Here is a 52113-nt window from a genome sequence, read left to right as displayed (position 1 = left end):
GACGCGGTCCCGCAAGAGCTCCGCGGGCCACCAGCCCTCGCCCTGCCCCACCACCCCGAAGGGCTTGGGGAAGGTTCCATCGGGCCGCGGATGGTCCCCGACGAGCCCGATCAGCGCGGGAAGCACCCCGCTTTTGTCCTGGCGGTAGAGGCTGAGGTCGTCGAGGTCGATCGGCGCGTCCACGGGTCCATCTTAAGGAGGCCCGGGAACCGGCGCCAGGCGCGCTTCGAAGAACGCCACGGTCCAGGCGGTGGCCAGCTCGGCCTGACGGTCGAGCAAAAGGTCGTGGCCGGAGTCGGGGAGCAGCTTAAGCGTCTTCGCCTCGCTGCCCAAAAGGTCGAAGTAGCGGCGCACCGCCGTCGCGGGAATCACCGTGTCCTTTTCGGCCTGGACCACCAGCGCCGGGGCGCGCACCATCTTGAGCTTCGCCGGCGTCTTCCGCGCCAGCCGGTAGAGCTCGACGAAGGCCCGGCTGGGAAACCAGGGGTAGTTGGGGCTTTGGGCGCGGCGTTGGGGGTCCAGGATCGAGCTCTCGCCCTGGTAGCGCGGGATCAGCCACCAGAGGTAGGGCGCGAGGTGGGCCAGGGGGTGGGCAAAGCCCAGCGCCGGGGCCAGGGCGACGAGGGCGTCGGCCCCGAGCTCCGCCGCGACCCAGGCAGCGAGGAGCCCGCCCATCGAGAGCCCCACCACCCCTCGGGGCTCGGGCAGGGTCCGGTAGGCGCGGTAGGCGTCCTCGAGCCAGTCCGTGTAGCGGACCCGTGCGAGGTCCTCGGGGCGGGTGCCGTGGCCGCGGAGGGCCGGCTGGGCGACGGCGAAGCCGGCCTCGCGAAGGGCTTGGGGCAGGGGGCCCATGGTCTTCGTGGGGTGGGAGGTGAAGCCGTGAAGGACGAGCACGCCGGGCACGCTGGGATTTTACTCCAGTTCATGGCATACTCATGTCAGCATGCTCGAAGGCAACCTCGCTGACCTGCCCCTGCCCAGCCTGCTGCAGTCGCTGGCGTCGGGGCGGGGCGGGATGCTTGAGATCGAGGCCCCCGGACTCCGGGCCCGGGTCGGCCTCAAGGGGGGGCGGGTGGTCTTCGCCGAGGCCGGACCGCTGCGGGGGAGGCCAGCGCTCGAGCTTTTGGTGGGGCTTCCCCAGGGACGCTTTGCCTTCGTTCCCGGGGAGGTCGGGGAGGCCAACGTCGAGGGCGCGCTGGAGGCCGTCCTCACCGATCTCGTGGGGGCGCTCGATGCCTGGCTCAAGCTTAAGCACCTCCCCGACGACTGGAGCCGGCGCCTCGTCGCCGGGGACCGGCGCGGCGAGATCGAGCTGACCCTCGAGGAGCTCAAGGCCTTTACCGAGTCCGAGGGCAAACGGGTGGTGGAGGCGCTCGCGGTCCCCGAGGTGCTGGAGCGGGCCCGGCAGCTGGACCGGCTGCTCGCGCTCGGCGCCCTGGCCACCCGGCCCGGGGTGGAGCTGCCCGAGGCCGAGCTTGTAGCGCTCTCCTTGTATGGCGGGGACGAGGGGCAGGCCTACCTGGACGAGGCGCTCTATCGCCGCTGGGTGGAGGCGCTGGGCGGTGGCTTCGAGATTGAGGTCGTCTCGCCTCGGGGGCGGTCCGCCACCTTCCGCGCCGCTCCCCGCCGGGAGATTCCCGGGAGGATCCTTTTGCATGACCGCGCCCTGCGGCGGTTGCGCGCGGGTCGGGGGACACGGCTCAAGGTCAAACCCAAGGTCTAGGAGGACGCGATGGACGTTTTGACGCTCAACAAGCTGTTGAATCGTTTCGTTTGGGGCCCGGAGATGATGCTCGTGTTCATCGTCGTCGGGCTTTACCTCTCGGTTCTCACGGGGTTCATTCAGTTTTCCCGTATCGGCGTCATCCTGCGCGAGACGTTGGGCGCGATCCGCGAGCGGGCGCTGGGCTTTGGCGGTGAGATCACCCCCTTCCAGGCCACGATGGTGGCCTTGGGGGCGACGATCGGCCAGGGCAACCTGATCGGGGTGAGCGCGGCGATCCTCGCCGGGGGTCCGGGGGCGGTGTTTTGGATGTGGGTCGCCGGGCTGGTGGGGATGGCCACCAAGTTCGCTGAGGCCACGCTCGCGGTGCATTTCCGCCGGCGCTTCGCCGACGGCTCGGTCTCCGGGGGGGCGATGTACTACCTGGCCCGGGGGCTGCCCCGCAACCTGGCCTGGCTGGGTGGCGTCTGGGCCTTCTTCGCCGCCATCGCCGCGTTCGGGATCGGCAACCTCACCCAGACCTCGGCGATGGCGGAGAGCTTGAAGACCGCTTTCGCGATCCCGGTGGGGCTGACCGGGCTCTTCGTGGCGATCGTGGTGGCGCTGATCCTCGCCGGGGGGATCAAGCGCGTGGCCCGCTTCGCCCAGGCCACGGTGCCGTTCATGGTGCTGGTCTTTTTGATCCTCGGCCTGGCCGAGCTGGCGCTGCACCTGGGCGCGGTGGGCGCGGCGTTCGCCCAGATCTTCCAAGGGGCGTTCGGCTTGCAAGCCGCGGCCGGCGGGGCCGGGGGCTACGCGTTGATCCAGGTGCTGAAGGCCGGAGTGGGGCGGGGCATCTTCTCCAACGAGGCGGGGCTGGGCTCGGCCTCGATCGCCCATGCCCAGGCCCAGGTCGACCACCCCGTGCGCCAGGGCTTTTGGGGCGTCGTCGAGGTCTTCATGGACACCCTGGTGGTGAACACGGTCATGGCCCTGATCCTGCTGACCAGCGGCGTCTGGCGCGGGGCCCAGGACCCGGCGGCGGCGTTCGTCGGTGCCTGGGACCTGCCCGCAGGGGCCGCGCTGGCCAGCCTGATGCTCGCCCTCTTCGTCTTCACCACGATCGTCTCCTGGGGCTTTTACGGCGAGGAGGCCGCCAGCTTCCTCCTCGGGGACGGCATCCGCTGGCCCTACCGGCTGGTCTACATGGTCTTCGCCTTCGTGGGGGCGCTCGGGGGCTTTCAGGCCTTCATCTCGATCGCCGATACCCTCAACGGTCTGATGGCCCTGCCCAACCTGATCGGGCTGCTCGTCTTGGGCCCGTTGGTGGCCCGACTGGTCCGCGACTTCTTCTCCGGCGCGCCCTGGGTGCCGCCGAGGTAATGAGCACGCGGGTCGTCGTCGGCGTCTCCGGGGCCTCCGGGACCCCCTACGCCCTGGATCTCCTGGAGGCCCTCGCCGCTGCGCAGGTCGAGACCCACCTGGTCGCGACCCGTGGGGGGCTCGAGGTCCTGCGGCGCGAGGTGGGGGTCGCGCCGGAGGCCCTCTACCGCCGGGCGCACGCGGTCTATGCCCCGGAGGACCTGGGGGCGGCGATCGCCTCGGGGAGCTTTGCCACCCGGGGCATGGTGGTGGTGCCGGCGAGCCAAGGGACGCTCGCCAAGATCGCCCACGGGATGACCGACAACCTCTTGACCCGGGCGGCGTTCGTGCACCTCAAGGAGCGGCGGCCCCTGATCCTGGTCCCCCGGGAGACCCCGCTGCCCCTGCCGGCGCTGCGGGCGATGACCCTGGCCGCCGAGGCCGGGGCGCTGATCTTGCCCGCGTCCCCCGGCTTCTACCACCGGCCTACGCGGATCGAGGACCTCTTGCGCTTCGTCACCCAGCGGATCCTCGACCACCTGGGGATCGCGCTCGACTGGGCGCCGCGCTGGGAGGGCTAGCGTGGAGGGGGCGCTCTTGCTGGGGCTTGCTGGCCTGGGGGTGGGGGCCGCCCTCGGCTACCTGGCCGCGAGCCTCCGGCTCGGGGTGCGGCTCGCCCAGGCCGAGGCCCGGCTGGAGGCCGGGCGGGCCGCCCAGGACGCCAGCGAGGCCGCGCGGGCCGCCCTTACCGAGGCCGTCCAGCGCCTGACCGCGGAGAACCTGGAGCGGGCCGAGGCGCGGCTGGTCGCCGCTACCCGGCAGCTGCTCGAGGGCGCGGAGCGCGACCTTGCCGGCCGGCTTGGCACCCACAAGGCCGAGCTCGACGGCCTTGTGCGGCCCTTGCGCGAGGCGCTCATAAAGCTCGAGCGCGAGCTCGCCGAGATCGAGCGCCGCCGCGAGGGAGCCTATCAGGCCTTGAAGTCACAGCTCGACCTGCTGGCCCAGGAGCACCGCCGCCTCACCCTGACCGCCTCCGAGCTGAAGGCCGCGCTGCGCTCGAGCAGCGCCCGCGGCCACTGGGGCGAGCTCCAGCTGCGGCGGGTGGTGGAGCTTGCGGGGATGGAGCGCCACGTTGACTTCCTGGAGCAGGCCCAGGCCGGCCAGGGGCGGCCGGACCTGGTCGTCTTCCTGCCCGGCGGGGGGCGGCTGGCGGTGGACGCCAAGGCCCCGATGAGCGCCTACCTGCGGGCGCTCGAGGCCGAGGATGAGGCGGAGAAGGCGCGGCAGCTCAAGGCCCACGCCCAGGCGCTCCGGGCGCGGATCCAGGAGCTCGCGGCCAAGGACTACGCCAAGGACCTCGACCCCGGCCCCGAGTTCACCATCACCTTCGTGCCCAGCGAGTCTGCCCTGTCCGCGGCCTTCGTCGCCGACCCCGCGCTCCTCGACGAGGCGGTGCGCCTCAGGGTCCTGCCCGCCAGCCCGATCACCCTCCTGGCCCTGCTCAAGTCCGTGGCCTACGGCTGGCAGCAGGTCCAGCTAGGGGCCGAGGCCCGGCGGCTGGCGGAGGACGCGCTGACCCTGCTCAAGCGCCTGGGGGTCTTCCGCGAGCATCTGGGCAAGCTGGGGCGCCAGCTTGCGCGCAGCGTCGAGGCCTACAACGCCGCCGTGGGCAGCTACGAGCGGCGGCTCTTGCCCTTGGAGCAAAGCCTTTCCGAGCGGCTCGGGGTCGAGGGCAAGGACCCGCCCGACCCCCTCGACGCCTCGCCCCGCAAGCCCTCGGATCAGGGGCCGAGCTCGAAGTAGCGCCGCACCAGCTCGGCGACCTCCGGGGGCAGGGGCTCGTCCTGGAGGTAGGCTGCGGCCTTCCTCTGCACCGTTTTTGGCGGCTTCCCCTCGGGCCAGGGGGAGGGGAGGGCCTCGGCCTCGGGCTGTTCCACCGGCGGCGCCGGGGCGGCCTCGGCCGGGGCGGCGACGGGGGGCGGGGGGCCCGCGGCGCCATCGCTTGCGGCCTCCTCTGGCCCGGAAGGGGCCTCGGCCGCCGGGACGGGTTCGCCGGCTTGGGGCTCGGGCGCGTCCTGGGTTTGCGTCGGCTGGCCCTCCGCCGTGCCCGCGCCCTCCTTCGCGCGCGGGGTTTTTGGTTCCCTCCCCGGCGCCTCCCCGTCCTGGCCCTGTGCTGGGGTTTGATCCCGGCTTGGGGCGCGCGTCGCCGGGGCGGGGCTTGGGGCCTCGGCGAGCTGGGGTCGGGGCCAGGCAAGCCAGGAAAAAAGGGTCAGAAAGGCAAGAAGGAAGGCCGCGAGCTCACGCGTCGGGAAGGGCGGGGGCGAGAGCCGGGCGCGCTGCCGTTCGGCCTCGGCGAGAAGCCGGGGGTAGAGGGGGTCTTCGGGGCTGGCCTCGCGCGCCGCGCGGTAGGCCAGCCCGTGCCGGTCGATCGCCTTCAGGGCCGTGGCCTCGGCGTTGGGGTAGGGGGCCAGCAGCCCGAGGAGGCTCACCCAAAGCCAGGCCGCGGTCCCCTGGGCGAGGGCCAGCGCCGCCGCCGGCGCGAGCAGCGCCAACATCGTCCAGGCCCGCCGGCGCCAGACCAGGCGGCGGGCCCAGACGCCATGGAACCTCATGCCCCCATGCTAGCTGGAGGCGTTCGCGTAGCGATCCATGCAGGCCTTGAGTTCGGCCAGGGCGGCCTTGCGGTTTTTGAACCCGGTGACCTTGACCCACTTCCCTTTCTTGGCCTCGAGCGCCTTGTAGGTCTCGAAGAAGTTTTGGATCTCCTCCAAGATACCCTGGGGTACGTCGTCCAGGTCACGCACGAAATCCCAGCGCGGATCCTCGGCCACCACCGCGAGGATCTTCGAGTCCGGGCCCTTTTCGTCCTCCATCTCCATCAGCGCCACCGGCCGCACCTCGACCAGCACCCCGGGGAGGAGTGGGAAGGTGGAGAGGATCAGCCCGTCCAGCGGGTCCCCGTCCTCGGCCAGGGTCTGGGGGATGAAGCCGTAGTCCCCGGGGTAGACCTGGGCTGAGGGGAGGACGCGGTCCAGCTTGATCATGCCCGTGGCCTCGTCGAACTCGTACTTGTTCGCGCTGCGCGCGGGCACCTCGATCACCATGTGCACGATCTCGGGGGCGTCCTTGCCGATGGGGAGGTCGTGTAGCTTCGCCATGGCCTCATCTTACCGACCGTAAGATGGGGCATGCGCGCGTTTAAGGGTCGTTTCGTGTTTCCCGAGACCGCCGAGGTCCACGAGGGCTACCTCTACGTCGAGGACGGCCGGATCAAGGCCTTCGAGTCCACGCCGCCTTTGCAGGGGGACGTGGTGGCCCTTCCCGGCTACGTGATCCCGGGGCTGATCGACGCCCACGTCCACCTCTCGTTCTCCGGGGGGCTGGACCCGGTCACCGAGATGGAGCGCGAGCCGCTGGCGATGACCGTGGCCAAGGCGGTGCGCTACCTCGAGGCCTACCTCCAGGCGGGCGTCACCGCGGTGCGCGACCTGGGCAGCCGGGAGGCGATGGCCATCGGACTGGCCGCGGCGGTCGAGGCCGGGGTGGTGCGGGGGCCAAGGATCGTCGCCGCTGGCTGGATCGTCACCCCCACCGGCGGGCACGGCCACCGGCACGGAATCGAGGCCGATGGTCCAGACGCGGTGCGCCGGGCCGCCCGCACCAACTTCAAGGCCGGCGCCCGGGCGCTCAAGCTGATGGCCACCGGCGGGGTGATGACCCCGGGGGTGAAGGCCGGGGCGGAGATGTTCGAGGAGGCGGAGATGGCCGCCGGGGCCCGGGAGGCCGCCAAGCGGGGCCTTCCCACCGCGGCCCACGCCCAGGGGCGGCTGGGCATCAAGGCCGCCCTCCGCGCCGGGGTCAACACCATCGAGCATGGCGCGTTCGACGCCTGGGACGAGGAAGCCTTCGCCCTCTTCAAGCAGACCAACGCGCTGCTCGTGCCCACTTTGGCGGCGCCGGCGGGCATCCTCGCCGGGGAGGGGCGGGTGCCCGCGTTCATGATCGAAAAGACCCGGCCGATCGCCGAACGGCACCGGGAGAACGTGCGCCTGGCCTACGAGAACGGGGTGGAGATCGCCGCCGGTACCGACGCCGGCACCCCGTTGAACCCCCATCCCAACCTGGCCCGGGAGCTCGAGCTCCTCGCCGAGGTAGGCCTCTCGCTTCCGGACGTGCTGCGCGCGGCGACGGTGATCGCGGCGCGGGCGCTGGGCATGGAGGGGGAGATCGGCACCCTGACCCCCGGGGCCTTCGCCGACCTCACCGCCCTCGATCAGAACCCGCTGGAAACGACCGCCGCCTACCGCCACCCCAGGGCCACGATCAAGGCCGGCGAGGTCTTGATGAAGATCTAGCGGGCCGCGGCGGGGCTTGATGCGGGTCAGCCCCTTTGCTAAGATTAGCCTGGCTTGGCCGCGATCCGCGGTAGCTCAGCTGGTAGAGCGGTCGGCTGTTAACCGACTGGTCGCAGGTTCGAGTCCTGCCCGCGGAGCCAAGCACCCCCGGCGAAGGCCGGGGGTTTTCGCGTGCCTTCGAAACGTACTGTTGGCAAAAGGGCTGCTGGTTTTAACTTTTAAAAGCTCGTTCGTCAGCTTGTATGATTGGGGAATCATGGCAGACGTTCTTTTCAAGAAAGTAGATTATTCTTTGAGAAAGCTCATCGAAGACATCGATCTAGGCGAAATAGGCTTGCCCGATATCCAAAGACCTTTTGTTTGGCCTCCCAGCAAAGTTCGCGACCTATTTGATTCGATGTACCGCGGCTTTCCCATTGGTTACCTTCTTTTGTGGGAAAACGGTTATCCTGGCGAGCATCGCGCTATTGGGGAAAATCAAAAGCAAAAAGTGCCGCGCTTGCTCATCGTGGATGGCCAGCAGCGCTTGACCTCACTTTACGCAGTAATCAAGGCAATCCCGGTCCTCACCAAGGATTTCCGATCCCGGCGTATTCGCATCGCCTTTCATCCCTTCGAGGAAAAGTTTGAGGTGACGAATCCCGCCATCGAAAGGGATGCTGAGTGGATTCCGGATATCAGCGAGCTCTGGAAACCAAAGGCGAACACTTTTGCTTTCATTAGCGCGTATCTTAAACGTCTCAAAGAAAGTCGCGAGATATCCGACGAAGATGAAAATGGAATTGTTAATTCCATCGCTAAACTGGAAAAACTATTGGATTATCCGCTGACAGCTTTAGAAATCTCGTCTTCGGTTAACGAAGACCAAGTGTCGGAAATCTTCGTGCGCATCAACAGCAAGGGCACACCGCTCAATCAGGCTGATTTTATTCTCACGTTGATGTCCGTTTTCTGGGACGAAGGGCGTAGGGAGCTGGAAGCGTTTTGTCGCAAGGCAAAGAAGCCGCCTGGCAACAATGAACCTTCACCCTACAACCACTACCTTCGGCCTAGTCCGGACCAACTGCTACGCGTAAGTGTGGCGCTTGGCTTTCGTAGGGCTCGATTAGAACACGTTTATTCTCTATTGCGGGGGAAGGACTTGCAAACGAGGCGGTTCTCCGTCGCGCAGCGGGATAAGCAGTTCGCCGTTTTGCGAGAGGCCCAAGCCTATACGCTTGACCTTCAAAATTGGCATGAATTTTTCAAAGCATTGAGACGCGCAGGATACCTGGGGGAGCACCTCATTTCTTCGCGAATGGCAGTGCTGTATACTTATGCAATATGGCTCATCGGAAGGCGCGATTTTGGCGTTGATCTGTTCCGCTTACGGGAGGTCATTGCGCGATGGTTTTTCATGGTAGCGCTGACCGGTCGCTATACTAGTTCTCCTGAAAGTCGCATGGAGCAGGATTTGGCGCTGTTGCGCGGCCTTCATACACCAGAGGCGTTTGTTGCCGTGCTCGATCAGCAAATCGACGCCGTCCTCACCCGGGACTATTGGGAAGTCACGCTCCCTAATGAGCTAGAAACAGCGGCCGCTCGCAATACCGGACAGTTCGCTTACTACGCGGCGCTGTGCCTTCTCGATGCAAACGCACTCTACTCAAAAATGAAAGTTGCTGATTTGCTCGATCCCTCGACCCGAGCAAAAAAGTCGTCCCTTGAGCGTCATCATCTCTTTCCTCGCAAGTACTTGCAGCGTATCGGGATTAAGGAAAAGCGCGCCATCAATCAAGTGGCCAACTACGCATTGGTTGAGTGGAGCGACAACATCGCCATTTCGGACCGGCCGCCCAAGGAGTACGTTCCTGAACTGGAAAAGCGATTTACTCCTGACGAGCTGCGCCAAATGTACGCTTGGCATGCATTGCCGGATAGGTGGTATGAGATGGATTACTTCACGTTCTTGAGCGAACGCAGGAAACGCATCGCGCGAGTTATCCGAGAGGGGTTCGAGAAGTTGAGGGAACGCGCGCTGGAGCCTTAGACGAGGCTAGCTTCTCACATAGGCTGCAACCAATCGGAAATAGATCCGAGTCGCGTCGTGGGGATGACGGCGACAGCGTCACGTATGTTGTGGGTTAACCCGGAGGTCTCAAGTGACGAAGGAGGAACTTCGCGGGTTAACCAAAGAGGAGATCAGTCGGCGCATCCGGGAGGGCGTGAAGGCGATCATCGAGCAGGTGCTTGAGGAGGAGATGACCGAGCACTTGGCTGCGGGGTATCGCGAACGCACGCCAACCCGACGGGGTGAGCGAAACGGCCACTACACCCGGAACCTGATCACGCCGGTGGGCAAGGTCGAGCAGCTTCGCGTCCCCCGGTAAGTTCACTACGGCTTCGCCGTGAGCGAGAGGGAACCTTCCTCACCGAGGTCTTCGAGCGCTACAAGAGACTCACGCCGAAGGCGTAGCATTCTTTGACCGGGGAAGTGGAAGAAGCCGTCCTGGAGATGTGCTTGCAAGGGGTTTCCACCCGTAAGATCGCAGCCATCACAGTGCTTCGCCCGTAGGGTGAACCTTTGACTGGGACTTTCTCGGATTCGCATCCGCAAGGACGCGGTTTCCCGGATCGCCCAGCGTCTGGAGGAGGAACTCTCCGCCTGGCGTGAACGGCCCCTGGGGCTTCTTTACCCCTACCTCTACCTGGACGCGAGCGATTTCACGGTGAACGGGGATGGGTTAGTGGTGGGGGGTAAATGTGCTTTGCCCCCAAAGGGGCAACTGAAATCTTGCACCTTTCCACCTCATGCATAATCCAAGCTCGATCCCATTGCTTCAGGCCCCACTCTTAACTCCCGGGCCATGCGCCTCAACCGCTCCCGCTCGATCAAGAGCTCCAGGTTAAGGAGGGGCAAGAGCAGGAGTACGGCCGCCATCTCGGCTCGCATGCCCCAGTCGGGGGCTTCACCGGTAGGGGGAAGGGGCTCCATCAGCTGGCTCAGAAGAAAGGCCAGGAAGCTAAGGAGCAAAAAGCGGTACACGCCTACCGGATGCTTCTGCCCGAACCGCCCCAGCCCAAACCGCTGCTTCATGACCTTAAAGAAGGCTTCGATCTTCCAGCGACGCCGGCCCCAACGAACCAAGGCAGGTGGTTTCATGGGCTCGGTACTGATCACGAAGCGCTTCTCCACCTTCCCCTCCGGGCGCCGCAGGTAAAAGCTCGCCGCCCACACCGGGAAGGGAAGGCCCTGAAGCCAGAGGGCATGCCCCTGGCGTCGGGACTCCAGGTACTCAAGCTTCCCCCAGGGAAGCCAAGCCCGGTCCTTCCTCATGCCCACGACAGCATCAAGCCCCATGGCCTTGACCCCCTTGAGGAACGCCGCCGAGGCGAAGGCGGAATCGGCCAGTACCAAAGGACGATAGGCGTAGAGCCAGGCGGGAACTTGCTCAAGAAGGCGGAGTCCGAGCTTGGCCGGCGAGGGCGAGCCCTTTCCCCGCCAGAGGGTAAAGCCAAAGGGCAGGCGGAGGGAGCCGTAGACCAAGAGCGGCACCACCAGGTGCACCCCGTGGGTTCCGTGAAAGACCTGGAGCCAACGGCCAAGCTCGGGGAAGCTTCCCGCCTTCTCCAAGCTAGTGAGGTCCAGGATCAAAAGGGGCCTCGGCTTCCTTCCCCTTCGCGCGGCGGCGAACTCGGTGAAGGCTTTAAAGCTGGACTCCCGCAAGAGAAGAGCGAGCCTCCAGGTGGGCCAGTTGCCGTGGTTCAAAAAGCGCGAGAGGGCGGAAGGAGAACGGAACAGGCTACCCTGGGGCAGGGGACGGCCGTCTGCTTCGAGGAAAAGCCGTAACAACGCCTGGCTGCTTTGCGGAGTAAACACATGCTAGTTCCGCTTCTGGTGGGCGGTGGCAAGGAGCGCGAGCAACCCCAAGGATAGAGCTTGTGCGTGGGTCTTCATGCCGACCCTTAATCAAGGGCCTACCAGCGCCCTTTTTCAGGAGGCTGTAAAAGTGCAAGATCTCAGATGCATGATGCGGAAAGGTGCAAGATCTTAGAAACGCTGTGGAGCCGAGTTTTTCGAGCGATACTAAGAGAATTTGACCTGTTGCCAGCTTTATGCCAAGAAAGCGTTGGCATGTGGTGTAGCCCGCGGCCTTACGCGGTAGTTTTCGAATTCGGCGCGGCTACCATTCGAGAAGAGAGGGTGGCAAAAGATCCGGGTTGTCGAGCGGAAACTTTGGCTTGTGGCTCGGGTCTTCGAGGGCCCTTCTGACCTCGGCGGCGAACGTCTCGGCGTCGAGGCCGGGGACCTGGCGTAGGTGGGAGAGGGCTTTGTGGTAGAGTCGCCAGCCCCCGCTGGAGCTGGTCTTGGCCTTGTGCAGGGCGGCGGCGAGCTGGATCACGCCCTGGATGAAGTGGCGCTCTGGGCCTTTAGCTTCAAGCCAGGCCGGCTCCAAGACCTCGTGCACTTCCCAGTAAAGGCCCTTCTCCCAAAGGGCTCTGGCTTCATCCCAAGGGGGCTCCACGCCATCAGCCTAACCGTTATAGAGTGGGGGCCGTATGGCGGAGATCACGCACCTCACCGACGACACCTTCGACCAGGCGATCAAGGACGGCCTGGTGATCGTGGATTTCTGGGCCGAGTGGTGCCAGCCCTGCAAGATGATCGCTCCGATCCTCGAGGAGATCGCCAAGGAGTACGAGGGCAAGGTCCGGGTGGCCAAGCTCGACGTTGACGACAATCCCCGCTCGGCGATGCGCTTTCGCGTGATGAGCATTCCCACGGTGATCCTCTTCAAGAACGGGGAGCCGGTCGAGGTCTGGGTGGGCGCCCAGCCCAAGCGCAACTACGTGGCCAAGCTGGAAAAGCACCTGCCGCCCGAGGCATGAACCCCGTCGCCTTGGACGCCATGGGGGGCGACTTCGCCCCCCGGGAGACGGTGGCCGGGGCGTGCCTGGCGGCTCGGGAGGGGGTCCCGGTCCTCCTGGTCGGGGACGAGGCGCGGCTCAAGGCGGCGCTCGCCGCGCACCGCTGCGAGCTCCCCGTCGTCCACGCGCCCGAGGTGGTGACGATGGAAGAGGAGGCCACCCAGGTGCGGCGCAAGAAGGGGGCCTCGATCAACGTCACCGTGCGCCTGGTGAAGGAGGGTCGGGCGTCCGCGGCGGTGAGCATGGGCCACACCGGGGCGACGCTGGCCGCGGCGCTCTTCATTTTGGGCCGGGCCAAGGGGGTGGAGCGGCCGGCGCTCCTCGCCGAGCTGCCCGCGGAGACCTCCTTTGGCCGGGTCTTCTTGCTCGACGCCGGAGCCAACGCCGACGTCCGCCCCGCCCACCTCAAGGGCTTCGCCGAGCTGGGGCGGGACTGGGCGCGACATCGCGGGGTGGCCAACCCTCGGATCGGGCTGCTCTCGATCGGGGAGGAGCCCAACAAAGGTAACCAGCTGGTGAAGGCAGCGCGGCCCCTCTTGGAGAGGGTGCCCGGCTTTTCGGGCAACGTCGAGGGCCGGGACGTGCTCGCTGGCAAGGTGGACATCGTGGTCACCGACGGGTTCACCGGGAACGTCGTCCTGAAGCTGGTCGAGGGCGAGGCCCGGGTGCTGCTGGGCTGGGTGAAGGCGGCCCTGACCGCGACCCCGGCGGCCAAGCTCGGTGCGTTGCTCGCGCGAGGTGCGCTTTCCACCCTGGCCCGCCGCCTGGATCCCGCGGAGTACGGCGCGATGCCCCTCCTCGGGGTGGCGGGGCCGGTCTTCGTGGGCCACGGGGCGTCGGACCGGCGCGCGGTGAAGAACGCCCTGCGCGCCGCGTGGGACTGGGCTCGCGCGCTAAGCTAGGACCATGGAACCGGTGCTCGGCATGGCCACCGGCGCGACCTGGCCGGTGAAGCTCGCGCTGGTCGTGCTCGCGGCCATTGCCGCCTACTACCTGGGCCGGATCGGCGCGGGGGCCTTTCGCGCCGTCGCCCGCTGGACCAAGAGCCCCAAGGACGATCGCTTCTGGCACGCCCTGGGCTGGATCTGGTGGGGGCTCTTGCTGGTCGCGGTGGTTTCCTTTGCGGTGCACGTCTTTGACCTCGCGATCGAGCCCTTCGCCAGCTGGGGGCGGGCTTTGGTCGGCTGGCTGGGCTCGCGTGGGCTTTCGGCCCTCTTCGTTGCGGTCGGGACCTACGTCGCCTACCGCGTGGTCGAGGTCTTCGCCGCCAGGGTGCAGATCGAAGGCGGGGGGCATGCCCGCGAGGAGATCCGTCGCCAGACCTTGAAGGCGGTGATCGAGTCCACGCTCAAGGGCGTGGTGCTCACCGTGGGCAGCCTGCTCTTGTTGAGTAACCTGGGCCTCGACGTGGGGGCGTTGATCGCCGGTGCGGGGATCGCCGGCCTGGCGATCAGCTTCGCCGCCCAGAACCTGGTGCGCGACGTGATCAACGGGTTTTTCATCCTCCTCGAGGACCAGTACGGGGTCGGCGACATCATCAAGGTCGGGGACCTGGCCGGGGGCGTGGAGCGCATGAACCTGCGGCTGACCGTGCTCCGGGACCTCGAGGGCAAGGTCCACTTCATCCCCAATGGCCAGATCAGCCAGGTCACGGTGATGAGCCGCGACTGGTCGCGGGCGGTGGTGGACGTGGGCGTCGCCTACAAGGAGGACGTGGACCGGGCACTGGCGGTCATCGGCGACGAGGCCCAGCGCTTCTACGAAGATCCCGCGTGGCGGCCCCGCTTCACCGACACCCCGCCCCAGGTCCTCGGCGTCAACGCCCTCGGCGACAGCGCGGTGGTGATCCGGGTGCTCTTCACCACCCAGCCCAAGGAGCAGTGGGGGGTGGCCCGGGAGTTCAACCGCCGCATCAAAAAGCGCCTGGACGCCGAGGGGATCGAGATCCCCTTCCCCCAGCGCACGCTTTGGTTCGGCGAAGCGCTTAAAATCGAGAAGGCATGAGACGGCTCTTGGGGTTGGCGCTGGCGCTCGGCGTCGCGCTGGCCCAGGTCTACTGGCCCACCGGCGAGGGGGTCTTGGTGGGGCAGGAGGTGGGCGGCGTGGCCCGCTTCATGGGCCTTCCCTACGCCCACGCCGAGCGCTTTGCCCGCCCCCGGCTGCGTCCTTTGCCCAGGGGTCGCTACGATGCCCGCCGTCCGGGCCCGGCCTGCCCGCAGGTGGGCTCGTTCGAGATCCGGCTCGGCGGCTACCTGCCGCCCCAGGACGAGGACTGCCTGAACCTCAACCTCTGGGTGCCCCTGGCCGCGCCGCCGCCCGGAGGCTGGCCGGTGATGGTCTACCTTCACGGGGGGAGCTTCACCGGCGGGAGCGGGGCCGAGCCGGTCTACGACGGCACGGCGCTCGCGCGCCAGGGGGTGATCGTGGTCACCCTCAACTACCGCCTTGGCCCCTTCGGCTTTCTGGCCCTGCCCGCGGCGGCCGAGGCCGACCCCGACGGCAGCACCGGGAACTACGGGCTGCTTGACCAGATCGCCGCCCTGCGCTGGGTCAAGCGCCACGTCCGGCGCTTTGGCGGCAACCCCAAAGCGGTGACCCTCTTCGGCGAGTCCGCGGGGGCGATGAGCGCCTGCGCGTTGATGACGAGCCCCCTCGCTCGGGGGCTGTTCCAGCGGGTCATCCTGCAGTCCGGGGGCTGCGACGAGGTGCGCGATCTGGCCGACGGCTACGCCTACACCAGGAAGCTCGCCCGGCGCCTGGGTTGCCAGGAGGACGACCTCGCCTGCTGGCGGGCGCTCCCGACCGAGACGTTGCGCGGGCTCGTGAAGACTGAGGACCCCCTCGCCGACTTCAAAAAGGCCCCCTTCAAGCCGCACGTCGACGGCTACGTTTTGCCCCAGCCGCCGGAGGCGGCGCTCAAGGCGGGGGCCGGGGCCGACGTGGCCCTGATCGCCGGGGCCAACCGCGACGAATACCGGTTGAACCTCGCGCTCTTTTTCCAGGGGCCGCGGGACTGGAGCGGGTTCGCGCGCTGGGTCGCGGATCGCGGCGAGGACCCGAAGCGGGCGCTCGCCGTCTACCGGGCGCGGTTTTCCGACCCGCTCGCGGCGACGTTTGCCTTTGAGACCGAGCGGCTGTTGCTCTGCCCCACCTACCGGGCGCTGCGCTTGCACCAGGGGGATGGCCGCGGCTACTACCTGACCTTTACCAGCAAAAGCCTCGAGCCCGCGGGGGCCTTCCACAGCCTGGACGTACCCCTGCTCTTTGGCACCCAGGCCAGCTGGCCGGCCTGGGTGGCCTTCATGCGCGCCGAGGACGCCGAGCGGGGCGAGGTCCTGGGCCGACGGATGCGCGCCTTCTGGGCGGCGTTCGCCAAGGGTGAGCGGCTCGTTGCCGGGGGCGTTCCCTGGCCGGCGCTGGCGGACGGCTACCTGCTCAGGTTGGACACCCCCCTGGGCTGGGTCAAGGACCCCTACCCCGCGCGCTGCGCGCTTTTTCGGTAGGCTGAGGGCGTGCCCGTCCTCGAGCTCCATAAGGACGACCAGTACCTGGTGGCCACCGCCGACACCCCGCTCCTGGAGATCTGGGAGGCGGTCCCCGCGGGGCTCATCCCGCCGGTGCCCCCCGCCGAGCTTCCCGGGGGCCTTGGCGGGCTCTTGCTGCGCGGGGGCTTCGGTCAGACCTTCTTCTTCCCCTCCGAGGTGCTGGGCCTCGCCTTCCGCACCCCGCGGGGCCGGGTGGTGGAGGCCGGGGGCCGGGTGATCAAGAATGTCCAGGGCTACGACCTGGTGCGCCCCTTCGTCGGCAGCTTCGGCCTGCTCGGCGAGCCGCTCAGCGCGGTGCTGCGCCTGAGGCCGGCGAAGGCGGTGCGCCTGTGGACCGCGCCCGGCCGCCTGGAGGACGCGCCCGCGGGCCTGCGCTTCCTCTGGGAGGACGAGGGCCGGATCTACGGGCTTTACGCGGGGAGCGAGCGGGGCCTTGCGGCGTTCGAAGGCTTCCAGGAGGCGGCGTTTCCCGACTACCGCGCCCGCTTTCCCCGGGGGATGGGGGTGGCCGAGACTGGGCCCTTGCGCGACGCCCGCTTCGCCTGGGCCGACGGGGGCGAACCGCCGCCGCTGCCGCCGCTCTTCAAACGCCTGGCCGAAGCCCTCTAGGCCACCACCAAGAGGGCGCCGGGCTCGATCCAGACCTCGAACCTGCAGCGCCGCCCGAGCATCTCGCCGTCGGCGTGGGCCGGGACCGGGCGGTCGAACTCGAGGCGAAAGCGCTGCCCGCTGAAGTGGTGGATCTCCTGCCGTCCCAGGTGGCGGCCGAGCATCAAGAGGGGCAGCATCCGCAGCACCCCGAGCTTGGTCAGGCCGCCGGCGACGATGACCTCGAGCCGCCCGTCGTCGGGGCGGGCCATGGGGGCGATGGGGAAGCCGCCCCCGTAGGTGGGGCCGTTCATGTAGGCGGAGAGCAGGCTCGGGCCCTGGTAGAGGAGCCCCTCCTCGCCGTAGAGCGCGAGCTGAGCCAGCTTGAGGTGAGAGAGCTCCTCGAAGATCCCGAGCAGGTAGCGGGGCATCCCCCGCAGGCGGCTCTTCGAATGGAGGACCCGCTCCGCGACCGCGGCGTCGAAGCCGATTCCCAGGCTGGCGGCGTAGGGCTCGCCGTCCACCCGGCCCAGGTCCACGCGGCGGGGGGGCGCGGTGAGGGCGCGCTCGAGCGCCTCCCGCCAGGACCGGCGCAGCCCGCCCAGCGCGCGCGCGAAGTCGTTGCCGCTGCCCACCGGCACCACGCCGAGCGCCTGGTCCGGGCGCAGGCCGCGGAGCGCCTGGTGCAGGGTGCCGTCGCCCCCCACGACGATGACCCGCGTCTCCGGGGCGGTCTTGACCAGGTGGCGGGTGGCCTCGGGGGCTTCGGGCACCACGAGCCGGGCCTGGGGGTGGGCCTTGAGCGCGGCCTCGAGGGCGGGCAACAGCGCGGCCACGCGTCCCCGGCCGGCGAGGGGGTTGGCGAGGATCAGGGCCATTCGCCGCGTATTTTAAGGGCATGGGCCTGTTGAAAACCTTCTTCGCCGGGGTCGAGGAGAAGACCGAGGTCTTCATGACCCGCGCCGGCCCGGTGGCGGATGCGCGGGGCCTTTACAGCTATCCCGGGCCGCCGCTTTCCGAGGCCGGGCGGGCGGCGATCGTCGCCCTCGCGCGCCGGCTTCGGGGCCAGCCGATCGTCCGAGTGCTGGCCTCGGACGCCCGCGCCGAGGCCGAGGCAGCGCGGCTCGCCGGGTTGGTCCTGGGGGTGCCGGTCGCGCTCGATCCCCGGCTGCGCGACCGCCGCTGGGGGGATTGGGAGGCAAGGCCGGTTGCTGAGCTGGACGACGCGGCGCGTTCTGCCTGGGCCGAGGACGAGGCCGGCTTCCGCCCGCCGGGGGGCGAGTCCCTCCTCGAGGCCTGGGCGCGGATCCGGCCCGCCCTCGAGGCCGCCCTTTCGGCGCACCGGGGACAGGGCTTCCTCTTGATCGGCAACTGCACCGCGAACCGCGCGATGCTGGGGTTGGCGCTGCCCTTCCTGCCCGTGGCCGAGGGGCTGCGCCTGGAGCAGGACGAGGCCCGGCTGACCCACCTGGTCTTCTACGACGGCCAGGGGGTGATCAAAGCCCTCAACCGCTGAGGTAGACTAAGGGCAGATGGTGCGTCCCGTCGAGATCGCCGACCTTCCCGTCCTGGCCGAGCTCTTGACCTGGATGGACGCCGCCCCTTCGCGCCGGGCGATGGCCCCCGAGGGGCGGACGCCCGAGGCCCTGGCCTTCGAGATCGAGGAGGGCTGGGTCCTCGAGGACGAGGGTCAGGTCCTCGGCTACGTGGGGCTGGTCCCCTTCTGGCGCGGCGGGGCGCTCGAGGGCCCGGTCTCGAAGGGCACCTTTGCCCCGTTGATCGAGGCCGCGTTGAACGCTGCCGAGGCCAGGGGCCTGCCGACGGTCTACGCCTTTCCCAGCGTGGAGAACGAGGCCCTGATCACCAGCCTCACCGCCGCCGGGTTCGCCCCGGTGCACACCACCCACTTCTTCGGCAGCGCCCCGAAAGCCTTTGGCTTCGCCCCGCCAGAGGGGGTGCGGATCGAGGAGGCGCTGGCCTTCGACCCCGAGGTCTACCGCCGCCTCTACCGCGAGAGCGACGAGGGCTGGAGCCTGCGCCTGGCCTGGAACGACCTGGAGCTGATGGAGCACTTCGCGGCGCCGGAGAACCGGCTGCTGCTGGCCTACCTTGAGGGCGAGCCGGTGGGGATGGCCGAGCTCGAGCGGGTGGGGGAGGCCCTCGAGGTCGCCTACCTTGGCGTCCTCCCAAAGGCCCGGGGGCGGGGGATCGGCCAGGCCCTGCTCGACGCCGCCAGCCGCGTGGCCCGCGAGGAGGGCGCGGCGACGCTCATCGTGCGCGCCCACGACCACGAGAAGGAGGCCCTCGGCCTCTACGCCCGCCTCGGCTTCACGCCGCTCGAGTCCGTCGTAACCTTCGCCAAAGAACTAGACCAAGAAGCAAAAGCAGCACCCCGAGCCGCTCGGGAAAGTAGAGCCGGTAGCGGGCGCTGACCGCGATCGGCCCGGAAAGGGTGCCGCGCCAAACGAGGCGCGTCCCCGCGACCTCGGGGGCGTTGGTGGCGATCGGCGGGAACGGGGCCTCGAGCACGAAGCGAAAGGGCAGCCCGCCAACGAGCTCGGGGAGCCCCAGGGCCCGGACCGGGTAGAGCGTCCCCACCAGCCCGTAATCCTCGAAGAGGACGTAGCTGGTGCGGAAAAAGCGCAGGCCCGAGGGATCCTCGTAGACGAAGCGCCCGGGCAGCCAGCCGGTGAGCCGGTCCCAGCCGGGGGGCTTGATCGGGCTTTGGGCGACGAGGGTCGCCTTGGTGGTGGTGACCGCAAAGCCCTGCCGCGCGAGGAGGTCGGAGAGCGCGTCGCGGTAGGCGCCGAGCCCTTCTCCCGCGACGCGGACCTCGAGGTCCATGGCCCCGTTCGCGTGCCAGACCAGCCGCGCCTCGGTGTCCACGCAGCCCGCGAGCAGGAGGGCTAAGAGCCAGAGCCAGCGCCAGGGCATCGGCTCAGCTGGCGAGGGCCGGGTTGGCGAGCACCGCCTCGAGCTCCTCCCGCCAGGGGGCCAGGCCGAAGCGCTCGAGGTGTTCCAGGTAGTACCGGACCCCCGCGCGCAGGTTCTCGCGGAACGCGGCGAGGTATTCCGGGGTGCGCTCTTTTTCGCTGCCAAACCGGCCGCGCTTCAGGTCCTCGAGGTAGCCCTGATACAGCCGCAGCTCCTTGATGAAGACGTGGGGGCGATCCGGGTCGAGGGGAAGGGCCTTGCGCCCGTAGATGTGGTCGACCATCTCCTCCAGGGTGTACTGGCCCTTGAAGTAGGCCAGGTTGGGGCCGGGGCAGACCGAGACCGCGGCCTCGGGCATCTGCGGCTCCAGGGAAAAGCTCAGGTGCGCGGCCTCGGCGAGCCCCACGCAAAGGCACTGCTTTTCCAAAACGCGCTCGATCGCGGTCGCCTTCTCGGTTTCGGTTAGGTCGCTGGCCTCGATCTCGCGCAGCTTGCGGTATTGATAGTTGCGGCTCGCGGTACAGATCGGCTTCTCGGTGAACTCGTTGTTGAACTCGAGGTGCCCTTTGGGGCAGGGGCTGCCCGGCTTGCCCTTGAGGTACCAGTCCCACATCTGCCGTGCCATCGGCGCGTCCTTGAGGCTATGGAAGGGCACCCCGAGCGGCGAGGCCCCGGAGAGGTAGAGGTCCTCCTCTCCGGCCTCGGAGAGCTTCGTGCGCGTGGCCTCGTCGACCACGGTGACCTCGGGCACGAGCAAAAAGGGCGAGCCCCAGCCCACCGAGTCCAGGCCGTAGACCTCCTGCAAGAGCCGCTGCTCGAAGGCGGTGCCCACGCCCCCCTGGGCGGTGACCCGGAGCGGTGGCGGTTCCTTGGGCAGGGGTTGTTTGAGCTTCTTCAAAGCCGCGGCGTAGATCCCGTAGAGCGTCTCCACCAGCTCGTCGCGGCGGCGCCGGAACTCCTCCAGGATGGGGCCCATCAACACCCCCGGGGTGGCGAAGGCGTGGCCCCCGCAGTTGAGCCCCGACTCCAGGCGGAACTCGCTCACCCAAAGCCCCTTCTTGGCCAGGAACTTGCCCTGGGTCAGGGCGCTTCTGAAGTCCGAAACCTTGAGGATGATCTCCTTCTTGGCACGCCCGGCCTCGTTCATGAAGAAGTCGGCGAAGGTCGCCATGTAGGAGTAGAGCCTGGGGTTGAACCCCGCGGAGAGACAAAGCCCGCCTTCCGCGCGGCTGGTGGCGAAGCCCCGCAGCGCCGCGTGGGCGTCGTTGAACTCGGTCGGCAACGCCTCGCGCCCCACGTAGTTGGCCTTGTCCACCTTGGTCATGATGTTGGCCTCGATGCGGCCGGGGCGGAGCCGGCTGCGGGCCGCTTCTGGGGGCAGCCGCTTCAGGGGGTGGTCCTCGGGCAAAAGGCGCAGCGCGCGCAGGGCCTCAGGCCCTTTCTTCACCTTCCGAAAGCGCTCGGCCACGACCTCGGCGAGGAAGTCCATGTAGGCGCGGACCCGCCGGGCCCGGGAGTCGTTCTTCAGGTCCTTGGGGATTGCCCGGTAGGGCAGGCCAAGCTGCCGCGACCAGGCGGCGCGAACGCGCTCTAAAAGGTCGTCGTCGACGATCGACGCGACCGAGTTGATCCCCAGCGGGGCGACCCTGAGCGGGGTGTCCACGGAGAACGAGGTCCCCATCACCGGGATGTGAAAGCGGTGCATGCCTAAGGGTAGCAAACCCCCGGATGAAAAAGAAAGCGAGGGCCACAAAGGGCCCTCGCTTTTTGGAGCGGGAGACGGGACTCGAACCCGCGACCTTCTGCATGGCAAGCAGATGCTCTACCAACTGAGCTACTCCCGCCTGCCGTCGATCATTTTGCCAAAGGCGCGGGGGTTTTGCAAGGGGCGCGGGCCGCGCCCGTAGGGGCGATCCCTTTACAGGGCTTTGTTCCGTTCAACATAGAGCAGTCCGAGGGCATCGAGGAGCTCGTTGGTGTTCCGGTTGGAGCCCCAAATGGCGGTTAACGTGAGGGGGGCTGCCGGATGCCGTAGGCGGTCGCGACCACCGCCGCTTCCACCCGGTTTGAAACCCCGAGCTTCTCGTAAAGTCGCTGGATGTAGGTCTTGACCGTGTGCTCGGAGATGCCAAGGGCCTCGGCGATGGCCCGGTTGGAGTGGCCACCGGCGATCAGGGTGAGGACCTCCCGTTCGCGCCTGCTCAGCTGGGGCAGGTTGGGGGCGGGACGGTGGCGTAGCGCCCGGAGGGCCTTGGGGGTCACCTTGGGGTCGAGCACCGCCTGGCCCTCCGCCACCCGCCGGATGGCCCGGGCCAGCTCCCCGGGCTCGGTGCTCTTGAGCAGGTACCCCGAGGCCCCGGCCTGAATGGCCAAAAAGAGGTCCTCGTCGCCCTCGGAAACGGTCAGCACCAGCACCGCGACCCGCCCGGCCAGCCGCCTTGCGGTCTCCACACCGCCGATGCCCGGCATGTGCAGGTCGAGCAGCACCACGTCGGCGGGGTGGCGTTCGAGCAGCTCGAGGGCCTGTTCACCGCTGGCGGCTTCGGCGGCCAGCGCGAAGCCCTCGTCCTCCAGGACGCGGGCGAGGCCCCGGCGAAAGAGGGCGTGGTCGTCGACCACCATGACCCGGATCATCGTTCCACCGATCGCGCGCCGATCGCGCGGGGAATGCGGACCGTTACCGTGGTGCCCCGCCCGGGATGGCTCTCCACCGCGAAGGTTCCCTTGAGCTCCTCGACCCGCTCGCGCATGATGCGCAGTCCGTGGTGGCCCGCCGCGTGCACGCGGCGGGGATCGAACCCTACGCCGTCGTCCCGTATCCGGAGCGTCAGGCCGGAGCCCGTTTCGGTGATCCGCACCTCGACGCGCCGGGCCTTGCCGTGGCGGGCGGCGTTGGTGATGGCCTCCTGGAGCACCCGCACGAGCTGATCCTTGGCGGACGCGGTCAGCTCAAGCCGCGGGGGAAGATGGGTTTCTACCGTCAGCCCCTCGCGCTGGGCCAGCCGCTGGGCGACCCGGTGCAGGTAGTGCACCGGGTCCTCCTCGGGCTTGGGGGTGGCGTTTAAGTCCTCGATGCCGCTGCGCACCCTTTCGTAGATCGAAAGGGCGTAGCTCGCCGCCTCGGTGAGCTCGGGGTAGAAGCGCTCGAGCCGGCGCAGCTCGAGATGCAGCGAGGCCAGGTCCTGGGCCAGGCCATCGTGCAGCTCCCGGGCGATGCGGCGGCGTTCCCGCCAGATCAGCGCCGAGGTGGCTTCGCCAAACTCGGAGAGCAGGGCCGCCTGGGTGGCCACCACCTCCAACAGCTGGTGGTCGCGCCCCCGTAGGGTGAGGGGAGCGGGAAAGGCCAGCGCCAGCACCTTGCCCCGCCCCGCCCGCAGGAAGGCCATCCGCCCTTTCCGGTCGCTGCCGGAGCGCTCGTCGTCGTCCTGGGGGGGCGGGGGGATATCGGAACCCACGGCAAGGAGGGGGGTTTTCCCATCCCCTTCCCGGTAGATCGCCGCCCCCACCGCGCCGAGTACGGGGAGGACGCGGGCCAGGAAGCGGGGGGCGGCGGCCTCGAGGTCGTGCACCGCCCGGAAATCCTGCCCGATGTCGCGAAGCGCGGAGAGGGCCTGACCCTGGGCCTTTTGCCCCCACCAGGCCATGGCCACCTCGCTGGCCAGGGCCTGGAGGCTTTGCTGGGTGGTGGGGTCCCAGCGGGGTCGATCGAACCAGAAGAGACCGAGCACCTCGGGACCGAAGGTAATGGGCAGGCAGCGCCATCCAGGGGAAAGGGCGCAGCGGGGCTCCTGGCAGCTCAGGCAGGGGGCCTGACCGATTTGAACCTCGAGCGCGGGATGACCCTGCAGGCTGCCGGAGGCACGCGTCCAACCCTGCCCCTCCTCGCTTGCGTACCAGAGGATCGCCCCGCCCTGCGCCTCGCTGAGCTGGACGGCCAGGGTGAGCAGGGGCTGGGCGACGTCCTCGATCCGTCGCGCGCCGGCCAGCAGGCGGCTGGCGGTGTGCAGGGCTTCGATCTGACGGTTTCGCTTGGCGTGCGCCTCGCCCTCGCGCTCGGCCCGCTCCACGCTTCGCCCAAGCCAGCCCAGGATGACCCAGGCAACCGTCGGCCCGATCACCCCGTAGACGATCAGCTCGGAGTCGAGGTGCAACCGGGGGGAGAGGTTCTGGGCCACCAGGTGGTGCAGCGCCACCACCACCGCCATGGCCAGCACCAGGGGGGTTCGCAGCCGAGCTATCCTTCGATGACCCGCCGTCATGACCCGTGCTTCCCAGTTTAGGGGCTTGGCCCGGCTGGCGCTACGCGTCGGGTCGCCAGGCTGTCCCCCGTTCGAGGGACATATGTCCCCAATACGTCGGATTGTGGCTGGGCCGGCCGTTCCTCCATAACAGGAGCGGGAAACCTTGTTGCGAGGAGGCATCCATGACCCAGGGTTCCGTGAGCGTGTTACCGAGATCGCCTTCGCTGGCTTCGGCCTTCGTCCTCTTCGTCGCTTTGGCCTTGCTGGTCACCTGGCTGGCCCGCCAGCAGTCCCCGCTGGTCGAGGACGCGGGGCCGGGGATGCAGGTCATCGTTTTAGAGGACTACCGCTTTTTGCCCAAGCGCTTCGTCTGGCGGGCCGGTGAGACCGTCACGGTCAAGCTGGTCAACGCGGCCCTGCCCCCCACCGGCCACGAGCACGAGATCATGATCGGGCAGGCCCCCTTCCTGCGCTCCACCGAGCTCGGCCTCCTCCCCGGACACGGCTTCAACGTCCCCTTCTTCGGAGCCACCCCGATCGAGGTCCTCGACGCCAAGGGGGTATCGATGGTTATGGCCCCCAACCTCAAGGTGCGGGGCGGTGACCTCGAGCCCATGCCGATGGGCGGCATGGGCTCGTCGGAAGGAATGGGGATGCCGGGTATGGCACCAAAGCCAGAGGAAACGATGGCCGGTTCGCCGGCGATGGAAGGCGACGCGATGAACATGGGCGGTATGGCCATGGCCATGCAGATGTACGTGGGCAGCTGGCTGAGCAAAGAGGAGCGGATGGACCTCATGAAGGACATGGCCGAGATGCACGGCGACAACATGTTCCTGATCGAACCCGGCGGTTACCTCACGCTGCGCTTTACCGTCCCCGACAAGCCGGGGCTCTGGCAGATCGGCTGCTTCGCCGGTGAGGGGGCGCACTATATCGCCGGCATGCGCGCCGTGCTCCAGGTCGTCGGGGAAGAAGGGGGGCACTGATGCAACCCGAGCGCGCGCGCGACTGGCGCAATCTGGCGATTTTGTGGGTGGTCTTTGGCGCTCTGTCTAGCCTGGTTCTCGTTCCCTGGATCATTCGCCGCTACCCGCCGACCTACGCGCTTGAGGGCGAGGTCTCCGACGAAGCGGTGTTCTTCCTCCTCTACTTCGCGGTGACCGGCTTCGTCCTCATCGTGGTTTCCCTGGTTTACATGGTGCTTCGTTTTCGCGAGCGCTCCTCCCGGGAAACGGGGGATGTCGGCGGGCGAGTGCACCCCCTTTACGTCTTCTTGTGGGTGGGCCTGAGCGCTTTGCTCAACATCACCTTCGTGATCTACCCGGGGGTCTACGGCCTAGAACGGATCGCCCGGTCCGCCCAGGTCAAGGATCCCCTGGTGGTCGAGGTGACCGCGTTGCAATGGGGCTGGAAGTTCAGCTACCCCCAGCTGGGCCTGGAGGATCAGGAAGAGCTGGTTCTGCCCAAGGGGCGCACGGTCAAGTTCGAGGTCACCTCAAAAGACGTGATCCACAGTTTCTGGGTCCCCGCCTTTCGTCTGAAGGTGGACGCCGAGCCGGGACGAACGAACGTGGTCTACATTACCCCCACCGAAGAGATCGCCAGCGATGAGGACCCCCGGCTCCGGGTGCAGTGCGCCGAGCTCTGTGGCCTGGGCCACGCCTGGATGCGGGCACCGGTGCGCGTGGTCTCGAAGGCGGCGTTCGCCGAGTGGGTGCAGGCCAGGGGCGGGACCCTGGGCCGGGCTTTGGCTAAGGAGGGTGAGTGATGGCGGTTCAGCCGGTTCGAACGTCCGAGCACACGTTTTTCGGGGTAACAGGCTACCTTTGGCGGGCGCTTTTGTGGGGCGGCATCGGCTTTTTCCTCGGGGCCGGCCTGGTGGCTTTGGTCCTGGGCGATCGCCCCTACAGCGATCGGGGCCTCGTGGTGGGCTACCTTTTCGGCCTGGTGGGCTGGCTTTTGGGCGGCGGGGCGCTGGAGGCCTGGGTCAAGCCCTGGTTTGGCCTGCCCGCAAACTACGACGAGGGCAGTGGCATCGCCCGCTACTTCCGTTTCAACACCGATCACAAGGTCATCGGCATCCAGTACCTTTGGGCCAGCGCCTTCGCCTTTTTGGTGGCGGGAACGATGGCCATGCTCATGCGGGCCGAACTCCTGAGCCCCGCCCTCGACTTCTTCGCGAGCCCCCAGACCTACAACGCCGTCGTCGCTGTTCACGGCAGCTTGATGATCTTCGCCGTCGCCGTGGTGGCCATCGTAGGGGGGTTCGGCAACTACTTCGTCCCCTTGATGGTCGGCGCCGACGACATGCCGTTCCCCTACGTCAACGGGATCTCCTGGTGGTTCGTCATTCCCGGCGTGCTGGCCTTCGCGCTGAGTCCGCTCTTGGGCGGTAGCGAGGCAGGGTGGACGGGGTACGCCCCCCTCTCCGTCCAGGGCCCTTCGGGTGGGGTGCTCTACTTCCTCGGGGCCTACACCCTGGGCATCTCCTCGGTGCTCACCGCGGTTAACGTGATTGGCACGGTCCTTTACAAGCGGGCACCCGGCCTCACCCTCTGGCGTCTGCCGATGTTCGTGTGGGGCATGGTGGCCACCTCGTTTTTGAACCTGCTCTGGGTCCCGGTGATCGGCACCGCCATGCTCATGGGGGTGCTGGATCGCACCGTTCCCACCGGATTTTTCCACCCCGAGACCGGGGGAATCCCGCTGGTCTGGCAGGACCTCTTTTGGCTCTTTGGGCACCCCGAGGTCTACATCATCATCCTCACCGCCTGGGCGCTATGGCTTGAGATCCTCCCGGTCTTCGGCCGCCGTAGCCTGGCGGGGTACGGCTGGGCGGTGGCGGGGTTTTTGGGGGTGGCCCTGTTGAGCTCGGTGGTCTGGACCCATCACATGTTCACCACCGGTCTCAACGACCGCTGGATTCCCTTCATGACCACCACCGAGCTGATTTCCATTCCGACGGGGTTCATCTTCATGGTCGCGCTGGCCACCCTGTGGCGGGCCAGGATTCGCCTCGCGGCCCCGATGCTGCTCGCGCTCATGAGCATGGTGAACTTTCTGATCGGCGGCACCACCGGCATCTTCCTGGCTGACGTCCCCTCCGACCTGATGATGCAGGACACCTACTTCGTGGTGGCCCACTTCCACTACACGATCATCGGGGGCATGGTCTTCGCCTGGCTGGCCGCGCTCTACTACTGGTTTCCCAAGTACGCTGGCCGGATGTACGACGAGACGCTGGCGAAGATCGCCGCCTGGTGGGTGTTCATCGCGTTTAACCTGACCTTTTTCCCCATGCACATCGCGGGCATCGAGGGGATGAACCGGCGGATCGCCGAGTACCTGCCCTACCTCCAGGGAATCAACCAGTGGATCAGTGTCTGGGCCTTTTTGCTCGGGTTGGGCTTTTTCCTCCACCTCGTCAACCTGGTCTACAGCTGGATCTGGGGGGCCAGGGCACCGGACAACCCCTGGGGCGGCAAGACGCTGGAGTGGCAGACCAGCTCCCCGCCCCCGCACCACAACTTCGAGAAGACTCCGGTGGTCCAGGGCAGCTTTTACGCTTACGGAAAGGAGGAAGGCTGATGCACGAGGCCAGCTCCCCTGCTGCGCGCGCAAGAGAGGTGCGAATGTACCGTGGCACCTTCATGCTCCTCGTCTTCGCCGAAGCGGTGGCCTTCGTGACCGTGTTCGCTTCGCGGTTTCTCTATACCGGGACCGGCAACCCGCTCGGGCTTGGCGCCCTGCCGCTCTTGATCGCTGCCGTGCTGTGGGCGGGGTGGTTCTTCGCGCGGCAGGGTCTGGGGGCGTTGCGGAAAGGGGAGGTGGCGCGCTCCGTCGGGCTACAGGGCTGGGGGGTAGCGTTGGCCTGGGTCGCGGTGGGGCTTTTGATCGCGGACCTCTTCACCGTGGGTCTTCCCGCGAGCGAGCCCTACGCCTCCCACTACTACCTCGGCGAGGGTCTGCACCTGCTGCACGCGCTTGCCGGCGCGATTGCGTTGAGCGCGCTCTGGTCGAAAACCCGCCTGGGGGGTCTGACGCCCGACAACACCTGGGTTTTGGAGGCGGGAGCGTTGTTTTGGGGTTTCGTGAGCCTGGTTTGGCTGGCCTTCGTGTTGGTCTTCCTGGTGCTGTAGGAGGTGAGGATGGTTTCCTGGTGGCCGTTTTGGATCGGGTTTTCCCTCCTGATGTTCCTGGTCTTTGCCTTATGGTTCTACAGGGTGGCCGAAAGTGAAGAAAAGGGCCCCGATACGAGCGCGTGATCGGATCAGCGCCCTTCCTCGATCTCCACGATGGACCCGGCCGGGTCCAGAAGCCGTAGCCGCCCGCCTTCCTTGGTCAAGGCGCGGTTCCAGGCGCGCAGATGGGGTTCGAGCCGGGCCAGCGTCCCTGGGGGCACCCGCCAGGTGTAGCCGATCAGCCCGGTCGCGTGGGGCGGGGCACGCCGCTGCCCGGCCCAGGTGTTCGCGCCCACGTGATGGTGATAGTTCCCCGCGGCGAAGAACAGCGCCCCGGGGTAGTTCCGCTGGGTGACGGAAAGCCCCAGGTCGCCGGCGTAGAAGGTTTCCGCTTCGGCGAGGTCGGGCACGTGGAGGTGGACGTGCCCAAACCGGGTGTCGGGGGGCAGCGGAGCGTCCTCGGGCGCTGTCTCGACGAGGGCCTCTAGGTTCAGCGGCACGGTGAACATGAGCACCCCCCGGCGGTCCTTGGGGCGGGGCCAGGTGCCCTTGGGTTTGTCGCGATACAGCTCCACCCCGTTGCCCTCGGGATCGCGCAGGTAGAGGGCCTCCGAGACCCCATGATCGGCGGCGCCCTCGAGGGGGATCTGGGCCGCGTTGAGCCGACGCAGGACGGCCCCGAGGCGTTTGCGATCGGGGAGCCGCAGGGCGACGTGGTAGAGCCCCACCGTGGGGTAGGGGCGAAGCGGTGCGGTGGGGTCGTGCACGAGCTCGAGGGTGAACCCCCCACCGGGAGGGGCGAGGCATAGCGTGCCCCCTGTCCGGGTAGTCTCCTCAAGGCCCAACACGTCGCGCCAGAAGGCGAGCGCCGCCTTCAGGTCGCGAACGCGCAGGGAGAACCCCGTCAACCGCGACGCTGCGGGTAAAGCAAAGGTCATCGGTCCGCCTCCTCTTCTAGCCTATCCGACCCGGGGCGCGGTTAGACTCGAACGCATGGCCGGAAATGACCTGCCGCGGCTGGTCCTCGCCGCCCCCGCCTCGGGGTCGGGCAAGACCACCGTCGCCGCGGTGCTGGCGGCCGCGTTGCGTGCCCGGGGGATGCGCGTTCAGCCCTTCAAGGTGGGGCCGGACTACATCGATCCCACCCACCTCTCGGCGGCCGCGGGACGGACGGCGCGGAACCTGGACGGGTTCTTTCTGGAGCCTCCGGAGCTCCTCGAGGTCGTTCGCCGCGGGGCCAGGGGGGCGACGCTGGCCCTCGTCGAAGGGGTCATGGGCCTTTTCGACGGCAAGGACCCACTGGGCCGGGTGGGTTCGACCGCGCAGGTGGCCGGCCACCTGCGCGCCCCGGTGGTCTTGGTGGTGAACGCCGAGGCGATGGCCGGTTCGATCGCCGCGCTGGCCAAGGGGTTTCGTGACCACGATCCCGGGGTCTGGCTCGCCGGGGTGATCGCCAACCGCGTGGGGTCCCCGGGGCATGCCGAGATTCTGCGCACGGCGCTTTCCACCGCGGGGATTCCCTTTTATGGCTACCTGCCGCGGTCGGAGGCGCTCTCCCTGCCCGAGCGGCACCTGGGCCTGGTCCTCGCCGGGGAGGCGCGGCTCAGTCCGGAACGGCTCTTGCCCCTCGCCGAGCACCTGGACCTCGACGGCCTCTTGCGGCTTGCGCGCTCCGCCCCGCCGCTTCCTTCGCGGCCGCACCGGCTGCCCACTGAGCCGAGGCCGCCCCAGGCTGCGATCGCGATCGCCCAGGACCGGGCCTTTGGCTTCTACTACCCGGAGGCGCTCGAGCTCTTGCAGCTGCTGGGCGCCGAGCTCGTCCCTTTTAGCCCGCTCGAGGACGCGGCGTTGCCCGAGGGGGTGGGGGCGGTTTGGCTGGGGGGCGGCTACCCCGAGCTTTACGCACGGGATCTTTCCCAAAACAGGGCCATGCGACGCGCGCTCCGCGCCTTCGAGGGGCCGATCTACGCCGAATGCGGCGGGCTGATGTACCTCTCCGAGTCGCTCCTCACCGAGGAGGGCCGGTTTCCCATGGTGGGCCTCGTTCCCGGCGTGGCCCGGCTGGGCACCAGGCCGATCCTCGGCTACCGCGAGGTCCAAGCGTTGAGGGACAACCCCCTGGCCCAAAAGGGCTGGGTCCTCAAGGGCCACGAGTTCCACTACTCCACCCGGCCGCCCTCGCCCCAACCCGCCTGGCGCCACGCTCAGGGCGTCGAGGGCCACACCGACGGCCGGGTCCTCGCAAGCTACGTGCACCTCTACCTTCCCGCCGCGCCCGACGCGGCCCGGCGCTTCGTGGAACGCGCCGCCGGCGGGGAGCGGCCGGGCTAGCCGCGCAGGCGGGCTTCGATCAGGGCGCGAACCTTGTCCGGGGGCGCGGTGCCCCGGGTGGCCTTCATCACCTGGCCCAGGAGGGCGTTGATCGCCTTGGCCTTGCCCGCCTTGATCTCCTCGACCACCTTGGGGTTGTCCGCGATCACGCGCTCCACGAGCTCGATCAGCGCCCCCTCGTCGGTCACCGCCTTGAGGCCCCGGGCCTCGACCAGGGCCTCGGGGTCCGCGCCCGCGATGACCTCGGGGAGGATCTCCTTGGCCGCGCGGCCGGTGATCGTCCCCGACGCGACGAGGCGCACCAGCGCGGCCAGGGCGGCGGGGGTGAGGGGGACCGCCTCGAGCTTCTGCCCGCTCGCGGCCAGCCGGCCCCGAACCTCGGCCATCCAGTGGGCGAGCTTCTCCGCCGGGGCGCCGAGGGCCAGGGCCTCGTCGAAGAACGCCGCGGCGAAGACGTCGAAGGCGATCCGCTCGGCGTCCTCCCGGCGCACCCCGAGGGCCAGGTAGCGGGCGGCCTTCTCCGCGGGGAGCTCGGGCATCGCCGCCTTGAGCGCCTCGAGCCGGGAGGCGGGGATCGTCAGCGGCGGCAGGTCCGGCTCGGGCATGTAGCGGTAGTCGGACTCGGTCTCCTTGGTGCGCATGACGAAGGTCTTGCCGCGTTCCTCGTCCCAGCCCAGGGTGGCCTGCTGCACCCGCCCGCCGGTCTTGAGGATCTTGGTCTGGCGCTTGATCTCGAAGAGGATCGCCCGCTCGACGCTCTTGAAGGAGTTCAGGTTCTTGATCTCGACCTTGGTCCCCAGCGCGCCGTCGCGGCCGCGCAGGGAGACGTTGACGTCGGCCCGCATCTTGCCCGCTTCGGGGCTGGCGTCGGAGACGCCAAGGGTGCGGGCGATCGCCTGGAGGTGCTCGAGGAAGGCTCGGGCCTCCTCCGGGCTTTGAATCTCGGGCTCGGTCACCAGCTCGACCAGGGGGGCGCCGGCGCGGTTGAGGTCCACCAGGGTGGCGCGCTCGTCGTCCTCGGGGTGCAGGCTCTTGCCCGCGTCCTCCTCCAGGTGCAGGCGCTTGATGCCGATGCGGCGGCCCTTGACCTCCAGGTAGCCGTGCTCGCCGATGGGCCGGTCGTACTGGCTGATCTGGTAGTTCTTCGGCAGGTCCGGGTAGAAGTAGTGCTTGCGGTGGAACTGGGTGGTCTCGGGGATTTCGCAGTGGAGCGCCAGGGCCAGCTTGAGGCCGTGTTCGATGGCCGCTTCGTTGGCCACCGGGAGGCTGCCGGGGAGCCCCAGGCAGACCGGGCAGACGTGGGTGTTCGGGGGATCCCCGTAGGCCAGGGTGCAGCCGCAGAACATCTTGGTTCGGGTTTTGAGGTGGAGGTGCACCTCCAGGCCGATCACCGGCTCGAACATACGAGCGGCATTATAGCCCTCCAAAAACACGAGCGCCGCGCTTTCCGCGCGGCCTCTTATCTTCAGGATAACGCGGTATGCGGTATGCGTCAAGCCTATGCAGGGGAACCGGGTCCGGACCCGGCCGCTCGGCGGGGTTTTGGGCCTCACTCGGCCTCGAAAAAGCGCCAGAGGCGGCCGTCGTGGGTGAGGATCCAGACCCCCTGCTCGGTGGGCAGCGGGGGGACGTAGACCTCGCGGGGGAGCGGGTGCTCGAAGCGCACCGCGCCGGTCTCGGCGTCGAGGGCGAAGAGGACCCCGGCCTCGTTGACCAGATAGAGCACGCCCTCGGCCAGGCTCAGCCCGGCGGTGACCCGCCCCGCCTCGAAGGTCCAGACCTCGTCGCCGCTTGCCTGATCCAGCGCGTAGAGCCGGCCCGACCAGGAGACCGCGTAGACCTTGCCGTAGCCCACCGCGGGGCTGGCCCAGAGCTCGCCCTCGAGGTCGTAGGTCCAGTCCACCTCGTGGGTCAGGGGGTTGAAGGCGTGGAGCTCCCCCTGCCAGGTGGGCAGAAAGAGCCGCCCGCCGGCCGCGGGCATGTGGGCGTGGATGGGCCCGGTCTCGACCCTGTAGACCAGCTCGCCGCTGGCGGGCTTGAGGGCGTAGACCCAGCCGGACTCGCTGGCCACGAAGAGGAGGCCGCGGTAGAGGGTGGCCCCGGCGGAGAGGTGGCCGCCGGCCTCGAAGGCGTAGCGCACCTTCTCCCCGTCGAAGGCATAAAGCCGGCCGTCGCGGGAGGGGAAGAAGTAAAGCCCCCCGGCCTCGAGGGGGCTTGCGGTGATCTCGGCGCCGGTCTTGAAGAGCCGGGCCCCGTCCCTGTAGACCTGCCCCTCCCAGTCCGCGTAGTAGAGCGCGTCGCTGAAGAGGGGCGGGGCGGTGACCTCGTCCTCGGCGGCCAAGCGCCTGACCTGGTCGCGCTCGACCACCGCCACCCCGCCCCGCCCCAGGGGAACGGCGAGCCGGTCGCCCTTTTGCACCAGCTCCCCGGGCCAGAGGCCCTCGCCGCCCAGGCTGAGGGGCGGGGCGGCGACCAGCCGCTCGGGGCTCAAGGGGCCGGCCGGGTAGTGGCCGCTGCGGGCGGCGCCGGCCCGGGCGGTCTGGTAGGCCCGCTCGGTCAGGGCGTGGGCGATGCGGGAGAGGCGGCGCCTGGCGGCGCGGGCGCTGGCCGGGCGCTCCTTTGGCGCCTTGGCCAGAAGGCGCAGGGTCAGGGCTTCGAGCGCCGCGGGGATCGCCGGGTTCTTCTCCCGGGGGGGCGTCGGCGGCTCGTAGACGTGCTTGTAGAGCACCGCCTGGTCGTGCTCCCCGCTAAAGGGGGGGCTGCCGGTGAGGGCCTTGTAGAGCACCGCGCCGAAGGCGTAGAGGTCCACCGCCGGGGTCAGCGCCTCGCCGGTGGCCTGCTCCGGGGCCATGTATTGCGGGGTGCCCAGGGTGACCCCGGTGCGGGTCAGGTCGGCGCTGGCGTCCCGGAGGTAGGCCAGGCCGAAGTCCATGACCTTGGCGTGGCCCTCGGGGGTGGTGAGGATGTTCGCCGGGGTGAGGTCGCGGTGGATCACCCCCTTTTGGTGCAGGTGCTCGAGGGTATCCAGGACCTCCAGCGCGGCCTTGAGCAGGCGCCGCCCCTCGGCCCCCTCCTCGAAGGGGCCGAGCCGGTCGAAGGGCCCGCCCTCGACCAGCTCCATGACGAAGTAGAGCCGGCCTTCTTCTTCCCCCAGGTCGTGGATCGCCACCACCCCGGGGTGGGAGAGCCGGGCCAGGGCGCGGATCTCGCGGGCGAAGCGGGCGCGCTCGGTGGGGTGGACGTGGCCGAAGAGGAGCTTGATCGCCACCTCGCGCTCGAGCCGCTCGTCCCAGGCGGCGAAGACCTCGGCCATGCCACCCTGGCCGAGCGGCCGCACCAGGCGGTAGCGCCCGCCAAGCCGCTGCATTGCGCTAGGCCTCTTCGTCCTCTTTGAGGGCTTGGATCAGGTCTTCGACCGCCAGGTTGCCGGACTCCAGCTCGCGGGCGATCTTCTCGATCGCCAGCCGCACCACCTCGGACTTGGAAACCAGCCGCTCGGGGCTTGAGAGCTCGTAGGCGGCCTTGGTTAGGAGGGCGTCCTGCTCCTCGCTAATCACGACCTGCAAACGTTTTTTCTCCTTCTTGGGCATCGGGCCTCCGGGCGCTTCATTTTAGCACCAGGCGCGTTTTGTTGACAACGACGCATGGGCGCTCGATAATGCATATGAGTAAGTTGAGCAAGTTGCTCAACGAAGCCGAAAGGGGCCCAGGGTGAATGCCGCGCTCATCATAAACGGAGGCCGTCCGCTGGAGGGTGAGATCGAGGTCAGCCCGGCGAAGAACGCCGCGCTGCCCATCATGGCCGCGAGCCTGCTCACCGACGAGCCGGTGACGCTCAGGGGGGTGCCCCGGTTGCGGGACATCGAGGTCATGCTCGAGCTCCTCGGGCACCTTGGAACCCAGCACGCCTGGGAGGGCGACGCGCTGCACCTCTACACCCCGAGGATCCTGCGCACCGACGCTCCCTACGAGCTGGTCTCGCGGATGCGCGCGAGCTTCATCGTCTGGGGGGCGCTGCTCGCCCGGGCCGGCGAGGGACAGGTCTCGATGCCCGGGGGCTGCGCCTTTGGCCCCCGGCCGGTGGACCTCCACCTGATGGCCCTCAAGCGCATCGGGGCCCACGTGGTCGAGGAGGGCGGCGCCTTCTACGCCGAGCGCCGCGGCCCCTTCCGCGGCCGGGTGGTCTTCGACGTGCCCACCGTCGGCGGCACCGAGCAGGTCCTTTTGGCCGCGGCGCTGGGCGCGTCCGAGGTCACGATCGTCAACGCCGCCCAGGAGCCGGAGATCTGGGACCTGGCGCGGTTTTTGACCCGCATGGGGGCGAAGATCCGGGGCGCCGGCACCAGCTTCATCGAGATTCAGGGCGTGCCCCGGCTCAAGGGCGCCGAGCACCGGGTGATCCCGGACCGCATCGAGGCCGGCACCTACCTGCTCGCGGCGGCCGCGACCCGCGGCCGTGTGCGGCTTTTGAACGCCTGGCCGGAGCACCTCGACGCGCTTTTGGAAAAGCTCAGGGAGAGCGGCCACCGCCTGAGCGCCGGGCGCAACTGGATCGCGATCGAGGCCACCCCCGAGCCCCAACCCTTCAACCTCGAGGCCCGCGAGTACCCGGGCTTCCCCACCGACCTGCAGCCGATCGCCGGGGCCTACCTGGCCACGGTCCCGGGCACCAGCCTGGTCACCGATCGGGTCTACCCCGACCGCTTCACCCATGTCGGCGAGCTGGCCCGGATGGGGGCCGACCTGAGCCTCAACGACCGGGTGCTGGCGATCCGCGGCAAGCCGCTGATCGGCGCCGAGGTGCGGGCGTACGACATCCGCGCGGGGGGCGCGCTCCTGGTCGCGGCCCTGGCCGCCCGGGGGCAGAGCCGGATCGAGGGGCTCGAGCACATCGCCCGCGGCTACGAGCAGCCGGTGGAAAAGCTCCGCGCCCTGGGGGCCGAGATCGGCCTCGAGGGGCCCTGGATGGCGAGCGCCGCCGACTAAAGCGCTCCCGGCCGGCCGACCACCGCCGCCGCGGCCCTGCTCGCGGCGGCGAGCGCGGCGGCGACCACCGCTTTCGGCGGGCGCCGCCCGGGCACGAGCCAGCCCGCCCGGTCCAGCGCGGCGACGAGGGCCGCAAAGAACGCGTCCCCGGCCCCGGTGGGGTCCACCACCCGCACCGGCCGGGCCGGCGCCCTGAGCACCGCCTGGCCCAGGAAGGCGAGCGCCCCCTTTTCGCCCCGGGTGAGGACGACGAGGGGCACCCGTCGCGCCAGGCGGCGGGCGAGCGCGAGGTGCGCGCCCCCGAGCCAGCGGGCGTCCTCCTCGGAGAGCTTGACCAGGTCGGCGTGGGCGGCGATCCGGGGAAACCGCGCGCGGTAGGCCTCGGGAAAGCGCGCCGGGCGCACGTTGGGGTCGAGGGCCAGGTACCCCGCCTTGGGAAGCCCCACCGTCCCCAGGGCCAGCGCCAGGGAGCCGAGCAGGTAGGCCCGGGCCGGGGGCAGGGGGATCGTCTCGAAAAGGGTGCTCCCCTCGGCGCAAAAGCGAAAGCCCTCGGGCTCGACGAGGGCCAGCGGGGTGGGGCGGTCGCTGCGCCTTCCCAAAAAGGCCACCCCGTCGGCGCTGAGCCCCTCCATCAGCCGCGCGCCGTGGCGGTCGCTGCCGATCACCCCGGAAAACCCAGCTCGCACCCCGGCCCGGCCCAGGTGCCGCGCCCAGTTGTAGGGGGCGCCGCCGGGAAAGAGCCGGTAGCCCTCCCCCTCGGGCAGGGCGTCGACCAGCGCTTCCCCGGCGGCGAGGATCATCCCTTGACCGCTCCCGCGGTGAGGCCGGCGATGATCCGTTGCTGGAAGATCAGCACCAGCAGGATCAGGGGCACGGTGACGATCACGCTCGCGGCCATGATCTGGGCCCAGGGCAGCTCGTACTGGCTGGCCCCACTAAAGAAGGCGATCGCCACCGGAACGGTGCGGGCCCGGTCGTCGATGGTGAAGGTCAGCGCGAAGAGGAACTCGTTCCAGGCCCCGATGAAGGCCAAGAGCCCGGCGGTCACCAGCCCCGGGGCCATCAGGGGCAAGAGGACGTAGAAGAGGACCTGGGTCGGGGTGGCCCCGTCGACGTAGGCCGCCTCCTCGAGCTCGATGGGGATCTCGCGGACGAAGTTGGTCAGCACCCAGACGGTGAAGGGCAGGGTGAAGATCATGTAGGAAAAGATCAGCGCCCCCCAGGTGTTGTAGAGCCCGAGCGCCTTGATCAGCACGTACATCCCCCCGAGCACGCTGATCTGGGGAAACATGCTCACCGCGAGGATCGCGTAGTAGACCGGCCGCTTCCCGGGAAAGCGAAAGCGCCCGATCGCGTACCCGGCAAAGCTTCCGAGCAAGAGGGCGAGGAGGGTCGTGGTCCCCGCGACCACGGTCGAGTTGAGGAGGTTGCGCCCGAAGGGCTGCATGGTGAAGACGTCGCGGTAGTTCTGCCAGCGCGGGTGGGTCGGCCAGTAGGTGACCGGGGTTTGGAAGAGCTCCTGGGGGCTCTTGAGGGAGCTGACCACCGCCCAGTAGAAGGGAAAGACCAGATAGACGAAGACGACGAACACCAGGAGGTAAAAGAGCACCGGTTTGAGGACCCGCCAAAGCCGCATCAGTCCACCTCCACCCGCAGCGTGGTCAGGTAGAGGACCACGAAGATCGCGATCACCAGGAAGATGCCCGTGGAGAGGGCGGAGCCGTAGCCGAGGTCCCCGAAGTCCACGAGCTGCTGCCGGGCGTAGACCGACATGCTCATCGTCGAGGGGTTGACCCCGCTCATCACGTAGATCACGTCGAAGACCCGGAGGGCGTCGAGGGTGCGGAAGATCAACGCCACCAAGAGGGCGGGCACCAAAAGCGGCAGGGTGATGAACCAAAACTGCTGCACCGGGCTGGCTCCGTCAACGGTCGCCGCCTCGTAGAGCTCGAAGGGGATCGATTGCAGCCCGGCCAGGAGCAAGAGCGCCATGAAGGGGGTGGTCTTCCAGACGTCGACGGCGATGATCGCCGGGAGCATCAGGTGGGGGTCGGCGAGCCAGGCCACGGGTTTTTGGATCAGGTGCAGGCGCAGCAGGAGGTCGTTGATCACCCCGTAGACGTCGTTGTACATCCAGCGCCACATCTGGGCGCTGACCACGGTGGGGATCGCCCAGGGGATGAGCATCGCGGTGCGCATCAGCCCCCGCAAGGGGAAGCGGGCGTTGACCAGCACCGCGATCCCCAGGCCCAAGAGGGTCTCCAGGCTGACCGAGACCACGGCGAAGATCACGGTGTTCTTGACGCTGATCCACCAGTAGGCGTCCTGGACCATGTAGGCGTAGTTGGCCAGGCCCACCCACTCCGGGCGCAGCGGGTAGTCGAGCAGGTTCGCCTGATAAAAGGAGAGCTGGACGGTGCGAAAGAGCGGGTACGCGGCGACCGCGAGCAGGACCAAGACGGTGGGGAGGAGGAAGGTCCAGGCGATGCGGGCGCGGCGGGCGGCGAGGGTCAAGCGTCGGGGCATGCCACCTCCAAAAGGGCCCGGGGGTTAGCCCCGGGCCGAATCGGGTCGAAACCTTTGCGGTTGCACCACGGTGCGGGGGCCTACCAGCCCTTGCCCTTGATGCGCTTGAGCTGCATCTCCAGCTGCTGGAGCGCCATCTCCGCGGTGGTCTTGCCCTCGAGGACGGTGTGCACCGCGGTCCAGAACGCCGAGGAGACCTGGTTGTACTTCTTCTTGGTCTGGGCGCTGGGACGCGGCACCGCGTTCACGAAGACGTCGTAGAGCCGGCCCATGAAGGGCACCGCGCTGAGCACGTCGGGGTCCTTGTAGAGCGCCGGACGGGTGGGGAGGTAGCTGCCGTAGATCGCCCGCCGCTTTTGCTCGTTGTAGCTGGTCAGGTAGAGGATCAGGTCCACCGCCTCCTGCTTGTGCTTGGAGAAGCGGTTCACCGCGAGCTGCCAGCCGCCGAGCGTCGCCGCGTGGCGGCCCTCGGGGGTCGCCGCCTTGGGCAGGACGGTGACGTCGAACTTGCCGCGGATCGGGCTTTCAGGGCTGTTGCCCAGCGCGTAGGCGTAGGGCCAGTTGCGCATGAAGGCAGCGTTCCCGGCCTGCCAGACGCCCCGCGCCTCCTCCTCCATGTAGGCCAGGACCCCCGGCGGGCTGATCGTGTTCACCCAGGACCGGGCCATCTTGAGGGCCGCCGCCGCGCGGGGGTTGTTCACCGTGATGTTCCCCTTCTCGTCGACGATCGTCCCCCCGCCGTAGGAGTAGATCCACTCCAGCGCGTCGCAGGTCAGGCCCTCGTAAGGCGCCCCCTGCCAGACGAAGCCCCAGAACTTGGGGTTGGTCTTGCGCTCGCCGGCCTGGATCTTCTCGGCCATGGCCTTGAGCTCGTCCCAGGTCTTGGGCGGCCCGCTGAAGCCGTACTTCTTCAAGAGGTCGGTGCGGTAGTAGAGGATGCCGGCGTCGGTGAACCAGGGCAGCCCGACCAGCCGGCCGTCGACGGTGTTGGCCTTGATCAAGGCCGGGAAGAAGGCCTCCTTGACGTCGGGGTCGATGTACTGGTTGAGGTCCACGAAGAACTCGCCGAGGATGCCCGGCCAGATGACGTCGATCATGTAGACGTCGACGTCCGGGCTGCCGGCGGCGAGCTGCTGCTGGTAGAGCGCGAGGCGGTCAGTGGTGGACTTCGGCGAGGCCAGGACGCGCACCTTGTTCCCGGTGCGCTTGGCCCAGGCCTCCGCCCCTTCCTTACAGAAGTTGTACCCCTTGCCGACCGAGCCGCAGGAGATCGTCACCGTGACCCCCTGGGCCAGGCCCGTTCCCAAAAACGCCAAGCCCACGAACGCCAAGAGCGCCTTGAACCACTTACCGATTCGCATACGCCACCTCCTTTTGGTTCCGGAAGCTATTTTACATCACGTTTCACATCACGATGCGTCCAAGCCGAGCCCCAACCAGACCCCCCGGGCCAACGCCGCGAGCGCCGCGTCGAGGCGCCAGGCGTCCTTGCGGCGCACTCCGGCGAGGTTGCTGATCCCCCGCAGCTCGGCAAAGGGCAGGCCGTGCCAGAGCGCGACCCGGGCCAGCGCCGCGCCCTCCATGTTCTCCACCGCGCCCCCCCAGGCCTTTCGCACCGCGTCGGCCTCCTTGAGGTCCTCGGAGACCTTGTCCCGGGTGACGAAGGGGAGCGGGAAGAGCCCCAGGCGCTCGGCCAGGCGGCGGGTGAGCGCCTCGTCGGTGGGGAAGCGGTTGTAGTAGCTCCGGCCCCCGATCGAGAGCGCGGGAAACCCCAGCGGCTTAAGCCCGGCGCTGCTTCCCAGGTCGGCCTCGATCTCGCTCGAGGCCAGCGCCAGCTCGCCCAGCCCCAGGCCGCTCCCCGGATAGGCCCCGCCGATCCCCAGGGCCACGATCGCCTCCGGCCGGGCGGTCTCCAGGTAGGCGGCGAGGGTCATCGCCGCGTTGACCTTGCCCACCCCCACCTCCAGCCAGCGCCAGCCACGGCCGCTGAGCCCCTGCCGTCCGCGAAAGCGCCAGTTCTCCTCGGCGCGGGCCTCGAGGAACCCGGCCTCGAAGGGGGTGGCGCTGACCAGGAGGATCATCGCGGCCGTCCCGTAGGGTCGAGCGGCGGGTAGGGCAGGCCCTGGCGCCTGAGCTCGGCGGCGCGCTCGGGATAGGCCCACTCGAAGAAGACCCGCTGGTAGGTCGCGGGGTCCAGCCGGGGGCGGTCGTAGAGCCCCGCGGCCAGGCGCTGGCGCTGGGCCTCGAAGAGGATCACCGCGGCCGCGACCGAGACGTTCAGGCTCTGGGCCATGCCCAGCATGGGGATGACGATCGCCTGGTCGGCGAGGGCCGCGGCGGTCTCGCTCACCCCCCACTTCTCGCTGCCCAGGAGGATCGCGGTGGGGCGGGTGTAGTCGAGCTCCCGGTAGTCGACGGCGTCGGGGGAAAGCCGCGTGGCCAGGACCTGCATCCCCCGGCCCTTGAGGTAGGCGATCGCGCGCTCCACGTCCGGGTGCACCCGCAGATAGACCCACTTCGCCGCGCCGCCGGCGGTGTCGTGGTGGGTGGGGACGCCCCCGGTGGGGTGCACGGCGTGGGCCTCGAAGACCCCGACCGCGTCCGCGGTGCGCAGGATGGCCGAGAAGTTGTGGGGCTTGGAGACGTTCTCCATCAAGACGGTGAGGTCCGGCTGGCGCCGGTCGAGCACCTCGCGGATGCGGGCCAGGCGCGCGTCGGTGGGCATCGAGGCCGATTCTATCAGGAAGAATGTCCCCCGCCTTGCGCGCTAGCCTGGGGATGAAGGGGGAAAGCATGTCGAGGTCCTGGTTGCTGGCCGGCTTGCTCTTCGTGCTCGGCGCCTGCGCGCCGAAGGTTCAGGTCGCGGTGCCCACCCCGGCGCTGCCCCAGCCCGAGGTTCACCTGGCACTGCTCCCGGGGAACGCCCTGCCCTTTGCCGACGACTTCGAGGGCTACCCGGTGGGGGCGCTCTTGCCGCTCGCTAACCCCGGGGCCTACCGCCTTTGGCTCGCGTCCGGCGAGGCGCACAACGACATCGCCTACGTCGCCGAGGCGGTCGGTCCCGACGGAAAACGCGAGAAGGCGGCGGTGATCCGCTACCCCTGGGGCGGGGGCGGGGGCCTGGCGGCGCTGGTCACCGGGGCGGAGGACTGGAAGAACTACCGGGCCGAGGTCACGTTCAAGGTGAAGGACGACCAGTGGTGGGTCTACGCCAACATCAACGGCCAGGGGGCCCACGCCTACGTCCTCGAGGTCTATGGCCGGGACGCCAAGCTCTACAAGCAGATCGGCAAAGAACGCACGGTCGTCGCCCGGCGCGAGATCTCCGGACCCCGCGACGACGGCCGCTGGCACCGGTTGGTCGCCGAGTGCCGCGAGGACGGGGTGACGATCACCGTCGACGGCGAGGTCCTGGCCGACGTCCAAGACGCCGACCCGGCGTTTGCCCGGGGCGGCTTCGGCCTTCAGGCCAGCCGCTACGGCCGCACGTTCTGGATCAGCGCCTGGCGCTTTTCGCCGCTTGCCGCAACCGGGCGATGAGCGGCTTGATCCGCGCCGCCTTGACCTTGAGGGCGCTCTTGTTGACCACCAGCCGGGCGCTGCTGTGGAGCAGGGGGCGGACCTCGACGAGGCCGGCCTGCCGCAGGGTGGTGCCGGTCTCCACGATGTCCACCGCCGCGTCGGCGAGCCCGACGAGCACCGCCAGCTCGACGTTGCCGTGGAGCTTGATGACGTCGGCGGCGATGCGCTCGGCCTTGAGCCAGCGCTCGGTGACGCGGGGGTACTTGGTGGCCACGCGGCGGATCGGCCGCCGGTCGTTGGGCTTGCGGATCAGGCTCAGCCGGCAGGCGCCGAACCCCAGGTCCACCGGTTCGTAGAGATCCCGCCCGGCCTCCTCGAGGTTATCCTTGCCGACCACCCCGAGGTCGGCGATGCCCAGCTCGACGTAGGCCGGGACGTCGGCGTTGCGCACCAGGATGAGCTCGGCGTCCTCGCCCTCGAGGTGCATTTGGCGGCCTTCGGGGGCGGGCAGCCGGAGCCCGGCCTCGGCCAGCGTCTGGCGGCTGGCCTCCAGGAGCCGGCCCTTGGGGAGGGCGACGACCAGCCTCATCCCGCCTCCATCAGCCGCTCCAGCCCCAGCGCGAAGCCGGCGGCGAAGGGCAGCAGCCCGCCGTCGTAGCGGCCGCCGCCGAGCAGGGGCAGGCCGAAGTCTGGGGTGTAGGCGCGGAAGGTCAGCCCGGTGTAGTAGTCGAAGCGCCGGGCCATGCCGAAGTCGAAGATCAAGGGCACGTCGGGGAGGCGGGCGCGCACCGCCTCGAGCCAGTCCAGGTCCAGCTTGGCGCGCTCCGAGAGGGCGTGGGTCCGGGCCTCCTTGAGCACCTCCTCGCCGCCGTAGAGGTCGGCGAGGGCCAGGATCGCCGCCCGCACCCGCCCTTGGACCCCGAAGCGGTCGAGGAGGCTGGCGAGCTCGGGGACCGCCTTCTTGTCCAGCGCCCGGCGCAGGGCCTCGCACTCGGCTTCGGGCAGGCGCGCGGCCTCCAGGACGTCGTGGACGAAGGCCGGAAGGCCCACCTCGATCACCGCCTGGCGCACCCCGGCGGTGTTCAGCGCCGCGTAGGCCAGGCTCAAAAGCTCGGCGTCGGCCTCGGGGCTGGAGATCCCGACGAGCTCCACCCCGACCTGGGTGAACTCGCGCAGCCGTCCCACCTCGGCGCTGGCCTCGCGCAGCCAGAGCTTGCCCACGTAGCGGTAGCGCCCCGGGGCCTCGGCCTGGCCTTCGGCGACCAGGGCCCGGGCCAGGGCGGTGGTGAACTCGCTGCGCAGCATCAGCACCTCGCCGGTCTTGTCGACGAGCTTGAAGGCCCGGGCGTAGAGGGGGTGTTCGGGGTCCGCGGGCTCGAGCACCGGCACCTCCACCGGATCGTAGCCGTGGGCCGCGAAGAGGCGGCCGAGGGCCTGGACCAGCCGCTCGCGGCGGCGGGCCTCGTCGCCCAGGTAGACCCGCGTCCCCTCCGCCCTCATCGGGAAAAGTATACGGGTCTCGGGTCCGCCCAGCGAAACCCTTCGGGGTGGATCTCGGTGCCGATGGCGTGGACCTCGAGCCCCTCGGCGACGGCGGCCGCGAGCGCCTTGGCGAAGGCCGGGTCCTCGGGGCAGGGGAAGAATCCCTGGGCCTTGGGGTGCAAGAGGGCGAAGACCAGAATCCCCCCGCTCGCTCGCAGCCCTTCGAGGTGCTTTCTGGCCCGCGTGCTGGGGGCGTCGGGAAAGCAGGCCAGGCTGCCCTCGAGCTTGGTCGCGGACTTCATCTCCAGCGGCCGGCGCCGCCCCCGGTCCTCGACCAGGGCGTCGAAGCGGCCCTTCGCGTAGCGGGGCTGGTGGGCCAGAAAGCGGTAGCCGAGGCGCGGGACCAGGGCCTCGAGCGCGGCCTCCGCCTGGCTGGAATCGAGGAGGACCCAGGCCCCCCGGTCCTCGGCGAGGAGGACCCGCCCCTGGGTCTTGGGGGTGGTCTTGGGCACGAACAAGAGCCGCGTCCCCGGGCGCAGCCAGGCCAGCCGCCCGGAGTTGGCGAGGTGCAGCCGGAGCTGCTCGCCCCCCTCGCCCTCGGCGAGGACGACGAAGCGGTTGGGCCGGGCCACGAAGCGGGCCGGCCGGGTCGGGGGGAAGCGGCGGTCGAGGGCCACCCCTAGTATTCCTCGATGAAGAGCTGGCCGGGGTGCCGCCCGGTGTGCCGCTCAAAGCCCCGTTCCTCGATCAGAAAGCGCATCACGTTCTCCACCATCCGCGGGTTGCCGCAGAGGTAGACGTAGGTCGTTTCGGGGTCCAGGGGGATCCCGGTCTCGGCCTCGATCACCCCCTCGGCGAGCAGGTCCTCGATCCAGGCCCGGTGCCCCAGCCAGCTCGGCCGGGGCTCGGTCAGGGTAGGCAGGTAGGCGAAGTGGGGGAAGGCGCGGTGCATGAAGCGCAGCTCCGGGTAGTAGGCGAGCTCGTTCAGCGTCGCCGCGCCCTGCACCAGCCCCACCCGGGGGTGGGTGGCCTGGTGCACGTGGGAGCGCAAAAAGCTCATGAAGGGGGCCACCCCGGTCCCGGTGCCGATCATCAGGATGTTCTTGTCCGCCGGGGCCTCGGACATCTTGAAGGCCCCGACGATGCGCTCGCCGACCTTCAGCCGGTCCCCGGGGCGGAGCTGGAAGAGGCGCGGGGTGAGCTGCCCCTCGCGGTAGAGGGAGAGGTAGAACTCGAACTCCCGGGTGTCGTCGCGCGCCGAGGCGATCGAATAGGCCCGCTGGATCAGCTTCTCCGGCGGCGCCGGTTTGCGGTCGGGCAGGGCGTAGGGCACCCGCAGCTCGAAGCCAAAGAGCCCCAGCGTGGTGTACTGGCCGGCGGAGAAGGTGGGGCGGGGGGTGTCGGTCACCACCCGGATCAGGATGTAGTTCTCGGAAAGCCGATCCCGGCTGACCACCGTGGCGTTGTAGTGCGTCTCGCGCAGCGCCTCCCACCAGCGTTGTTCTTCGTGCATGTCAAACTCCCAATCGCCCAGCCTACCAGGTTCGGGCTTGCAAACTTATACTTTGGGCATGCGAGATCTCTCGGCGCGGGTGCGCGCGCTCAAACCCTCGGCGACGGTGGCGATGAACGCCAAGGCCCTCGAGCTCCGCCGGCAAGGGGTGGACGTGATCGCGCTCACCGCCGGCGAGCCGGACTTCGACACCCCGGCGCACATCAAGGCCGCGGCGGTGCGGGCGCTGGAGGCGGGGAAGACCAAGTACACCCCCCCGGCGGGGATCCCCGAGCTGCGCGAGGCGCTGGCCCGAAAGTTCGCCCGGGAGAACGGCCTCGACTACGCGCCGGACCAGATCACCGTCGGGGTGGGGGGCAAGGGGGTGCTCTACAACCTCTTCCAGGCCCTCTTGGACCCCGGCGACGAGGTGGTGCTGATCGCTCCCTACTGGGTCTCCTACTCGGCCCAGATCGAGCTCGCGGGGGGCGTGCCGGTGGTCGTGCCCAGCGAGGCCGAGGCGGGGTTCGTGCCCGATCCCGAGCGGGTCGCGCGGGCGATCGGGCCGCGCACCAAGGCCCTCGTTGTCAACAGCCCGTCCAACCCCACCGGGGCCGTCTACCCCGAGGCGGTGCTGCGCGCGCTGGCCGAGCTCGCGGTGCGCCACGACCTCTACCTGGTCTCCGACGAGATCTACGAGCACCTGGTCTACGAGGGGGCCCACTTCTCCCCGGGGCGGGTGGCCCCCGAGCACACGATCACGGTCAACGGGGTGGCCAAGACCTACGCGATGACCGGCTGGCGGCTGGGCTACGCCGCCGGACCCAAGCCGGTGATCGAGGCGATGACCAAGATCCAGGGCCAGTCCGTGACCCACCCCACGACCTTCGTGCAGTGGGCGACGATCGAGGCCCTGGAGAACCCCGAGAGCCAGGCCTTCATCGCCCACGCCCGGGCCACCTTCGACCGGCGGCGGCGGTTCTTCGTCGAGGGGTTGCGGCGGCTGGGGCTTTCCGTCCCCGAGCCCAAGGGGGCCTTCTACGTGATGCCCGACGTGCGCCCCATCGCCGAGGACGAGCTGGTGGCGGCGACCCGGCTGCTCGAGGAGGCGCGGGTGGCGGTGGTGCCGGGGACCGACTTCAAGGCGCCGGGGCACGTGCGCATGAGCTACGCGACGAGCGACGAACACCTGGCCGAGGCGCTCTCCCGGATCGCCGCCCTGATGTGAAGGCGCGGGGTGCACAGCACCCCGCGCCCCGGACCGAACGCGCTTAGTTCAAGACCTCCATCCAGGCCTCTTCGAAGAGCTCCCGGGCGGCCTCGAGGGTGACCTCGAGGGCCTGGGCCACCTCCTCGGCGAGGAGGTTGATCGCCCGGCGGAAGGCCTGGCGGTCGAGGTCCGGCAGGCCGCGCTCGACCTCCCAGGCGTGCAGCTGACCGGCGAGGATGGCGATGCGGTAGGGGTCGCCCTCGGCGAGGATCTCGGTGACCCGCCGGTGCCGCGCCGCCCACTGCTTGGGCAAGGGGAGGCGGCCATTCTTCAAGCGGTCGAGGATCTGCGGCACCTCGTCCCGGGTCAGCGCCGGCCGCAGGCCGACCTTGGCGGGGGCGTCCACCGGTACGAAGGCCTTGGACCGCGTTCCCGGGAACTCCACCGTGTAGTAGGCCCGAGGGCTTCCCCCGACCTTGCGCCGGGCGATGCCCGCGACGACCCCCACCCCGTAGGGGGGGAGCACGACTTTGTCTCCTGGACGGTACTCCTTCACGCACCCGCTCCTTTCTTCCAGATCTCCACCAGCGTCTTCAGGTACGGCGCCCGGGGTAGCTCCAGCTGGGGGCTGCAGCCCATCGAGGCCAGGGCCGCGGCGGCCATCCGGGCGTCGAGGGGGCGCAGCTCGCCGGCCTCGATCCCGGCCTGGATGAAGCGCTCCAGGATGCGCTGGTAGCGCTCGTGCAGCCCCTTGAGCCAGGCCTCCTTATCGCCCTCCACGGCCTCCGACGCCACGGCCGCCCAGAGCCCGCGCCACTCCTCGATGAACGCGAAGCGGCGGGCCAAGAGCCGCTCCAGGCGCTCGAAAAACGGCGCCTCCTCGCGGGTGATGGCCTCGGCGTCGGCGTAGAACGCCAAGGTGCGCAGCTCGACCAGCTCGCGCAAGAGTTCCTTCTTGTCGCGAAAGTAGAGGTAAACCGTCCCCTTGCCGATCTCCGCCGCTTTGGCGACGTCTTCGATTTTGAGTCCGCTGAGGCCACGTTCCCTGAGGACCCGGAGGGTGGCTTCGAGGATGAGCGTGCGTTTATCGGCGTTCCGGGCCGCAAGGGTCACGCATCTAAGGGTAGCATACCTCCCCGCAGTTTTCATGAGAAAGGCGTATAAAATACGCATTCCCCGGCTTTTCGCTGTATAATTAGCGTGTCTATGGCCAAGCAGTTGGGTGGTTTTGTGTTCACAGGCGGCGGCGACCCCCTGACCGGCGAACTTTCGGACCTCGAGCAGGTTCTGCTTGGCCGAGCGGGCGGGCTCGCGCTGTTCTTGGTCACCGAGGAGCTCACCGACCAGGCCGAGGCCTGGCGCGAGGTCTACCGCCGGGCGCTCCTGGCCAAGGCGGTGGGGGTCTTGGTCTTGAAGAAGCGGGCGATGGCCGAGGACCCGGCCCTCGCCGAACGGGTGGCCCGGGCCCCGCTGGTCTGGCTGGCCTCGAGCGCCCTGGATCGGTTTTTGGATCTGCTCTCGGGAAGCCGGCTGGCCCATGCCCTGGTGGAGGTCGTGCTCTCCGGGGGGATGGTCGGGGCCTTTGGCGCTGCCAGCGGGGTCCTCGGAGCGACCGCGGTCTTGCCCCTGGAGGAGCGGCTTGGCTTTAGCTACGGCCTCGGCTTCATGCCCGGGGTCGTGGCCCTGCCGGGCTTCGAACGGCCCCAGGGCTTCTTAGCGCTGGCCGAGGCCACCGCGGCCCAGCCGGACCTCACCGGGCTGGGCCTGCCCCGGGGCAGCGCGGTCTGGGTCAGCCCCAAGGGCGAGGCCTGGGTGCAAAAGGGCCGGGTGGCCCGGCTCGCGGCCGAGGCCAGCGAGGTGCGCGCGGGGAGCATCCGCAACCTGAACGTGGACCTGCTCGCCGCCGGCGAGCGCTTCGCCGTGCCCGCCTACGGCCCCGGGGCTTAGGCTCGGGGCATGGGAGGACTGACCGACCTTTCGGGCTTTCGCGTCGGGGTCTGGACCGACGCCAAGCACCGCACCGGGGTCACGGTGATCCGCGCCGAGGGCGCGGGGTTCGTGGCCTCGGCGAGCTTTCTGGGGCCCGCCCCGGGGAGCCGCGAGGCCGCGCTCATGGCCCCTGAAAAGCCGGTCGCGCACCTCGACGCCCTGGTCTTCACCGGGGGCTCGGCGCTGGGCCTCGAGGCCGCGAGCGGGGTGGCCCGGCGCCTGGCCGAGGAGGGAGTGGGCCACACCACCCGGGTGCGGCCGATCCCCATCGTCGCCGCCGCGGTGATCTACGACCTCCTCTTGGGAGCGCCGGTCTGGCCCGACCTGGAGGCCGGCTACCTCGCGGCCCGCGCGGCCTCGCGGGCGCCGGTGCCGGAGGGGGCGGTGGGCGCCGGGGCCGGGGCCAGCGCGGGCAAGTACGCGACGCCGGTCCCCACCGGTCAGGGCAGCGCCCTCGTCGCGGAGGGGGCGGTGCGGGTGGCCGCGCTGGCCGTGGTCAACCCGGTGGGGGACGTCTACGACGAGGCCGGGCGCCTGATCGCGGGCCACGGCCGGCCGCGGGCGGCGCTGGGGCGGGCGCTTGAGAACACCACCCTGGTGGCGATCGGCCTCGAGGCCCCCCTCAGCAAACCCCAGGCCAAGCTCATCGCCGACGCCGCCCACGCCGCGATCGGGCGCGCGGTGCGCCCCTCGCACACCCCCTGGGACGGGGACGCGACCTTCGCCCTCAGCAGCGGCGTCGGGCCCGAGGCCCCCTTGGGCCTCCTGGTGACGCTGGCCCAGGAGGCCACCGCCGAGGCGATCCGCCGCGCCGCTAGAGCCGGATCCGCTCCGGGTCGGGGTTCTTGATCGCCACCCGGCGGCGGGTCTCGCCGGTCGGGGTGAGGGTGAGGACCAGCGCGTCGGGGAAGAGGGCCTCGTCCCCCCACTCGATCGCGGTCAGCCGGGCCTCGTCCATTGCGTCCAAGAGCCCCAACGCGATCGCCGCGCTGGGGTCCTCGAGGCGGTAGAGGTCGACGTGCAAAAGCGTCCCCTCGGGGGTGGGGTAGGCGTGCATCAGGGTGTAGGTGGGGCTCGTCACCCGGCCGGAAAAGCCCAGGGCCTCGGCGAGGTGGCGCACGAAGGTGGTCTTGCCCGCCCCCAGGGGGCCTTTGAGGAGGATCACCGTCCCCGGGGGCAGGGCCCGGGCCAGGCGCTGGGCCAGGGCCCGGGTTGCGGCCTCGTCAGGAAGCTCGAGGGTCATGGCGTCAACCGCCGCAGGAGCTCCAAGAGGGCCGCGCGGGGGCCGGCGTAGATCTCCTCGTGGTCCTCCGCGCGGCGCACCACGACCGCCTCCGATCCACCGGTAAGGACCAGGAGGCTGGCCTCGGGGTCGAGCGCCCTGGCCGCGCGGATCCACTCCCGGAGCGCGGACTCGTTGAGCTGGACCTCGCCCTCGAGGCCCAAAGCGTCGAGCCGGCCGCGGCGGAACCCCGGGGGCAGGGGCGCCGTTTCGACGTCGAAGACCCCCAGCAGGGCGTCGACGTCCACCCCCTTGAGCTCGGCGGCGAGGTCCCGGGCGGCGGCGTGTTCGGCGGCGAGCTGCTCGAGCAGCCCCTCGACCTCCTCGAGGCCGCGCTTGAGCTCGAAGAGGCCCTGGGTCCCGAGCCGCTCGATCCGGGAAAAACCCGCGTCCAGAAAGCGCATCAGCGCCCCGGCGCGGCTCCGGGTCTCGCCGGTGGTGTCGCGGTAGCGCTCGAAGGCCTCCTGCGCCCTTTGGTAGCGCGCGACGAGCTCGGCCTTGAGCGCCTCCCGGCGCTCGGCCAGGGCCCGGGCCTCGGCCTCCAGGGCCTCGAGGTCGGGGAGCTCGTCGGCGAGCCGGGCCTCGGCGTCATTGAGCTGTTCCATCAACGCCTCGCCCCCCAGCCCCTGGTAGCGGGCGGCGACGCGTTTGAGGCGCGAAAGCTGGGCGCGGGCGGTTCGCTTTTTGCGCTCGACCTCGGTCTCCAGGCGCAGCTTCAAGGCCTCGATCGAGGGCCAGTGCCCCTCGGCGAGCCGGGCCTCGGCCTCGCCGATCTCCTCGAGCAAGACGTCGAAGCGCCGGGCCTTTTCCTTGAGGGCGTCGATCGCCCTGCGGATCGCCTCCTGGGCCTGGCGCTCGGCGGCCTTTAAGGCCGCTTCGGCGTCGTCCAGCCGGCCGCTGGCCAGGGCGGCCTCGATCGGGGTGGTGTCGGCGTGGTCCTTGGGGATGGCCGCCATCCGGGCCTTGATCGCCGCGGCGCGGTCCTCCAGGCCGGCGAGGTAGGCCTTGCGGGCCTCCTCGAAGAGGCCCTCGTCCAGCGTCCTTTCTTCCAGGGCCCGTTCGAGCGCCGCGCGCAGGGCGTTGGGGAGGCGCTCCCCGGCCTCCTCGAGGAGGTGGCGGGCCTCCTCCCGGCGGGCCTCCGCCTTCGCCTCCACCGCGTCCTTGAGGGCCTCGGCCTGCTGCCGCGCGGCGAGCTCGGCCTCGAGCTCGTCCAGCCCCTCGGGGTAGACGCCCCTTTCCAGGGCCTCGCGGAGCGCCGCGAGCTGGGCGGTGAGGGCCGGGGGGTGGCCCAGCTGGCGCAGGCGCTCGCCGGCCCACTCGATCCGCGCCCGAGCCTCGGCGAGGAGCTCCTGGAAGGCCCGCCGGAGCTCGGCCTCGAGGGCTTCGAGCTCCGGCCCCACCAGGCTGCCCGCGTTCAGCCGTGCCTCGAGCGCTTCCACGCGCTCGGCGAACTCCGGGCGCGCGACCAGCACCCGGTAGCGCTCCTTGAGCCGGGTCAGGCGGCGCCGTTCCTCCTCGAGGTCCAGCGCCTTGAGGCGGTCCGCCTGCTCGGGGCTGAGCTCGAGGTCCAGGTCGAAGTCGAGGTCCAGCTCGAGCGTCTCCCCGGGGTCGATCGCCGAGGACTCGACCAGCTTCGCCAGCTCGTGGGCCAGGCCCTGGGCCTCCTCCAGCTCGGCCTGGGCCAGGATCCCCTCCTGCTGGGCGAACTCCAGCTCGCGCAGGAGCATCTGCAGCCGCCGCACCTTGCGCCCGCCGACCTTCTCCACCCGGCGGGCGACCTCCTTCAGCTCGGCGATCGCCTTTTCCTGGGAGACCAGCCGGGATTCCAGCATCTCCTCGAGCTCGGCGACCACCGCCTCGGCCTCGGCGGCCTGGGCCTCGTCCCACTCCTCCCGCAGCCCGGCGACCAGGCGCCTCAAGCGCAGCGCCTCCGGCCAGTCGAAAAAGAGCGCGAAGCGCCGCGCCGCGGCCTCCAGCGCGCCGAGGCGGGCCTCGACGTCGCCGCCGCCCTCGAGGGCCTTGAGCAGCCGCTCGACCTCGGCCCGGGCCTGGGGCGCGGGCAGCTCGAACTGCAGCGCGGGGAAGACCACGCGCTTTAAGAACTGGGCGACCTCGCCCTTCTCCCAGGCGGTTCGGGGCTTCTTGAGACGCTGTTCGCCCTCGGCGAAGACGGCCTCGGTGCGGTCTTTGAGGAGCGGGCGCAGAGCGGCCTCGAGCGCGTTCGGCTGCACGGCCTTATCTTACGGACTCTTCCCCGGGAAGGATGAACCCCACGCTGACCACGAAGCGCAGCGCGTCCTCGACGCGGATCTTCAAGGGGATCAGCTCGGTCTCGGGGACGATCAGGACGAACCCCGACGCGGGCATCGGGCTGGTGGGGACGACGACCACCACGTGGCCGTCGGGCAGGGGCGGCAGCCGTTTCCCGACCGGCTGCACGACGAAGCAAAGGGCGTAGCTCCCTTTTCGCGGGTACTCGACCAGCGCCGCCCGGGAAAAGTGCATCTCCTTGGGGGAGAAGAGGCTGCTCGAGACCTGCTTGATGGCCCGGTAGATCTCCCCGATCAGGGGCAGGCGCTCGAACAACCCCTCGACCGCCTCCACCAGCCGCCGCCCCAGCCAGTTGGAGACGAAGAGGCCGAAGAGGGTGATCAGGACCGCGGCCAGGGCCAGGCCGAAGACCGGCAGCCAGGGAGCCAGCACGGGCGGGAGCTTGAGCCCGAAGAGGGCGAGCAGCCGGCTGAAGAGGGCCAGGGACTGGGCGTAGACCCAGCCCAGGAGCCAGAGGGTGACGAAGAGCGGCAAGAGCGCCGCCAGGCCGGTGAGGAAGTAGCGCTCGAGCCTCATGGCTGGACGCTGAGCCGGTAGCGGCCGTCCTCGAGCCGGAGCCGCACCACCCGCCGGGCGCCGTCCTTTTCGAGGATCAGCTTGGCTTCATAGCGCGGTGGCTTTTCCCAGACGTAGGCCTCGACGAGGCGCCAGCCCAGGCGCTCGAGCTCGGCCTTGAGCCAGGCCAAGAGCCGCTCGAAGGGCCAGGGATGGGTAAAGCGGCTCTCGCTCGCCGCCCCCTGGTAGCTCTGGGCAAAGAGGACGCTCCCCGCGGGGGCCACCAGGCCCAGGTCGGTGTTGAGGAAGATCTCGCCCTTGCCGTTCTTGACCGTGAGCACCCCGGGCGCGGCGGTGGCCGGCGGGGGGGCCTCGCCGGTCAGGGTGGGGGCGCAGGCCGCAAGCAGCAGGAGGAGGGCAGGCCAAAGCCGTCTCATTCGAGCTCGATCCTAAAATCCAGGGGCCGCAGGTAGAACTCGTGGATCGCGGTGTTGGAGACCACCGCCACGGTGGGCAGGTGGCGCTTGTAGTGGGTGCGGTTGACCAGGGCCTTGACCCGCTGGATCTCCTCTCTGGTGTAGCCGAGGCGCTCGATGTAGGCGTCGGGGTAGCCCTTCAGGTAGTGCTCGAGGATGACGTCCGCGCGGC

Annotated in this window: 57 protein-coding genes and 2 tRNA genes (2 of these 59 only partly in view); 26 read left to right on the top strand and 33 right to left on the bottom strand. The window is 69.4% G+C overall.

All coding sequences use genetic code 11. The features are described from left to right. Together ACZ48Y_RS07170 and ACZ48Y_RS07165 are read right to left on the bottom strand one after the other, a co-directional pair. Nucleotides 1-183: the 5' end (the start) of an SIS domain-containing protein gene (locus ACZ48Y_RS07170; protein ID WP_464739862.1), read on the bottom strand. The gene continues 714 nt to the left of window position 1, outside the view; 183 of the gene's 897 nt are visible here — the first part of the coding sequence; its start codon is at nucleotides 181-183; the stop codon falls past the left edge of the window. Between the two features lie 9 nt (nucleotides 184-192). Then, nucleotides 193-852, bottom strand: a complete 660-nt coding sequence (locus ACZ48Y_RS07165) for an alpha/beta hydrolase (RefSeq protein WP_464742868.1) — start codon at nucleotides 850-852, stop codon at nucleotides 193-195. 91 nt (nucleotides 853-943) lie between these two features. Between ACZ48Y_RS07165 and ACZ48Y_RS07160 the strand changes: the two genes are divergently transcribed. The 4 genes from ACZ48Y_RS07160 to ACZ48Y_RS07145 are packed head-to-tail and all read left to right on the top strand — an operon-like array spanning nucleotide 944 to nucleotide 4867. Further along, a complete protein-coding gene (locus tag ACZ48Y_RS07160) occupies nucleotides 944-1723 on the top strand; it encodes a DUF4388 domain-containing protein (protein ID WP_464739860.1) in 780 nt (259 codons plus the stop codon). Between the two features lie 9 nt (nucleotides 1724-1732). Further along, nucleotides 1733-3085: an alanine/glycine:cation symporter family protein gene (locus tag ACZ48Y_RS07155; protein ID WP_464739858.1), complete on the top strand. Its 1353-nt coding sequence runs from the start codon at nucleotides 1733-1735 to the stop codon at nucleotides 3083-3085. Beyond that, a complete protein-coding gene (locus ACZ48Y_RS07150) occupies nucleotides 3085-3645 on the top strand; it encodes a UbiX family flavin prenyltransferase (protein WP_464739856.1) in 561 nt (186 codons plus the stop codon). Before ACZ48Y_RS07155 ends, ACZ48Y_RS07150 begins: the two co-directional genes overlap by 1 nt. 1 nt (nucleotide 3646) lies before the next feature. Beyond that, entirely contained in the window at nucleotides 3647-4867 is a 1221-nt protein-coding gene (locus tag ACZ48Y_RS07145; protein ID WP_464739854.1) for a DNA recombination protein RmuC, read from the top strand. Here the strand turns inward: ACZ48Y_RS07145 and ACZ48Y_RS07140 are convergent. Together ACZ48Y_RS07140 and ACZ48Y_RS07135 are read right to left on the bottom strand one after the other, a co-directional pair. Beyond that, nucleotides 4846-5676: a hypothetical protein gene (locus tag ACZ48Y_RS07140; RefSeq protein ID WP_464739852.1), complete on the bottom strand. Its 831-nt coding sequence runs from the start codon at nucleotides 5674-5676 to the stop codon at nucleotides 4846-4848. The two genes, ACZ48Y_RS07145 and ACZ48Y_RS07140, sit on opposite strands and share 22 nt — an antisense overlap. A 9-nt stretch (nucleotides 5677-5685) precedes the next feature. Next, entirely contained in the window at nucleotides 5686-6222 is a 537-nt protein-coding gene (locus ACZ48Y_RS07135; protein WP_464739850.1) for an inorganic diphosphatase, read from the bottom strand. Between the two features lie 30 nt (nucleotides 6223-6252). On the opposite strand from ACZ48Y_RS07135, the gene ACZ48Y_RS07130 reads away from it, so the two are divergent. The 5 genes from ACZ48Y_RS07130 to ACZ48Y_RS07110 all read left to right on the top strand — a co-directional run bounded on the left by ACZ48Y_RS07130 (nucleotide 6253) and on the right by ACZ48Y_RS07110 (nucleotide 10217). Further along, entirely contained in the window at nucleotides 6253-7419 is a 1167-nt protein-coding gene (locus ACZ48Y_RS07130) for a metal-dependent hydrolase family protein (RefSeq protein WP_464739848.1), read from the top strand. A 64-nt stretch (nucleotides 7420-7483) separates the two neighbouring features. Beyond that, nucleotides 7484-7559: transfer RNA gene (locus ACZ48Y_RS07125), tRNA-Asn, on the top strand. Between the two features lie 50 nt (nucleotides 7560-7609). Next, nucleotides 7610-9448, top strand: a complete 1839-nt coding sequence (locus ACZ48Y_RS07120) for a GmrSD restriction endonuclease domain-containing protein (protein ID WP_464739846.1) — start codon at nucleotides 7610-7612, stop codon at nucleotides 9446-9448. A 112-nt stretch (nucleotides 9449-9560) separates the two neighbouring features. Then, on the top strand, nucleotides 9561-9788 hold the full coding sequence (locus tag ACZ48Y_RS07115; protein WP_464739844.1) for a transposase: 228 nt from the start codon (nucleotides 9561-9563) through the stop codon (nucleotides 9786-9788). Nucleotides 9789-9986: 198 nt separating this feature from the next. Continuing rightward, entirely contained in the window at nucleotides 9987-10217 is a 231-nt protein-coding gene (locus tag ACZ48Y_RS07110; protein ID WP_464742866.1) for a transposase, read from the top strand. Here the strand turns inward: ACZ48Y_RS07110 and ACZ48Y_RS07105 are convergent. Further along, nucleotides 10208-11251: a transposase gene (locus ACZ48Y_RS07105; protein WP_464739842.1), complete on the bottom strand. Its 1044-nt coding sequence runs from the start codon at nucleotides 11249-11251 to the stop codon at nucleotides 10208-10210. The two genes, ACZ48Y_RS07110 and ACZ48Y_RS07105, sit on opposite strands and share 10 nt — an antisense overlap. A 331-nt stretch (nucleotides 11252-11582) precedes the next feature. Then, a complete protein-coding gene (locus ACZ48Y_RS07100) occupies nucleotides 11583-11924 on the bottom strand; it encodes a DUF309 domain-containing protein (protein WP_464739840.1) in 342 nt (113 codons plus the stop codon). A gap of 34 nt (nucleotides 11925-11958) precedes the next feature. Here ACZ48Y_RS07100 and trxA point away from each other — a divergent pair, with 34 nt between their 5' ends. The 5 genes from trxA to ACZ48Y_RS07075 are packed head-to-tail and all read left to right on the top strand — an operon-like array spanning nucleotide 11959 to nucleotide 16481. Then, nucleotides 11959-12288, top strand: coding sequence for a thioredoxin (trxA, locus tag ACZ48Y_RS07095; RefSeq protein ID WP_464739838.1), 330 nt, complete (start codon nucleotides 11959-11961; stop codon nucleotides 12286-12288). Further along, nucleotides 12285-13229, top strand: coding sequence for a phosphate acyltransferase PlsX (gene plsX / locus ACZ48Y_RS07090; protein ID WP_464739836.1), 945 nt, complete (start codon nucleotides 12285-12287; stop codon nucleotides 13227-13229). Before trxA ends, plsX begins: the two co-directional genes overlap by 4 nt. Nucleotides 13230-13233: 4 nt before the next feature. After that, nucleotides 13234-14331 carry a mechanosensitive ion channel family protein gene (locus ACZ48Y_RS07085; RefSeq protein ID WP_464739834.1) on the top strand — a complete coding sequence of 366 codons (1098 nt, stop codon included), beginning with the start codon at nucleotides 13234-13236 and terminating at the stop codon, nucleotides 14329-14331. Further along, complete coding sequence (locus ACZ48Y_RS07080; RefSeq protein ID WP_464739832.1) at nucleotides 14328-15830, top strand: carboxylesterase/lipase family protein; 1503 nt, start codon at nucleotides 14328-14330, stop codon at nucleotides 15828-15830. The genes ACZ48Y_RS07085 and ACZ48Y_RS07080 overlap by 4 nt, the downstream gene beginning before the upstream one ends. Before the next feature lie 9 nt (nucleotides 15831-15839). Next, a complete protein-coding gene (locus ACZ48Y_RS07075; protein WP_464739830.1) occupies nucleotides 15840-16481 on the top strand; it encodes a DUF5639 domain-containing protein in 642 nt (213 codons plus the stop codon). Here the strand turns inward: ACZ48Y_RS07075 and ACZ48Y_RS07070 are convergent. After that, nucleotides 16478-17338, bottom strand: a complete 861-nt coding sequence (locus ACZ48Y_RS07070; RefSeq protein WP_464739828.1) for a diacylglycerol/lipid kinase family protein — start codon at nucleotides 17336-17338, stop codon at nucleotides 16478-16480. The two genes, ACZ48Y_RS07075 and ACZ48Y_RS07070, sit on opposite strands and share 4 nt — an antisense overlap. A gap of 20 nt (nucleotides 17339-17358) precedes the next feature. Between ACZ48Y_RS07070 and ACZ48Y_RS07065 the strand changes: the two genes are divergently transcribed. Both ACZ48Y_RS07065 and ACZ48Y_RS07060 read left to right on the top strand, forming a co-directional pair. After that, entirely contained in the window at nucleotides 17359-17976 is a 618-nt protein-coding gene (locus ACZ48Y_RS07065) for a histidine phosphatase family protein (protein ID WP_464739826.1), read from the top strand. Nucleotides 17977-17992: 16 nt separating this feature from the next. Then, entirely contained in the window at nucleotides 17993-18892 is a 900-nt protein-coding gene (locus ACZ48Y_RS07060) for a GNAT family N-acetyltransferase (protein WP_464739824.1), read from the top strand. Here ACZ48Y_RS07060 and ACZ48Y_RS07055 read toward each other — a convergent pair. From ACZ48Y_RS07055 to ACZ48Y_RS07035, 5 genes are all read right to left on the bottom strand, one after another. Then, entirely contained in the window at nucleotides 18789-19394 is a 606-nt protein-coding gene (locus ACZ48Y_RS07055; RefSeq protein WP_464739822.1) for a hypothetical protein, read from the bottom strand. The two genes, ACZ48Y_RS07060 and ACZ48Y_RS07055, sit on opposite strands and share 104 nt — an antisense overlap. 4 nt (nucleotides 19395-19398) lie before the next feature. Beyond that, a complete protein-coding gene (locus ACZ48Y_RS07050; protein ID WP_464739820.1) occupies nucleotides 19399-21099 on the bottom strand; it encodes a hypothetical protein in 1701 nt (566 codons plus the stop codon). A gap of 63 nt (nucleotides 21100-21162) precedes the next feature. Then, nucleotides 21163-21238: transfer RNA gene (locus tag ACZ48Y_RS07045), tRNA-Gly, on the bottom strand. A gap of 160 nt (nucleotides 21239-21398) precedes the next feature. After that, nucleotides 21399-22028 carry a response regulator gene (locus tag ACZ48Y_RS07040; RefSeq protein WP_464739818.1) on the bottom strand — a complete coding sequence of 210 codons (630 nt, stop codon included), beginning with the start codon at nucleotides 22026-22028 and terminating at the stop codon, nucleotides 21399-21401. Then, nucleotides 22025-23653, bottom strand: a complete 1629-nt coding sequence (locus ACZ48Y_RS07035; RefSeq protein ID WP_464739816.1) for a sensor histidine kinase — start codon at nucleotides 23651-23653, stop codon at nucleotides 22025-22027. Before ACZ48Y_RS07035 ends, ACZ48Y_RS07040 begins: the two co-directional genes overlap by 4 nt. Nucleotides 23654-23817: 164 nt before the next feature. Between ACZ48Y_RS07035 and ACZ48Y_RS07030 the strand changes: the two genes are divergently transcribed. From ACZ48Y_RS07030 to ACZ48Y_RS07015, 4 genes are read left to right on the top strand one after another with little or no spacing between them, the layout of a single operon-like run. Beyond that, the gene (locus ACZ48Y_RS07030) at nucleotides 23818-24624 is read left to right on the top strand and encodes a hypothetical protein (RefSeq protein WP_464739814.1); all 807 of its coding nucleotides are present in this window, start codon (nucleotides 23818-23820) and stop codon (nucleotides 24622-24624) included. After that, nucleotides 24624-25406, top strand: coding sequence for a cytochrome c oxidase subunit II (gene coxB, locus ACZ48Y_RS07025; protein ID WP_464739812.1), 783 nt, complete (start codon nucleotides 24624-24626; stop codon nucleotides 25404-25406). The genes ACZ48Y_RS07030 and coxB overlap by 1 nt, the downstream gene beginning before the upstream one ends. Beyond that, nucleotides 25406-27226 carry a cytochrome c oxidase subunit I gene (locus tag ACZ48Y_RS07020; protein ID WP_464739810.1) on the top strand — a complete coding sequence of 607 codons (1821 nt, stop codon included), beginning with the start codon at nucleotides 25406-25408 and terminating at the stop codon, nucleotides 27224-27226. The genes coxB and ACZ48Y_RS07020 overlap by 1 nt, the downstream gene beginning before the upstream one ends. Before the next feature lie 44 nt (nucleotides 27227-27270). After that, nucleotides 27271-27777 (top strand): hypothetical protein, encoded by a 507-nt coding sequence (locus ACZ48Y_RS07015; protein WP_464739808.1) that lies wholly within the window; start codon nucleotides 27271-27273, stop codon nucleotides 27775-27777. Between the two features lie 131 nt (nucleotides 27778-27908). Here ACZ48Y_RS07015 and ACZ48Y_RS07010 read toward each other — a convergent pair whose 3' ends face one another. After that, nucleotides 27909-28757, bottom strand: a complete 849-nt coding sequence (locus ACZ48Y_RS07010) for a VOC family protein (protein WP_464739806.1) — start codon at nucleotides 28755-28757, stop codon at nucleotides 27909-27911. A 55-nt stretch (nucleotides 28758-28812) separates the two neighbouring features. On the opposite strand from ACZ48Y_RS07010, the gene ACZ48Y_RS07005 reads away from it, so the two are divergent. Next, nucleotides 28813-30150 carry a cobyrinate a,c-diamide synthase gene (locus tag ACZ48Y_RS07005; RefSeq protein WP_464739804.1) on the top strand — a complete coding sequence of 446 codons (1338 nt, stop codon included), beginning with the start codon at nucleotides 28813-28815 and terminating at the stop codon, nucleotides 30148-30150. On the opposite strand, the gene gatB is transcribed toward ACZ48Y_RS07005, so the two are convergent. The 3 genes from gatB to ACZ48Y_RS06990 form a co-directional block, all read right to left on the bottom strand. Next, nucleotides 30147-31553 (bottom strand): Asp-tRNA(Asn)/Glu-tRNA(Gln) amidotransferase subunit GatB, encoded by a 1407-nt coding sequence (gene gatB / locus ACZ48Y_RS07000; protein WP_464739802.1) that lies wholly within the window; start codon nucleotides 31551-31553, stop codon nucleotides 30147-30149. The genes ACZ48Y_RS07005 and gatB overlap by 4 nt on opposite strands. Nucleotides 31554-31699: 146 nt before the next feature. Continuing rightward, on the bottom strand, nucleotides 31700-33517 hold the full coding sequence (locus tag ACZ48Y_RS06995; protein WP_464739800.1) for a protein kinase domain-containing protein: 1818 nt from the start codon (nucleotides 33515-33517) through the stop codon (nucleotides 31700-31702). A gap of 4 nt (nucleotides 33518-33521) precedes the next feature. Then, nucleotides 33522-33740 (bottom strand): transcriptional regulator, encoded by a 219-nt coding sequence (locus ACZ48Y_RS06990; protein WP_464739798.1) that lies wholly within the window; start codon nucleotides 33738-33740, stop codon nucleotides 33522-33524. A gap of 121 nt (nucleotides 33741-33861) precedes the next feature. Here ACZ48Y_RS06990 and murA point away from each other — a divergent pair, with 121 nt between their 5' ends. Beyond that, nucleotides 33862-35136: a UDP-N-acetylglucosamine 1-carboxyvinyltransferase gene (gene murA / locus ACZ48Y_RS06985; protein WP_464739796.1), complete on the top strand. Its 1275-nt coding sequence runs from the start codon at nucleotides 33862-33864 to the stop codon at nucleotides 35134-35136. Here the strand turns inward: murA and ACZ48Y_RS06980 are convergent. The 6 genes from ACZ48Y_RS06980 to trmH all read right to left on the bottom strand — a co-directional run bounded on the left by ACZ48Y_RS06980 (nucleotide 35133) and on the right by trmH (nucleotide 40387). Beyond that, nucleotides 35133-35936 (bottom strand): PfkB family carbohydrate kinase, encoded by an 804-nt coding sequence (locus ACZ48Y_RS06980; protein ID WP_464739794.1) that lies wholly within the window; start codon nucleotides 35934-35936, stop codon nucleotides 35133-35135. The genes murA and ACZ48Y_RS06980 overlap by 4 nt on opposite strands. Next, nucleotides 35933-36772 (bottom strand): carbohydrate ABC transporter permease, encoded by an 840-nt coding sequence (locus tag ACZ48Y_RS06975; protein ID WP_464739792.1) that lies wholly within the window; start codon nucleotides 36770-36772, stop codon nucleotides 35933-35935. Before ACZ48Y_RS06975 ends, ACZ48Y_RS06980 begins: the two co-directional genes overlap by 4 nt. Beyond that, complete coding sequence (locus ACZ48Y_RS06970) at nucleotides 36772-37662, bottom strand: carbohydrate ABC transporter permease (RefSeq protein ID WP_464739790.1); 891 nt, start codon at nucleotides 37660-37662, stop codon at nucleotides 36772-36774. Before ACZ48Y_RS06970 ends, ACZ48Y_RS06975 begins: the two co-directional genes overlap by 1 nt. Nucleotides 37663-37742: 80 nt before the next feature. Further along, nucleotides 37743-39023: an ABC transporter substrate-binding protein gene (locus tag ACZ48Y_RS06965; protein WP_464739788.1), complete on the bottom strand. Its 1281-nt coding sequence runs from the start codon at nucleotides 39021-39023 to the stop codon at nucleotides 37743-37745. A gap of 48 nt (nucleotides 39024-39071) precedes the next feature. After that, nucleotides 39072-39743: a futalosine hydrolase gene (gene mqnB / locus ACZ48Y_RS06960; RefSeq protein ID WP_464739786.1), complete on the bottom strand. Its 672-nt coding sequence runs from the start codon at nucleotides 39741-39743 to the stop codon at nucleotides 39072-39074. Continuing rightward, nucleotides 39740-40387, bottom strand: a complete 648-nt coding sequence (gene trmH, locus ACZ48Y_RS06955; protein WP_464739784.1) for a tRNA (guanosine(18)-2'-O)-methyltransferase TrmH — start codon at nucleotides 40385-40387, stop codon at nucleotides 39740-39742. Before trmH ends, mqnB begins: the two co-directional genes overlap by 4 nt. Nucleotides 40388-40455: 68 nt before the next feature. Between trmH and ACZ48Y_RS06950 the strand changes: the two genes are divergently transcribed. Continuing rightward, nucleotides 40456-41202: a 3-keto-alpha-glucoside-1,2-lyase-like domain-containing protein gene (locus ACZ48Y_RS06950; RefSeq protein WP_464739782.1), complete on the top strand. Its 747-nt coding sequence runs from the start codon at nucleotides 40456-40458 to the stop codon at nucleotides 41200-41202. Here the strand turns inward: ACZ48Y_RS06950 and hisG are convergent. The 4 genes from hisG to ACZ48Y_RS06930 are packed head-to-tail and all read right to left on the bottom strand — an operon-like array spanning nucleotide 41159 to nucleotide 44179. Further along, entirely contained in the window at nucleotides 41159-41773 is a 615-nt protein-coding gene (hisG, locus tag ACZ48Y_RS06945; protein WP_464739780.1) for an ATP phosphoribosyltransferase, read from the bottom strand. The two genes, ACZ48Y_RS06950 and hisG, sit on opposite strands and share 44 nt — an antisense overlap. Further along, nucleotides 41770-42684: an ATP phosphoribosyltransferase regulatory subunit gene (locus ACZ48Y_RS06940; RefSeq protein ID WP_464739778.1), complete on the bottom strand. Its 915-nt coding sequence runs from the start codon at nucleotides 42682-42684 to the stop codon at nucleotides 41770-41772. Before ACZ48Y_RS06940 ends, hisG begins: the two co-directional genes overlap by 4 nt. Further along, nucleotides 42681-43343, bottom strand: a complete 663-nt coding sequence (locus ACZ48Y_RS06935; protein ID WP_464739776.1) for a DNA/RNA nuclease SfsA — start codon at nucleotides 43341-43343, stop codon at nucleotides 42681-42683. Before ACZ48Y_RS06935 ends, ACZ48Y_RS06940 begins: the two co-directional genes overlap by 4 nt. Nucleotides 43344-43345: 2 nt before the next feature. Then, nucleotides 43346-44179, bottom strand: a complete 834-nt coding sequence (locus tag ACZ48Y_RS06930) for a ferredoxin--NADP reductase (protein ID WP_464739774.1) — start codon at nucleotides 44177-44179, stop codon at nucleotides 43346-43348. A gap of 58 nt (nucleotides 44180-44237) precedes the next feature. On the opposite strand from ACZ48Y_RS06930, the gene ACZ48Y_RS06925 reads away from it, so the two are divergent. Then, entirely contained in the window at nucleotides 44238-45386 is a 1149-nt protein-coding gene (locus ACZ48Y_RS06925) for a pyridoxal phosphate-dependent aminotransferase (protein WP_464739772.1), read from the top strand. A 43-nt stretch (nucleotides 45387-45429) separates the two neighbouring features. On the opposite strand, the gene ACZ48Y_RS06920 is transcribed toward ACZ48Y_RS06925, so the two are convergent. Both ACZ48Y_RS06920 and ACZ48Y_RS06915 read right to left on the bottom strand, forming a co-directional pair. Beyond that, entirely contained in the window at nucleotides 45430-45924 is a 495-nt protein-coding gene (locus ACZ48Y_RS06920; RefSeq protein WP_464739770.1) for a CarD family transcriptional regulator, read from the bottom strand. Then, nucleotides 45921-46517: a TetR/AcrR family transcriptional regulator gene (locus ACZ48Y_RS06915; RefSeq protein ID WP_464739768.1), complete on the bottom strand. Its 597-nt coding sequence runs from the start codon at nucleotides 46515-46517 to the stop codon at nucleotides 45921-45923. The genes ACZ48Y_RS06920 and ACZ48Y_RS06915 overlap by 4 nt, the downstream gene beginning before the upstream one ends. A gap of 57 nt (nucleotides 46518-46574) precedes the next feature. Here ACZ48Y_RS06915 and ACZ48Y_RS06910 point away from each other — a divergent pair, with 57 nt between their 5' ends. Both ACZ48Y_RS06910 and ACZ48Y_RS06905 read left to right on the top strand, forming a co-directional pair. Next, nucleotides 46575-47315, top strand: a complete 741-nt coding sequence (locus tag ACZ48Y_RS06910; RefSeq protein ID WP_464739766.1) for a cyanophycinase — start codon at nucleotides 46575-46577, stop codon at nucleotides 47313-47315. A gap of 9 nt (nucleotides 47316-47324) precedes the next feature. Continuing rightward, nucleotides 47325-48206 carry a P1 family peptidase gene (locus ACZ48Y_RS06905; protein ID WP_464739764.1) on the top strand — a complete coding sequence of 294 codons (882 nt, stop codon included), beginning with the start codon at nucleotides 47325-47327 and terminating at the stop codon, nucleotides 48204-48206. On the opposite strand, the gene tsaE is transcribed toward ACZ48Y_RS06905, so the two are convergent. The 5 genes in view from tsaE to ACZ48Y_RS06880 are tightly spaced (at most 4 nt apart) and all read right to left on the bottom strand, a layout consistent with a single transcriptional unit that may run on beyond the window. Further along, entirely contained in the window at nucleotides 48172-48600 is a 429-nt protein-coding gene (tsaE, locus tag ACZ48Y_RS06900; RefSeq protein WP_464739762.1) for a tRNA (adenosine(37)-N6)-threonylcarbamoyltransferase complex ATPase subunit type 1 TsaE, read from the bottom strand. The two genes, ACZ48Y_RS06905 and tsaE, sit on opposite strands and share 35 nt — an antisense overlap. Then, nucleotides 48597-50870, bottom strand: a complete 2274-nt coding sequence (locus ACZ48Y_RS06895; RefSeq protein WP_464739760.1) for a coiled-coil domain-containing protein — start codon at nucleotides 50868-50870, stop codon at nucleotides 48597-48599. The genes tsaE and ACZ48Y_RS06895 overlap by 4 nt, the downstream gene beginning before the upstream one ends. A gap of 4 nt (nucleotides 50871-50874) precedes the next feature. Then, complete coding sequence (locus ACZ48Y_RS06890) at nucleotides 50875-51486, bottom strand: DUF502 domain-containing protein (RefSeq protein ID WP_464739758.1); 612 nt, start codon at nucleotides 51484-51486, stop codon at nucleotides 50875-50877. After that, entirely contained in the window at nucleotides 51483-51902 is a 420-nt protein-coding gene (locus tag ACZ48Y_RS06885) for a hypothetical protein (RefSeq protein ID WP_464739756.1), read from the bottom strand. Before ACZ48Y_RS06885 ends, ACZ48Y_RS06890 begins: the two co-directional genes overlap by 4 nt. Beyond that, nucleotides 51899-52113: the 3' end of an NAD+ synthase gene (locus tag ACZ48Y_RS06880; protein ID WP_464739754.1), read on the bottom strand. Its footprint extends 640 nt past the window's final position; only the last 215 of its 855 coding nucleotides appear in the window; the start codon falls outside the window, past its right edge; it ends in the stop codon at nucleotides 51899-51901. The genes ACZ48Y_RS06885 and ACZ48Y_RS06880 overlap by 4 nt, the downstream gene beginning before the upstream one ends.

This window comes from Rhabdothermus arcticus, from assembly GCF_055382915.1.
The sequence above is the reverse complement of the archived record's forward strand: the minus strand, read 5'-3'. Positions and strand labels throughout refer to the sequence as shown.

What these genes read in the sequence shown, in the direction of transcription:
- ACZ48Y_RS07065 (WP_464739826.1), top strand. Translation starts at nt 17,359, where the DNA reads ATGGGCCTGTTGAAAACCTTCTTCGCCGGGGTCGAGGAGAAGACCGAG.
- ACZ48Y_RS06980 (WP_464739794.1), bottom strand. Translation starts at nt 35,936, where the DNA reads ATGATCCTCGCCGCCGGGGAAGCGCTGGTCGACGCCCTGCCCGAGGGG.
- ACZ48Y_RS07140 (WP_464739852.1), bottom strand. Translation starts at nt 5,676, where the DNA reads ATGAGGTTCCATGGCGTCTGGGCCCGCCGCCTGGTCTGGCGCCGGCGG.
- ACZ48Y_RS06995 (WP_464739800.1), bottom strand. Translation starts at nt 33,517, where the DNA reads ATGCAGCGGCTTGGCGGGCGCTACCGCCTGGTGCGGCCGCTCGGCCAG.
- ACZ48Y_RS07155 (WP_464739858.1), top strand. Translation starts at nt 1,733, where the DNA reads ATGGACGTTTTGACGCTCAACAAGCTGTTGAATCGTTTCGTTTGGGGC.
- ACZ48Y_RS07135 (WP_464739850.1), bottom strand. Translation starts at nt 6,222, where the DNA reads ATGGCGAAGCTACACGACCTCCCCATCGGCAAGGACGCCCCCGAGATC.
- ACZ48Y_RS06940 (WP_464739778.1), bottom strand. Translation starts at nt 42,684, where the DNA reads ATGAGGGCGGAGGGGACGCGGGTCTACCTGGGCGACGAGGCCCGCCGC.
- ACZ48Y_RS06885 (WP_464739756.1), bottom strand. Translation starts at nt 51,902, where the DNA reads ATGAGACGGCTTTGGCCTGCCCTCCTCCTGCTGCTTGCGGCCTGCGCC.
- ACZ48Y_RS06930 (WP_464739774.1), bottom strand. Translation starts at nt 44,179, where the DNA reads ATGCACGAAGAACAACGCTGGTGGGAGGCGCTGCGCGAGACGCACTAC.
- ACZ48Y_RS06970 (WP_464739790.1), bottom strand. Translation starts at nt 37,662, where the DNA reads ATGCCCCGACGCTTGACCCTCGCCGCCCGCCGCGCCCGCATCGCCTGG.
- ACZ48Y_RS07160 (WP_464739860.1), top strand. Translation starts at nt 944, where the DNA reads ATGCTCGAAGGCAACCTCGCTGACCTGCCCCTGCCCAGCCTGCTGCAG.
- ACZ48Y_RS06990 (WP_464739798.1), bottom strand. Translation starts at nt 33,740, where the DNA reads ATGCCCAAGAAGGAGAAAAAACGTTTGCAGGTCGTGATTAGCGAGGAG.
- ACZ48Y_RS07165 (WP_464742868.1), bottom strand. Translation starts at nt 852, where the DNA reads ATGGGCCCCCTGCCCCAAGCCCTTCGCGAGGCCGGCTTCGCCGTCGCC.
- mqnB (WP_464739786.1), bottom strand. Translation starts at nt 39,743, where the DNA reads ATGATCCTCCTGGTCAGCGCCACCCCCTTCGAGGCCGGGTTCCTCGAG.
- ACZ48Y_RS07030 (WP_464739814.1), top strand. Translation starts at nt 23,818, where the DNA reads ATGACCCAGGGTTCCGTGAGCGTGTTACCGAGATCGCCTTCGCTGGCT.
- ACZ48Y_RS07060 (WP_464739824.1), top strand. Translation starts at nt 17,993, where the DNA reads ATGGTGCGTCCCGTCGAGATCGCCGACCTTCCCGTCCTGGCCGAGCTC.
- ACZ48Y_RS06925 (WP_464739772.1), top strand. Translation starts at nt 44,238, where the DNA reads ATGCGAGATCTCTCGGCGCGGGTGCGCGCGCTCAAACCCTCGGCGACG.
- ACZ48Y_RS07150 (WP_464739856.1), top strand. Translation starts at nt 3,085, where the DNA reads ATGAGCACGCGGGTCGTCGTCGGCGTCTCCGGGGCCTCCGGGACCCCC.
- ACZ48Y_RS06905 (WP_464739764.1), top strand. Translation starts at nt 47,325, where the DNA reads ATGGGAGGACTGACCGACCTTTCGGGCTTTCGCGTCGGGGTCTGGACC.
- ACZ48Y_RS06910 (WP_464739766.1), top strand. Translation starts at nt 46,575, where the DNA reads ATGGCCAAGCAGTTGGGTGGTTTTGTGTTCACAGGCGGCGGCGACCCC.
- ACZ48Y_RS06915 (WP_464739768.1), bottom strand. Translation starts at nt 46,517, where the DNA reads ATGAAAACTGCGGGGAGGTATGCTACCCTTAGATGCGTGACCCTTGCG.
- trxA (WP_464739838.1), top strand. Translation starts at nt 11,959, where the DNA reads ATGGCGGAGATCACGCACCTCACCGACGACACCTTCGACCAGGCGATC.
- ACZ48Y_RS07005 (WP_464739804.1), top strand. Translation starts at nt 28,813, where the DNA reads ATGGCCGGAAATGACCTGCCGCGGCTGGTCCTCGCCGCCCCCGCCTCG.
- ACZ48Y_RS07070 (WP_464739828.1), bottom strand. Translation starts at nt 17,338, where the DNA reads ATGGCCCTGATCCTCGCCAACCCCCTCGCCGGCCGGGGACGCGTGGCC.
- ACZ48Y_RS06950 (WP_464739782.1), top strand. Translation starts at nt 40,456, where the DNA reads ATGTCGAGGTCCTGGTTGCTGGCCGGCTTGCTCTTCGTGCTCGGCGCC.
- ACZ48Y_RS07050 (WP_464739820.1), bottom strand. Translation starts at nt 21,099, where the DNA reads ATGCACCGCTTTCACATCCCGGTGATGGGGACCTCGTTCTCCGTGGAC.
- gatB (WP_464739802.1), bottom strand. Translation starts at nt 31,553, where the DNA reads ATGTTCGAGCCGGTGATCGGCCTGGAGGTGCACCTCCACCTCAAAACC.
- ACZ48Y_RS06890 (WP_464739758.1), bottom strand. Translation starts at nt 51,486, where the DNA reads ATGAGGCTCGAGCGCTACTTCCTCACCGGCCTGGCGGCGCTCTTGCCG.
- ACZ48Y_RS07010 (WP_464739806.1), bottom strand. Translation starts at nt 28,757, where the DNA reads ATGACCTTTGCTTTACCCGCAGCGTCGCGGTTGACGGGGTTCTCCCTG.
- coxB (WP_464739812.1), top strand. Translation starts at nt 24,624, where the DNA reads ATGCAACCCGAGCGCGCGCGCGACTGGCGCAATCTGGCGATTTTGTGG.
- ACZ48Y_RS07055 (WP_464739822.1), bottom strand. Translation starts at nt 19,394, where the DNA reads ATGCCCTGGCGCTGGCTCTGGCTCTTAGCCCTCCTGCTCGCGGGCTGC.
- ACZ48Y_RS07130 (WP_464739848.1), top strand. Translation starts at nt 6,253, where the DNA reads ATGCGCGCGTTTAAGGGTCGTTTCGTGTTTCCCGAGACCGCCGAGGTC.
- ACZ48Y_RS07020 (WP_464739810.1), top strand. Translation starts at nt 25,406, where the DNA reads ATGGCGGTTCAGCCGGTTCGAACGTCCGAGCACACGTTTTTCGGGGTA.
- tsaE (WP_464739762.1), bottom strand. Translation starts at nt 48,600, where the DNA reads ATGACCCTCGAGCTTCCTGACGAGGCCGCAACCCGGGCCCTGGCCCAG.
- plsX (WP_464739836.1), top strand. Translation starts at nt 12,285, where the DNA reads ATGAACCCCGTCGCCTTGGACGCCATGGGGGGCGACTTCGCCCCCCGG.
- ACZ48Y_RS07080 (WP_464739832.1), top strand. Translation starts at nt 14,328, where the DNA reads ATGAGACGGCTCTTGGGGTTGGCGCTGGCGCTCGGCGTCGCGCTGGCC.
- hisG (WP_464739780.1), bottom strand. Translation starts at nt 41,773, where the DNA reads ATGAGGCTGGTCGTCGCCCTCCCCAAGGGCCGGCTCCTGGAGGCCAGC.
- ACZ48Y_RS07085 (WP_464739834.1), top strand. Translation starts at nt 13,234, where the DNA reads ATGGAACCGGTGCTCGGCATGGCCACCGGCGCGACCTGGCCGGTGAAG.
- ACZ48Y_RS07015 (WP_464739808.1), top strand. Translation starts at nt 27,271, where the DNA reads ATGTACCGTGGCACCTTCATGCTCCTCGTCTTCGCCGAAGCGGTGGCC.
- ACZ48Y_RS07035 (WP_464739816.1), bottom strand. Translation starts at nt 23,653, where the DNA reads ATGACGGCGGGTCATCGAAGGATAGCTCGGCTGCGAACCCCCCTGGTG.
- trmH (WP_464739784.1), bottom strand. Translation starts at nt 40,387, where the DNA reads ATGCCCACCGACGCGCGCCTGGCCCGCATCCGCGAGGTGCTCGACCGG.
- ACZ48Y_RS06975 (WP_464739792.1), bottom strand. Translation starts at nt 36,772, where the DNA reads ATGCGGCTTTGGCGGGTCCTCAAACCGGTGCTCTTTTACCTCCTGGTG.
- ACZ48Y_RS06965 (WP_464739788.1), bottom strand. Translation starts at nt 39,023, where the DNA reads ATGCGAATCGGTAAGTGGTTCAAGGCGCTCTTGGCGTTCGTGGGCTTG.
- ACZ48Y_RS07040 (WP_464739818.1), bottom strand. Translation starts at nt 22,028, where the DNA reads ATGATCCGGGTCATGGTGGTCGACGACCACGCCCTCTTTCGCCGGGGC.